The following is a 55,591-nucleotide window of genomic DNA, read 5'->3' as shown; positions in this document are numbered from 1 at the left end:
GGGGGAGGGGGGGGGGGGGATTTTTTGGGGTGGGTTGGGGGGGGGGTTCCGTGGGGGAGGGGGGGGGGGGAGCCCCGGGGGGGGGGGGGACTCCGACACCTGGAGGCCGTTGCAACCCCCACGAAGTGTCGGACTCCCCCACCAACAGGGCGGTTATGTCACGCGCCGCCACCACGCGCCCGCTCCCGGCCCCCCGGCCCCGCGCCCGGCCCCGCGCCCGGCGCGTACGACGCCGCAGCGTACGCCGCCCGGGCTCAGGCCTCGCGGCCGCTGATCGCCGAGGCGACGCGCTTGGTGACGTCGGGGTGGAAGACGCTCGGGATGATGAACGCCGCGTGCAGCTCCTCGGCGCTGACGGTGTCGGCGATGGCCTGGGCCGCGCGGAGCAGCATGTCGGTGGTGACCTCGTCGGCGCCGGCGTCGAGGAGGCCGCGGAAGACGCCGGGGAAGGCCAGCACGTTGTTGATCTGGTTGGGGTAGTCGGAGCGGCCGGACGCCACGACGGCGGCGTAGCGGTCGGCCTCGGCCGGGTCGACCTCCGGGTCGGGGTTGGCCAGCGCGAAGACCACCGGCTTGGGCGCCATCGTCGGGATCCACTCCGGGTCGAGGATGCCCGGGGCGGAGACGCCGATGAAGACGTCGGCGTCGACGAGGACCTCGCGCAGCGACCCGCGGGCGCGACGGGGGTTGGTCGCCGCGGCCAGCTCGGCGTGGGACGCGGACAGCGACTCGTCGCCGGCGGCGAGCGCACCCGCGCGGTCGACCACGACCACGTCGCGCGCGCCGGCGGCGAGCAGCAGGGTCACGATGGCGGTGCCCGCGGCCCCGCCGCCGGACACCACGATCCGCACGTCGGCGAGCTCCTTGTCCACGCAGCGCAGCGCGTTGGTCAGCGCGGCGAGGACGACGATCGCGGTGCCGTGCTGGTCGTCGTGGAACACCGGGATGTCGAGCGACTCCCGCAGCCGGGCCTCGATCTCGAAGCAGCGCGGCGCCGCGATGTCCTCGAGGTTGATGCCGCCGAAGCCGGGGGCGATCATCTCGACGGCCCGCACGATCTCGTCGGTGTCCTGGCTGGCCAGGCAGATCGGCCAGGCGTCGATGTCGGCGAAGCGCTTGAACAGCGCGGCCTTGCCCTCCATCACCGGCATCGCCGCACCGGGGCCGATGTTGCCGAGGCCGAGGACGGCGGAGCCGTCGGTGACCACCGCGACCGAGTTGCCCTTGATGGTCAGCTTGCGGACGTCCTCGGGGTTGTCGTGGATCGCCATCGACACCCGCCCCACTCCGGGCGTGTAGGCCATCGAGAGGTCGTCGCGGGTGCGCAGCGGCACCTTGGACTCGACGGAGATCTTGCCGCCGAGGTGCAGCAGGAAGGTGCGGTCGCTGACCTTGTGGACCCGCACGCCCTCCACCTCGGCCACCGCGGCGACGACCTCCTGGGAGTGCGTCGCGTCGGAGGCCGAGCAGGTCACGTCGACGGTGAGGCGGTCGTGGCGCGACTCCGCGACGTCGATCGCGGTGACCACCCCGCCGTTGCGGGCGATCGTGGTGGCGACGGAGCCGACGACACTGTGGTCGGCTGCGGTGTACAACCGCATGGTGATCGAGTACGACGACGCGGTTGCTGCCATGCCCAGACCCTCCCGCCCCGGCGGGGTTACCGGCAAGTCGGCGGCGTCCTGGGCTCGCCACGTGGACACCCGCGCGGTCCCGGGGGGTTTGGCCGCTCCGGCGCCGGGGAGGCCCTATAGTCGCCGCGACGGCGCGGGAGACCGGGGGGTGCGCATGGCCGAGGGGGCCACGGGTGTCGATGGTGCCGACCGGGCCATCGCGAGCCGGCTCGGGTTCGTGTCGCGACCCGTCCGCGGGCTGGTCAACGCGCCGCACCTGCTGGTCCTGGTCGTCCTCGGGATCTGGGTGGCCTGCTCGCTGGTCTACGCCCTGCTCGAGGGCAAGGGGCCGATCGAGGGTCTCTGGTGGGGCATCGTGACCGGCTCGACCGTCGGCTACGGCGACTTCTATCCCGCGTCCACCGCCGGGCGTGCCGTCGGGGCGGTCCTCATCGTCTCGATGCTCGTCCTGGTGCCCATCGCCATCGGCCACGTGATCGCCAACCTCGTCTTCGACAAGGAGTCGCTCGCCGTGGCGACGGTGCTCGAGGACGTCCACGAGCGGATCGACCGGCTCGAGCACCTCACCCTCGCCTCGCTCGAGGCGCAGCACGGCCGCGAGTGGCTCGAGCAGCGGCTCGCCGAGCACGAGGCCGCCGACGCGGCCACCACCGACGTCGCCGAGCAGATGCTTGCGATGTTCACCGACAAGAACGACGTCCAGGACCCGCCCGGAGGCCTCCGATGACCACGCCCGCGCGCCGCATGCGCTCGACCAGCATCTCGCTCGGCATCACCGCGCTGATGGCGAGCACGCTGACCGGGTGCTCCTCGAGCGCCGACTACGCCGCGGTGTGCGTCGACCCCGACACCAAGGAGCGCGTCGCCGACGACCAGTGCGACGACGACTCCGACTACAACGGCGGCGGCTCCGGCTTCTTCTGGTACTACCTCGGCGCCAGCTCGCGGATCCCGGCGGTCGGCCAGACGACGACGGGCGGCACCTTCAGCGGCAGCTCGCTCAACGGCACGGTGCAGCGCGGCGGCCTGCCGACCACCGGCGGCTCCAGCGTCAAGTCCGCCACCACCAAGGGCGGCTTCGGCGGCAGCTCCCGCGGCTTCGGCTGAGCCGTGCCCCCACCACCCACCCACCATCCACCGCCCCGACAGCCCGACAGCCCCGCTCCCAGGAGACACCCGTGACCGACCTGATCGACGCCCTGCTCCACGCCGTCGCGTACGCCCTCGTGGGCGGCGCGATGCTCGTCGCGGCCTACTACGTCCTCGACCTGGCGACCCCGGGCCACCTCGGGACCCACCTGCGCGGGGTCGACGAGAACGGCAACGAGTCGGTGCACGCCCACTCCAAGGGCGCCGGCCTGGTCACCTCCGCGTGGCTGGTGTCCAACGCGGCGGTGCTGTTCACCGCGATCTGGACCAACGGGGAGACCTCGCTCGGTTGGGCGCTGGCCTGGACCGTGTGCTTCGGGGTGGTCGGCATCGCCCTCAACACGCTGATGTTCTTCGCCGTCGAGGCGATCACGCCGGGCGACCTGCGCTCCATCGTCACCGCCCCGGGGCCGGTCCGCCCGCTGGCCCACGTCGCCGCCGCCGTCGCCCTCTCCGTCGGCGCCATCGTGTGCGCCAGCATCGCCTGAGCGGCGGGGCACGCACCGATGTGGCGACACCGGTCGCGGGCGCGTGAGGGCTGGCGCGACACCGTCGTGGAGCAGGGCCTGGTCTTCCCGACCACGAAGATGCCCGACGGCTCCGAGCTGCCCTACTGGAACGAGGACGCCTGGTACGAGGTGACGATGGAGGAGGTGGAGGCCCTCGAGGCGGCCACCGAGGAGCTGTGGGCGATGTGCCTGCAGGCCGTCACCCACATGGCCACGACGATGACCGACGAGCGGCTCGGCCTGCCGCCCGGCTCGCTGGGCGTCGTACGCCGCTCGATCGAGGCCGGCGACCCCGCCCTCTACGCCCGCTTCGACCTGGCCTACGGCGCGGACGGCTCGATCAAGATGCTCGAGATCAACGGCGACACCCCGACCGGCCTCGTCGAGACCGGGATCATCCAGTGGAACTGGATGGAGGACGTGATGCCGGAGATGGACCAGTGGAACTCCGTCCACGACCGCCTCGTCGCCGGCTGGCGCACCCTGCGGCGCTCGGGACACTTCGACGGCGACCGGATGCACTTCCTCTACGACCTCGGCGAGGAGGACTCCTACGACGGCGGCGAGATGGAGATGACGGTCCACTACCTGATGGACACCGCCGTCCAGGCCGGCTGGATGACGATGGCGCACCCGATGGCCGAGGTCGGCTGGAACCCCGAGACCCGCGACTACCGCGACGTGCACGACGAGCCGCTGCGCAACGCCTTCAAGCTCTACGCCTGGGAGGAGATGCTGGCCGAGCCGTTCGGCCGCCACGTCGTCGAGCAGGCCGAGGCGCGGCCCACGCGATGGATCGAGCCGGCCTGGAAGGTGCTGCTCAGCACCAAGGCGCTGCTGCCGGTGCTCTGGGAGCTGTTCCCCCGCCACCGGCTGCTGCTGCCGGCCTACTTCGACGAGCCGCGCGACCTCCAGCGTTGGGTCGCCAAGCCGCTGCACGGGCGCGAGGGCGACAACATCCGCGTCCACCTCGACGACATGCTGGAGGACGTCGTGATGCCCGGCGGCTACGGCGCCGAGGGCTGGGTCTACCAGGCCTACACCGAGCTGCCGAGCTTCGAGGGCAACCGCGTGGTGCTCGGGTCGTGGATCGTCGACGGCGAGGCCGCGGGGATGCTCGTGCGGGAGTCGGACGACCTGGTCACCGACTACTACTCCCGCGTGGCGCCCCACGTGATCAGCGACGGCCTCGCGCCGTCGGAGGAGCAGGTGGCGCAGTGGCTGGCCGAGCGCGTCGGGCCGGACGCGCCGACGCCGGCCTGAGCCGCCGGGTCAGCGCACGACCGAGTCGGTGATCGTGCGGCTCGCGCCGAGGAAGAAGATGCCCGGCAGGGTCTCGAAGCCGTCGCTGGGGTTGTCGGTGAGCCGCGAGCCGCGAACGGTCAACGTGCCGGTGCGGTCGTTGGAGACGAAGAAGATCGCCCCGCCTCCCTCGCGGGCCCGGTTGCCGCTGATCGTCGAGTCGTCCACCGTGAGGTGGATGTCGTTGCCGTCGAGGTAGACCGCCCCGCCCGACCCGCCGCCGGGCGTGCCCGGCCGCGCCGGGTTGGCGCCCCGGCCGACCGCCCGGTTGCCGGTGAACGTCGAGCCGCTGATCCGCCACGAGACGCCGATGCTGCTCAGCGCCGAGCCGTTGCTGCAGCGTCCGCCGGTGAAGGTGGAGCGGCGTACGACGACCGGGCGGTCGCGGTGCTGGTCGAGCACGCGCACCGCGGCGCCGCCGACGTCGGGACCGGTGCGGTCGCAGCGGTTGTCGGCGAAGGTCGAGTCGACGATCCGCAGCCGGCCGCCGCGCACGAAGATCGCGCCGCCGCCCCCGCCGTCGGTCGACTCCCCGACGCTGCTGCCGCGGACCAGGCTCATTCGCTTCACCACCAGCCGAGGCTCGGCCTGGTCGTTGCAGTGCGAGGTCGTCCAGACCTGCGCCCGGTCGCAGGTGTTCATATAGAGGATCCGCCGCTGGCCCGCACCGCTCAGGGTGACCAGGCCGCCGCCGTCGAGGACGACGCGGGCCGAGGTGTTGACCACCTTGGCCGTGCGAGTCATCTCGATCGTCACCGGCGCCGGACCGCAGTCGAACGTGATCACGCCGCCCTTCGCGACCGCGCGGACCACGGCGCGCGAGGTGCACGACGCCGGCGTGCCCGTGCCGACGACCACGTCGGCGCGCGCCGCGGCCCGCGTCGTGGGGGCGTCCGCCGTGGCCGGGGGTGCCGGCACCACCACTGCGGCGAGCACCGCCGCGGCGACGCCGGCGCGCCTCACGACGCCTGCCCGGGCGCGTCCTGCAGGGCCTTCTCGATGTCGCCGGCGAGCTTCTCGGGCTCGGTCTGCGGGGCGAAGCGGTCGATCACGTGGCCGTCGCGGCCGACGAGGAACTTGGTGAAGTTCCACTTGATCTTGCTGCCGAGCAGGCCGCCCTTGGAGGCCTTGAGCCAGTCGAAGAGCGGGTGCGCGTCGTCGCCGTTGACGTCGACCTTGGCGAACATGGGGAACGTGACGCCGTAGTTGCGCTCGCAGAAGTCGGAGATCTCCGCCTCGTCGCCGGGCTCCTGGTGGCCGAACTGGTCGCAGGGGAAGCCCAGCACGACCAGGCCCTGGTCGGCGTAGGTGCCCTGCAGCTCCTGCAGGCCCTGGTACTGCCCGGTCAGCCCGCACTGGGAGGCGGTGTTGACGACCAGCACCACCTTGCCGTCGTACTGGCCGAGATCGGTGTCGGTGCCGTCGATGGCGGTGGCCGAGAAGTCGGAGAGAGTGGTCATGGCCCGAGTGTGCCAGCGGTGCCGGCACGACCGCTCCCCTCAGGTGTCGAGGGCGTCGAGCTCCACCAGCGCCGACTCCCACCGCTCACGGCGCTCGGCGTCGGTCTGCTCCCACCACGGGGTGCCGCGCTCGCCGAGGCCGACCTTGGCCAGCCGGGTACGCCGTCGCGTCGCCGCGAGCTCGTCGTCCCCGCGGGCCGAGCGGACGCCCGCGCGTCCCCTGCCGAGGTGGGAGGTCAGGCGTTCGCGCTCGGCCGCCGGGATCGCGGGATCCGTGCGCCGCCACCGCCGGCCGTCGACGACCAGCCACTTCTCCGCATCGGTCGGGGAGTCGGTCGGCTCGGCCACGTGGCCAGTCTGCCCCGGTCGACCAGCAGCGGCTGGTGGTGCGCCGCTACCTGCGCTGACCCGACGCCGCCCCCGCCATCCGGTCCGCCGGTGCGTCCTCGACCGCGGGCGACGAGGCGGACCGTGCCCGGATGATCGCCTTGCGGACCTCGTCGTACCAGAGCACCACCGACGCCAGGGCCACGCACGCGCCCCAGTGGGCGAGGTCGAGGGAGTGGGTGCCGAAGGCGACCTGGAGGAAGGGCACCTCCACCACGGCGAGCTGGAGGACCGCGCCCAGCGCGATCGACGCCCACAGCCACGGGTTGGCGAACAGGCCGTGGAACGCGCTGGTGGTCTCCGAGCGGGCGTTGAGCGCGTTGAAGAGCTGGGCCAGCACCAGGGTGGTGAAGCCGGCCGTCCGGGCGACCTCGAACGTGTCGCTGCCCTCGACCAGGCCGCCGGGCAGGAACAGGTCGATCGCGAAGAGGGCCACCAGCGCCATCACCAGGCCGACCGTCACGATGCCCCCCCACATGCGCCCGTCGATCGCCCGCTCGGTCAGCCGGCGCGGCCGGCGGGCCATCACGTCGTCGATCTCGGGGTCGACGCCCATGGCGAGCGCCGGCGTGGAGTCGGTGACCAGGTTGATCCAGAGGATCTGCGTGGCGAGCAGCGGCAGCACGATCGCCTCGTCGCTCGCCGCGCTGAGGCCGAGCATCCCGGCGAAGACCACACCGAGGAACACGGTGAGCACCTCGCCCATGTTGGACGACAGCAGGTAGCGCAGGAACTTCTTGATGTTGTCGAAGATGACGCGGCCCTGCCGCACGGCCGCGACGATCGTGGCGAAGTTGTCGTCGGCCAGGATCATCCGCGACGCCTCCTTGGTCACCTCGGTGCCGGTGATGCCCATCGCGATCCCGATGTCGGCCGACTTCAGCGCCGGGGCGTCGTTGACGCCGTCGCCGGTCATCGCCACGATCTCCCCGTCGTCCTGCAGCGCGTCGACGAGCATGAGCTTGTGCTGCGGCGCCACCCGGGCGTAGACCGACACCTCCCGGATGACCTCGCGCAGCGCGTCGCCCTCGAGGCCGTCGAGCTCGGCCCCGGTCACCGCCCGCGCGCCCGGTCCGACGATGCCGAGGTCGGTGGCGATGCGCCGAGCCGTGGTCGGGTGGTCGCCGGTGATCATGATGACCCTGATCCCGGCGCGGTGCGCCTCGGCGATCGCCGCGGCCACCTCGACCCGCGGCGGGTCGATGATGCCGACCACCCCGACGTAGACGAGGTCGTGCTCCAGCCTCGTGTCGAGGTCGTCCGCGCCTGCCGATCCGTCGGGCGGCGCCTCGTCCGGGTCGTCGACGACGCGGTAGGCGACGCCGAGGGTGCGGAACGCCTCGCCCGAGAGGGCCTCGACCTCGGCGAGGCGCTCGGCCCTGGCCGCGTCGGTGAGGGGGACCGTCGTCGCACCCACCTGCTGGCGGGTGCAGTTGGCGAGCAGGACGTCAGGCGCCCCCTTGCTGAACAGCAGGCGGGTGCCGTCGGGGCGCTCCTCGTGCAGCGTCGACATCATCTTGCGCTCGGAGGTGAACGGGATCTCGGTGCGGCGCTCGAAGCGTTCCAACCGCTCGGTGACGCCCTCGAGCTTGCGCGCGGCCACCAGGAACGCCGCCTCGGTGGGGTCGCCCTGGATGGTCCACTCGCCGTCGCGCTCGCTCAGCTGGGCGTTGTTGGCGAGCGAGCCGGCGCCCAGCAGCAGCCGCGCCTCGGCCAGCTGTTGCTCGCTCAGGTCGCCACCGCCGGCCGTCACCGCCCCGTCGGGGCGATAGCCGACGCCGCTGACGTCCGCGCGGCCCGACGCCGTGACCAGGCGCTCGATCGTCATCTCGTTGCGGGTCAGGGTGCCGGTCTTGTCGGTGCAGATCACCGACGCTGAGCCGAGGGCCTCGACCGAGTCGAGCCGCTTCACCACGGCGTTGCGCCGCGCCATCCGCTGGACGCCGATCGCCAGGACGACCGACAGGATCGCGGGCAGGCCCTCGGGCACCGCGGCGACCGCGAGCGACACGCCGAGGAGCAGGACGACGACGAAGTCGCTCGCCGTGCTGACGCCCTGCACCACCACGATCACGGCCATCACGACGACGGCGATGACGACCACGATGATGCCGAGCATCCGGCCGATCCGGCCGACCTCGGTCTGCAGCGGGGTGGGCTCCTCCACGGTCGCGTCGAGCATCTCGGCGATCGCGCCGACCTCGGTCGACATGCCCACCCCGGTGACCACGGCGCGACCGACGCCCTGCGCCACCGCCGTGCCCTTGTAGACCATGTCCACCCGGTCACCGAGGGGGACGAGCCGCTCCAGCGTGGCCGGGGACTTCGTGACGGCCTCGCTCTCGCCGGTCAGCGACGCCTCCTGGACGCGCAACGCGGTCGCGCTCAGCAGTCGCCCGTCGGCGCCGACCGCGTCGCCCTCGTTGAGGACGAGCACGTCGCCGCGCACCAGCTCGGCCGACGGCACCACCTGGAGCCGCCCGTCGCGCAGCACCGTCGAGGAGGCCGCGGTCATGGTGCTCAACGCCGCGACGGCGTCCTCGGCCCTGGCCTCCTGGGTGTAGCCGAGCACCGCGTTCATCACCACGATCGCGGCGATCACGATGGCGTCGACCGGCACCCCCTCGCCGCCCTCGACGAACCACGAGATCGTCGAGATCGCGATGGCGGCCAGCAGCAGGTAGACCAGCGGGTCCTCGAACTGCGCCAGGATCTTGCGCCAGGTCGGCACCGGCTTCTTGGCCCGCAGCTCGTTGGGCCCGTCGCGGCGCAGGCGGCGCTGTGCCTCCTCGGTCGAGAGCCCGGTCGCCGGATCCACCTCGAGCCGGCCGAGCAGCACCTCGGCGTCGACCTGGGACGGATCGACCGGCTCCGGCATCACGACACCACTCGGCTCATCCGTCCATCATGCGCCTCCGGCGGCCGTCCCGGACGTGCCGGACGCCTCGGGGCGCACCCCGGACGGACGCGGATCGTCTGTCGAGTCGTCGCGTCCTGACACGGCTGACGCCAAGATGAGCCGACTCGACGGGTTCGGGCGGTCAGGATGCGCCGACTCGACCTCGCTGCCGCCGGCTACGGGCGGTGCGGCTCCGGAGCCAGGCCGAGGTAGCCGCCGAACAGCCGCCGGAGCACGGCCAGCGCCTCGTCGGGGGTGAGCGGCGCCTCGGCCGGCGTGCCCAGGCCGCGCGCCAGGGTGTCAGGTGGGGTGGTTGTAGGTGCCGCTGAAGGGCGGGGCGCCCCACGGGTAGGTCGTGAAGGTGATGACGGGCGCCGACCAGGTGACGTCCTGGCCGCTGTCCATCTGCGCGAATCCTCGGGTGAAGTCCCAGTCGGAGCTGTGCTTCGACAGGTCGACGCTGACCCGGGCCACCCTGTCGCTGCTCGGCTGGAAGCCACCGACGGTCACGTAGAACCTGGTGCCGTTCTCCCACCCGGCGTCGAACCTCACCTGGGCGACGGTGCAGGTCCCGACGACCTCGCCGGTGGAGTTGTCCAGCACCTCGCACGAGTCGCCGCCGGCGGTGGCCCAGGTGCCGGACGTGGCCCGGGTGGCGAACACCGCTCCGTCACTCCACGCCGCGACCGTCCGGTCCGCGGTCGTGGCGACGATCAGGGCGACCGCCACGAGGGTGCCCATCGCGGCGAGCAGACGCCGTCGCGTGGCGGGCCAGGTCATGCTGTGGCTCCTTCTCTTTCATCAGGTTGGCAGGGGTCTCGGCAGGGTCTCGGCAGGGTCTCGGCAGGGTCTCGGCAGGGTCTCGGCAGGGCAAGGGGTGGGACTGGGCGCGGTCGGGCCTGCGCCGGCCGCGCCCAGCAGGGCCCTAGCGGGCCTGGTGCGACGAGGCGGCGACCAGGTCGCGTGTCGCCTCGTCGTCGTGCGGGTCGCGTGCCGCGTCCTGCCGCCTCCCCGCCGGGGCGGGGCCGGGGCGGGGCATCAGGCTGAGCGCGAGGATCGCCGCGACCGCGATCACGAGCGGCACGGCGACGCTCGGCTGCGTCAGCCGCAGCCAGGCATCACCCACGCCAGCGAACTGCCAGCGCGGGGACAGCACCGTGTCGTCGGTGACGACGTACTCCCCGGCGTCCGGGCTGTCGTTGGCGTCGCCCTGCATGCGGACGTGCCATGACCCGTCGTCGTGCTGCGCCACGTCGATGACGCGGTGCGTGACGAGCCGGTCCGAGACGTCGTTGTGCAGGGACAGCACGTCCCCGACCTCGACGTCCTCGATCGGCACCGGGGTGGCGACCACCAGGTCGCCGGTCATGATCTCCGGCTCCATGGACCCGGAGACGACGATGAGCGGCTTGATCACACCCAGCGTGGTCGCGCACCACAGCCCCAGGCTGAGGACCCCGATGACGGCGAGGCCCCAGACGAGGACGTCAGCGGCCGTGCGCAGGACGCGCACGGCCACCGCGCGGCCCGCCATCTCGTCAGGACTCTCCGGTGAACTGCAGGGTCATCGTCCCCTCGGTGCCCTGGTAGTCCTCGGGCCAGTCGTCAGGGGTGGTGACCTGCAGGATCACCGTGTCCGTGGCACCGGCGTCGAGCTGGGACGACGACGGGTCGTGGATGGTGGCCGTCGCCGGCGCGGTCCCCTCGAACAGGGCACCCTCCGTGGTCAGGACGCCCTTGCCGAGGGTCAGCGGAACGCTGCCGGCGTTCTTCAGCTGCAGGCTGACGGTCTTGTCGGCGCCCTGGTTGAGGTCCTTGAACGCGTCGGCAGGGATCGACACGGCCTGGTTCTCCGTGTCTGCGTCGTACCAGGTGGTGCCACCGTCGACGCTGGCCTGCAGCTCGACGCTCTCGACGGCGCTCGCGCCGCCGTCGAACCATGCGTCGTCGGTCCACGTGGCACTGGTCAGGGCCGCTCCGACGCCCAGCACGGCGACGCTGGCCAGCGCGAAGCGGACGATCGCTCCGCGGCGGCGGCGCTTGTCGCGGTCCTGGTCAACGGCTACGACGTCGGTCGTAGTCATGTCTGCTCCTTTCTTCGGTTCGGCGTTCGCCGGATGACGGTCGGCGCGCGCCCGGACGTCCGGGCATGACCCGTCGACCGCCCGCTCGGGTTCGCAGGCGGTCCTCCCGCCGGGCATGACCGGGGGCGGGCACTGCACGACCGGGGCGGCGGAGCCGCGACCCGACGGCCGTCGTGGACGCTCGCGCGACGAGAAAATTCTGACGGCCCCCGAACGAGCGCCCAATATCGGCGGGCGTGACGTTGGTCATCCCCGCAGCTCCTGCTCCACGCCCGGGGCCCCATCGGCTCGTCCCTAGTCCAGCCGCAGGTCAGGTGCGACGACCTTGGCCGTCGGCTGAAGGCGGGCGCACGAGATTCCGCTGCGGCGACGTCCATGAGGGACCGTGGACCATCGCAGTGGCCGTTCATCGGCCAATCGCTTGTGGCAGTCGTCACACGGCGATATCTTGCGACAGTCGCATGATCGTTTCATGTACCCGTGACCGAGTGGCCCCACCTTGCGACGCACCGCGCCAGCCCCAGTCGTACGCCCCTGCTCCCCACCGAGCGGGGGCGCTGCTCCTGCTGATCGGACTGCTGGCCAGTGGCCTCGCCGCCGTCGGCCTGTCGGCGCCGGCCGTCGCCGCGCCGCCGCGCGAGTGCACCCCCGTGCTCGACACCGGCACCGACCGGGCGGTCCTGCTGCGCCTGCCTGCCTCAGGCGGGACCGGCGCCGACTCCTACGACGGTGGCTACCTCGCCCCGGCCCAGGCCTCGGCCGGTCAGCGCCGATCCGAGACGGGAACGGGCGGGCTGACGGTCGTCGTTCGAGGGCACGGCGTCTCCAGGTCCAGAGCAAAGGCACGACCGGAACGCCGTTGAAAGGTTCCAGAACGGTCATGCTAGGTGCCCGTGACGGCCGTCACAACGGGTCGGCGAGCAGTTGGCCGGATCCGGTCGACCGCGCTCGCGCCGCCCGTCGCCGGGAGAGCCGTCAGCCCACCAGCAGCACGTGCAGCGTGCGCGGACCGTGGACGCCCTCGACCCGGTCGAGCTCGATGTCGCTGGTCGCCGACGGACCGCTGATCCAGGTCTGCGGTCGGGCCGGGTCGAGCAGGGCGATCGCGTCGGGCACGTCGGCCACGACCTGGGTCGCGTCGACGATGCACACGTGGAGGTCGGGCACGAGGCTGATCGCCCGACGTCCCTGGTCGGGGCGGTGGTCGAGCACGATCGTGCCGGTCTCCGCGATGCCGACCGCGGCACGGGTGACCACGGCGTCGGTGGCGTCGAGCTCCGCGGCGGTCAGGCCGTCGTCGGCGAGGGAGCCGGCGACCTCGAGGCCGAGCGAAGGAGGGACGACGGCGCGTGCGCCGCCGAGCACGCCGGCGACCGTCGCCGCGAGGTCGTCGGCGGTGCATCGAGTGACCACCGCGCGGTAGTCGGCGACCCGCTCCTCGAAGAGCGCGACGAGGTCGCCGCGGTCGCCGGCACGCGGAGCCGGGGGGACCGACACGGCCGGTGAGACGTCGACGAGGGCGGCGCGCACGCGCCCGAGGATGTCGTCGCGGGCGCTCACGGGCGGCCCCCTTCGCGTCCACCGTCGGTGCGGTCCCACCAGTCGCGGAAGGACTCCTGCGGCGGTGCGGGGAGGTCTCGGGCGCCGGTCCACCCCGCGGCGGGTCCGGGCAGGCGGCCCGCGGCGGCACGGCCGCCCGGCAGCGTCGTACGGGAGAACCGCGCGAGCACCCGGCCGGCGAGGCCGGACGCGCGCTCCCCCCACGCCAGGCGACGGGAGTCGGAGAAGGCCCAGGCGGCGGCGCGCATCGCGAGGGCCTCGGCCTTGGGGAACCGGTCGCCGCGGTGGGAGTCGACCACCGCGGCGCGCTGGTCGACGAGCACCGACGGGATGTCGATGCGCACCGGGCACACCTCGAAGCACGCGCCGCACAACGACGAGGCGTAGGGCAAGGACGCGGTCTGCTCGTCGGAGACGCCGTTGAGCAGCGGGTTGAGGATCGCCCCGATCGGGCCGGGGTAGACCGAGCCGTAGGCGTGGCCACCGACGCGCTCGTAGACCGGGCACACGTTGAGGCAGGCCGAGCAGCGGATGCAGCGCAGGGCCTGGCGCCCCACGTCGTCGGCGAGCGCGCGGGTGCGGCCGTTGTCGAGGAGCACGACGTGCACCTCCTGCGGGCCGTCGCCGGGGGTGACCCCGGACCAGGTGGAGGTGTAGGGGTTCATCCGCTCGCCGGTCGACGAGCGCGGCAGCAGCCGCAGCATCGGGTCGAGGTCGGCCCACGAGGCGACGACCTTCTCGATGCCCACGACGCTGACCAGCACCTCGGGCAGCGTGAGGCACATCCGGCCGTTGCCCTCGGACTCCACCACGACGAGGGTGCCGGTCTCGGCGACGGCGAAGTTGGCCCCGCTGACCGCGACCTTCGCGCGCAGGAACTTCTCGCGCAGGTGCTCGCGCGCGGCCGCGGCCAGCACGGCCGGCTCGTCGGTGAGGCCCGCAGGTGCCGGGCGCCCGACGTCGCCCATCCGGCGCAGGAAGATCTCGCGGATCTCGGCGCGGTTGCGGTGGATCGCCGGCACCAGGATGTGGGAGGGCAGGTCGTCGCCGAGCTGGACGATGAGCTCGGCCAGGTCGGTCTCCCAGGCCGCGATGCCCTCGGCCTCCAGCGCCTCGTTGAGGCCGATCTCCGCCGTGGCCATCGACTTGACCTTCACGACCTCGTCGACCTCGTGGGCGCGGGCGATCGAGGCGACGATCGCGCACGCCTCCTCCGCGTCGTTGGCCCAGTGGACGGTCGCGCCGGCACGGACGAGGGAGGCCTCGAGCGTCTCGAGGTGGGTCGCGAGGTCGCGCAGGGCGGCCTCCTTGACCCCGGCGCCGGCGAGCCGGAGGTCCTCCCACTCCTCCACCTCCGCGACGACGCGGGCGCGCTTGTCGCGGATGGTGTGGGTGGCGTGGGCGAGGTTGCGGCGCAGCTGGGTGTCGCCCAGCGCCTCGCGCGCCGCGGCCGGGAAGGCCGGCATGCCGACGAAGGTCCCGCTCATGTCGTGGGCCCTCCTGCGCGGTGGCCGACGGCAGGACCGCTCGAGGGCGCCTCGGTCTCCTCGGTGGCGGCGAGGATCTCGGCCAGGTGCACGACGCGGACGCCCGCACGCTGGCGCGACAGGACGCCGCCGATGTGCATCAGGCAGGAGTTGTCGCCGGCGACGAGCACCTCGGCGCCGGTGTCGCGCACGTGTCGGGCCTTGTCGGCGCCCATCGCCACCGAGGTGTCGGCGTTCTTGAGCGCGAAGGTGCCCCCGAAGCCGCAGCACTCGGTGGCGTTGGGCAGGTCGACCAGGTCGATCCCGCGCACCGCCTCCAGCAGCTGCCGCGGGCGGTCGCCCAAGCCGAGCATGCGCAGGCTGTGGCAGGTGGGGTGGTAGGTCACCCGGTGCGGGAAGTAGGCGCCGACGTCGGTCACGCCGAGCACGTCGACGAGGAACTCGCTGAGCTCGAAGGTGCGCGGGCCGGTCTGCGCCACGGCGGCGGCGAGGGCCGGGTCGCCCGACCGGTCGGCCACGACGGAGTGCTGGTGGCGGGCCGACCCGGCGCACGAGCCCGACGGCGTCACGATCGCGTCGTAGCCGGCGAAGGCATCGACGAAGGTGCGCACCACCGGCACGGCCTCGTCGAGGTAGCCGGTGTTGACCATGGGCTGGCCGCAGCACGTCTGCGCCTGCGGGAACTCCACGTCGACGCCGAGCCGGCGCAGCAGGCGCACCACGGCCTTCCCGGTGTCGGGGAACATCGCGTCGTTGACACAGGTGACCATCAGCGCGACGCGCACGCGATCCCCTTCCTTCGGTCGGCCGGCGGAGCATCGGCTCCGCGGCGAAACGTTTCACATACTAACGGCCGGGAGCCGTCCCCGGCCCCTGGCAGATCTGCTCAGATCAGGCCGGCGCGCACGACGTGGACGACGAGCTGCATGGTCGTGTCGACACCCAGCTCGTCGGCGAGCGCACGCAGCCGACGGCGCGCGGTGCGCTCCGACAGGCCGGTCCGACGGGCCGCGACCTCGAGCGTCGACCCCTCCGAGAGCAATCGGAGGAGCTGCTCGTCGATCGGGTCGAGGTCGGGCGTCGAGGGGGCCACGTCGTCACCGTCCCGTCGCGAGGGGCGGGTCGCCGGTGAGCACGCGCGCCGCCGCGGCGTCCCAGTCGAGACTCGTACGCGGCTCGTGGCGGCGGATGTCGTGGGTGCGCCGGATCAACGACCGCATCGCGGCCAGGTCGGGCAGGTCGGCGCCCAGCGCGCGGGCCTGGACCAGGGCGTTGCCGAGTGCTGCCGCCTCCGCGGGTCCCGCGAGCACCGGGACGCCCAGCGCATCGGCCGTGAGCTGGCACAGCAGCTCGTTGTGCGAGCCGCCGCCGACCACGTGGACGACACCGACGTCGCGTCCGGCGAGCGACGCGGCGAGCCGCACGTTGCGGCGGTAGGCGAGCGCCAGGCTGTCGAGGATCGTGCGCGTGACGTCGACCGGGGTGCGCGGCACGGGCTCGCCCGCCTCGGCGGCGAGCTGCTGGATCCGCGCGGGCATGTCGCCGGGCGGCAGCAGGCGCGGGTCGTTGATGTCGACGACGGTCCGCAGGGCGGGCGCGTCGGCGGCACCGGCGAGCAGCGACGGCAGCGTGACGTCAGGCAGTCCGCGGTCCGCCCAGGTGCGCAGCGACTCCGAGAGCACCCACAGGCCGGTGACGTTCTTGAGGAAGCGGATCGTCTGGTCGACCCCGGTCTCGTTGGTGAAGTCGGCGGCGCGGGCCTGCTCGGTCAGGACGGGGCTGTCCAGCTCGAGGCCGACCAGAGACCACGTGCCCGAGGAGATGTAGGCGACGTCGTCCCCCTCCGCCGGGACGCCGACGACCGCCGAGGCGGTGTCGTGCGACCCGACCGAGATGACCGGCACCCCGGCCGCGCCGACGTACGCCGCCACCTCGTCCACCAAGGGGCCGACCACGGTGCCGGGGTCGTGCAGCGGGGGCAGGATCGACCACGGGATGCCGACCCTCGCGGCGAGGTCGCGCGACCAGGTCTGGGACCGCACGTCGTAGAGGCCGGTCGTCGAGGCGTTGGTGCGCTCGGCGCCGACCCTGCCGGTCAGCCAGTAGCCCAGCAGGTCGGGGAGCAGCAGCAGCCGCCACGCCGCCTCCAGCGCTGGTGTGCCGAGCTCGGAGGCCAGCTGGTAGATGGTGTTGAACGGCAGCTGCTGCAGGCCCGTGACGTCATAGAGCTCCGCGTCGTCGACCAGCTCGCGCACCCGTGCCGCCACACCGTCGGTGCGCGGGTCGCGGTGGGTGCGCGGGTTGGCGAGCAGCTCCCCACGCCCGTCGAGCAGGCCGTAGTCCACGGCCCAGGAGTCGATCCCGATCCCGTGCAGGGGCCCGGTCCGGGCGACCTCGCGGATCCCCGTCAGCACCTCCCGATGGATGCCCAGCACGTCCCAGTGGAGTGCACCGCGCACCGGCACCGCGCCGTTGGGGAAGCGGTGCACCTCCTCGAGGTCCAGCGTGCCCGCCCCGACCCGGCAGGCCATGACCCGACCGCTGGTCGCCCCGAGGTCGACCGCGGCGATGCGGATGGGCTCGGTCATGGGCGTGAGGGCTCGATCCGCTCGGTCGTCGGCCACCGTCAGCGGAGGAACGCCGCTGCGACGCCGGCGTCGACGGGGACGTGCAGGCCGGTGGTGTGGCTGAGCTGGTCGGAGCAGAGGACGAAGACCGCGTTGGCGATGTTGTCCGGCAGCACCTCGCGCTTGAGCAGGGTGCGCTGGGCGTAGAACTTGCCGAGGTCCTTCTCCTCCACGCCGTAGACCGCGGCGCGCGAGGCGCCCCAGCCGCCGGCGAAGATGCCGGAGCCCTGGACGACGCCGTCGGGGTTGACCCCGTTGACCTTGATGCCGTGCTCGCCGAGCTCGGCGGCCAGCAGCCGCACCTGGTGGGCCTGGTCGGCCTTCGCGGCGCCGTAGGCGACGTTGTTGGGTCCGGCGAAGATCGAGTTCTTCGAGGAGATGTAGACGATGTCGCCGCCCATCGCCTGCTCGATCATGGCCTTCGCGGTCGCCTTGGCCACCAGGAAGGAGCCCTTGGCCATCACGTCGTGCTGGAGGTCCCAGTCCCGCTCGGTGGTCTCCAGCAGGGAGCGCGACAGCGAGAGCCCGGCGTTGTTGACGACCAGGTCGACGCCACCGAACGCCAGGACGGTCGCCTCCACGGCGGCCTGGACGGCGGCCTCGTCGGAGACGTCCACCTCGACGCCGACGGCGACGTCGGTGGAGCCGATCTCGGCGGCCGCGGCCTGCGCCTTCTCCAGCGACAGGTCGGCGATCACCACGCACGCACCCTCGGCGGCGAGCTTCTTCGCCGTCGCGAGGCCGATGCCGGACGCCGCGCCCGTGACGAGCGCGACACGGGTGGCGAGCGGCTTGGGCTTCGGCATCCGCTGGAGCTTGGCCTCCTCGAGCGCCCAGTACTCGATGCGGAACTTCTCCGACTCGTCGATGGGGGCGTACGACGACAGGCCCTCGGCGCCGCGCATCACGTTGATCGCGTTGACGTAGAACTCACCGGCAACGCGAGCGGTCTGCTTGTCCTTGCCGAAGCTGAACATGCCGACGCCCGGCACGAGCACGATCAGCGGGTCCTTGCCGCGGATCGCGGGCCAGTCCCCACCGAGCGCCTCGGCGTTGCGGTCGTAGTAGGCCTGGTAGTCCTCGCGGTAGGCGACGGCCAGCTCCTGCAGGCGGTCGATGCTCTCCTCAACCGACGCGGAGGCCGGCAGGTCGAGGACCAGCGGCTTGACCTTGGTGCGGAGGAAGTGGTCGGGGCACGACGTGCCGAGCTCGCCGAGGCGGGGGTGCTCGGCGTGCGCGAGGAAGTCCAGCACGACGTCGGCGTCGGTGAAGTGGCCGACCAGCGGGCGGTCCGCCGACGCGATGCCGCGGATGGTCGGCGCGAGGGCGGCGGCCTTGGCGCGGCGCTCAGCCTCCGGCAGGGCGCCGTACCCCTCGAGCGCGGGACCGAACGGCTCGGCCTTGGAGTGCTCGGCGATGTAGGCGGCGGCGGTGTCGATGATCCACAGCGAGTTGGCCTCCGCCTCCTCGGTGGTGTCGCCCCAGGCGGTGATGCCGTGGCCGCCGAGGATGCAGCCGCGGGCCTGCGGGTTCCTCTCCTTGATCTCGGCGATGTCGAGGCCGAGCTGGAAGCCGGGTCGGCGCCACGGCACCCAGACGACCTGGTCGCCGAAGATCGTGGCGGTCAGCTGCTCGCCGTCGGCGGCGGTCGCGATCGCGATGCCGGAGTCGGGGTGCAGGTGGTCGACGTGTGCGGCGTCGACGAGGCCGTGCATCGCGGTGTCGATCGAGGGAGCCGCGCCGCCCTTGCCGTGCAGGCAGTAGTCGAAGGCCGCCACCATCTCGTCCTCGCGCTCGACGCCGGGGTAGACGTCGACGAGCGCGCGCATCCGGTCCAGTCGCAGCACGGCGAGGCCGGCGGGGGTCAGCGTGCCGAGGTCGCCACCCGAGCCCTTCACCCACAGCAGCTCGACGTCCTCGCCGGTGACGGGGTCGGTCTCGGTGCCCTTGGCGGAGGTGTTGCCGCCGGCGTAGTTGGTGTTCTTGGGGTCGGCGCCCAGCCGGTTCGAGCGCTCGACGAGCGCGGCGACGGTGGGGTTGAGGTCACTCACGGTGCGGTTCCTTCGTTGTGGTCGTTGGTCGAGGGGGTCGCTGGGGACCCTCACCTGACCGGGATCAGTTCCAGCCGAGCTGCGAGCCGCCGGCGCGGTCGGCCTCGATCTGCTGCTGGTAGCCGGACGCGAGGTAGGCGCGCATCGGGTCGGCGGGCAGGTCGTGCTCCTCGCGCCAGGTCGCGAGGTCCGCGCGGACGTCGGTGTAGAAGGCGTCCATGAAGACCTCGTTGGCCCGCAGCACGTCGCCGGCCGACCTCGCCTCGTCGAGCGCCTCGGTGTCGAGGAGCAGCGCACGCGCGGTCATCTCCTGGACGTTGAGCACCGAGCGGATCTGCCCGGGGATCTTGTCCTCGATGTTGTGGCACTGGTCGAGCATCAGCGCGACGTCGCTGCCAGGTCCGAAGCCGCCACCACGGATGACCTCGACCATGATCCGGAACAGCTGGAACGGGTCGGCCGCTCCGACGATCAGGTCGTCGTCGGCGTAGAAGCGGCTGTTGAAGTCGAAGGACCCGAGCTTCCCCAGGCGCAGGAGCTGGGCGACGATGAACTCGATGTTGGTGCCCGGTGCGTGGTGGCCGGTGTCGAGGCACACCTTGGCGCGGTCACCGAGCGCGGCCACGTGGACGTACGACGTGCCCCAGTCGGGGACGTCGGTGTGGTAGAACGCCGGCTCGAAGAACTTGTACTCCAGCACCAGCCGCTGGTCGTCGGAGAGCTGGTCGTAGATCGTGCGCAGCCCCTCGGCCAGCCGGTCCTGCCGGGCGCGCATGTCACCCTGGCCGGGGTAGTTGGTGCCCTCGGCGAGCCAGATCTTCAGGTCGCGCGACCCGGTCTGGTTCATGATCTCGATGCACTCGAGGTGGTGGTCGACCGCCTTCTGGCGGACCCGCGGGTCGGTGTGCGTGAGCGCGCCGAGCTTGTAGTCGTCGTCCTGGAACGTGTTGGAGTTGATCGTGCCCACGGTGACGCCGTGCTCCTTGGCGTACGTCGCGAGCGCGGCGTAGTCGTCGACCTCGTCCCACGGGATGTGCAGCGCGACCGTCGGCGCCAGGCCGGTGAAGCGGTGCACGGTGGCGGCGTCGGCGATCTTCTCCTCGACGGTGCGCGGGGTGCCCGCCGAGCCGAACACCTTGAAGCGCGTGCCGGAGTTGCCGTAGGCCCAGGACGGGACCTCGATGGCGAGGTCGCCGAGCCGGTCGCTGATCTGGGGGAAGGAAGTCATCACTGGTCCTGGCTGGAGGTGGAGCTCGTGGTCGAGCTCGTTCGGGTGGAGTCCTCGGAGGTGTCGTCCGAGTCGTGCTCGGGGTCGTGCTTGGGGTCGTGCTCGGCGAGCTGGTCCTCGAGGTGGAAGACCTCGGCGAGCTGCCAGAAGCCCTGGTCGGGCGGGAGGTCGAGGTCCTCGAAGAGCTCGGCCATCTCCGCCTGCCACCGCGCGTTGACCTCGGTGCGGGCCATGCCCTCCTGGGCGGCGGCGAGGTCCGGTGTCTCGAGGTAGCCGACGAGCAGGCCGTCCTCGCGCAGGAAGAGGGAGTAGTTGTGCCAGCCGGTGTCGCGGAGGGCGCGGAGCATGTCCGGCCACACGGCCGCGTGGCGCTCGGCGTACTCCTCCATGCGGTCCTTGCGGACCTGCAGGGTGAAGCAGACGCGCTGCATCACGATCTCCTCTCGGCTGGGGAAGGGGTGTCCCCGGGGCCGGCGGCGGCGCTCGGCCGTCGGCCCCGGGACGTGGTGGTGATCCGACTCAGAAGTCGAAGTCGGCGATGTTGTCGGCGTTGAAGGTGAACGGTTCGCCGAGCAGGACGACGCCGTCGGCCTCGACCTCGAACTCGCCCAGGTCGCCGGCCTCGAAGGTGTCGCCCTCCTCGCCGGAGATGTCGCCGTTGGCCAGGGCGGCCGCGGCGTAGGTCGCGAGGGCACCGAGGTCACCCGGGTTCCACAGGGCGAACGCCTCGACGGTGCCGTTGTCGACGTACTCGCGCATCTGGTTGGGGGTGCCGAGACCGGTCAGCGCGACCTTGCCCTTGTACTCGCTGTCGGAGAGGTAGCGCGCAGCCGCGGCGATGCCGACCGTGGTGGGCGAGACGATGCCCTTGAGGTCGGGGTGGTTCTGCAGCAGGGCCTCGGTCTGGTCGAAGGACTTCTGGTCCTCGTCGTCGCCGTAGACGGTGTCGACGAGCTCGATGTCGGCGTAGTCGGGGTTGTCCGCGAGCTCGGTCTCCATCATCCCGATCCACGCGTTCTGGTTGGTCGCGTTGGCCGCGGCCGACAGGATCGCGATCTCGCCCTTGCCGCCGATCTGGTCGGAGATCAGCTCGAGCTGCTTGGCAGCGATGCCCTCGGCGGTGGCCTGGTTGATGAACAGGTCGCGGCACTCGGGGTTGGTGTCGGCGTCGAAGGTGACGATCTTGACGTCCGCGCTGCGGGCCTCCTCGATCGCGTCGCACAGGGCGTCGGGGTCGTTGGCCGAGAGGATCAGCGCGTCCTGGCCCTGCTGGGCGACGGTGTTGATGTAGGACACCTGCGCGTCCGGGCTGGCGGTCTCGGGACCGACCTCCTCGAGGTCGGCGCCGATCTCCTCAGCGGCCGCCTCGGCGCCGTCGGTGCTGGTGTCGAAGTAGGGGTTGCCGAGGTTCTTCGGGAGCATGGTGATGCTGATGTCGCCGCCGCCGCTGTCGCCGGAGCCGCTGTCGGCCGAGCCGTCGTCGTCGCTGCCGCAGCCGGCGAACGCGAAGGTCGCGGTCAGGGCGAGCGCGGCGAGGGCAGTGGGCCGCCTCTTCTGGAACTTCATGTGTCTCTACCTTTCGATTCTCAGACGCCGGCGGTCGCCGTGTCCTTGTCGGGGCGCGGTCCCGATGGGTCCGCTGACGCCTTGCGGGGCAGCCGCGAGCCGGCCCACCCAAGGACGCTGGGGAGGATCACCGAGGCCACGAGGAGCAGCCCGACGATGACGTTGGTGACGTTGACCGTCACGCTCTCCAGGCGCAGCGCGCTGGAGATGACGCCGATCAGCACGACGCCGGCGAGGACGCCGTGCAGCCGGCCGCGGCCGCCGAAGATCGACACGCCGCCGAGCAGCACGGCGGCGATGACCTGCAGCTCGTAGCCGGTGGCGTTGTCGCCACGGGCGGAGCCGTAGCGGAGGGTGAAGTAGATGCCGGCGAGCGCGGACACCACGCCGGAGAGGACGAAGACGATCAGCTTGGTGCGCCGGACGTCGACGCCGGTGAAGTGGGCGGCCTCGTCGTTGAGCCCGATCTCGTAGACGCCGCGGCCGAACGTCGAGAAGTGGAGCAGGACCACGAACCCCACGGCCAGCACCGCGAAGGGGATCATCACCAGCGGGATGCGGGTCTCACCGATCGTGCCCGTGGCGAGGTCGGCCCACTTCTCGGTGAAGTCGGTGATGGCCGTGGTGCCGAGCAGGCCGACCGCGATGCCGCGGAAGAGGGCCAGGGTGCCGATGGTGACGGCCAGCGACGGCAGCCCGACATAGGCGATGAGGAAGCCGTTGAGGGCGCCGCACGCCAGACCGGCGAGCAGGGCCAGGACGGCGGCGGCGGGCACGGACATCCCGCCGTCGTGGAGCACCCCCAGCAGCACGCTGCTCAGGCCCATGATGCTGGCCACCGACAGGTCGATCTCGCCGGTGATGATCACCAGCGTCATCGGCAGCGCGATCAGCAGGATCGGCGCGATGTCCTGGAGGAGGAACTTCAGCGTCAGCGGACCGTCGAAGTTGGGCACGTTGACGATCGAGTAGAGGACCACTGCGGCGGCCAGCACGATGACGGCCATCTCACGGGTCAGCAGCCAGCGCTGCCACAGGGGCGCCGAGTGCGCCGCGTAGGTGCGGGTGGCGGGCGGGGCCTGCGTGCTCATGTGTGGTCCCTCGATTCGGCGAGCTTGCGTGCTTGTCGGCGGGCGAGGACGCGGTCGAGGACGATCGCGCCGAGGATCAGGACGCCGACGACGGCGCGCTGCCAGAAGTCCTCGATGCCGAGGCTGGGCAGGGCGCGGTTGATGGTGATCAGGAGGAACGCGCCGATGGCCGCTCCCCACACGGTGCCGCTGCCGCCGAAGATCGCGATGCCGCCGATGACGGCCGCGGCGACGGCCTGCAGCTCGATGCCGTTGCCGACGCTCGAGCTCACCGTGCCGTAGCGGGCGGTGTAGAGGGCGCCCGCGAGGCCGGCCAGGGCTCCGCTCAGGACGAACGCGGCCAGCAGGCGGCGGCGTACGGGCAGGCCGTAGAGGACGGCGGCGTCGGGGTCGGAGCCGATCGCGTAGAGCTCGCGACCGCCGCGTGAGGTGTGGAGGTAGTAGCCCACCGCGGCCAGCACGACCACCGCGACGATGGTGAGCAGCGGGATCCCGAGCACCGACTGCGTGCCGAGGCTCAGGAACTCGCGGGGCAGATCGCCGGCGTTGATCCGGTCGCTGCCGGCCCAGGTGAGCATGATGCCGCGGTAGATGTAGAGGGTGCCCAACGTGATCACGAGGGCGGGCACGTTGCCGTAGGCCACCAGCACGCCGTTGACCAGGCCGAGGAGCGCCCCGAGCAGGAGGCAGGCCGCGACGACCGCGACGATCGGGATGGTGGGCTGCTCGATGAATAGCCGGCCGGTGAGGTAGGCGGTGAGGGCCATCACCGAGCCGACCGACAGGTCGACGTTGCGGGTGATGATGACGACGGCCTGACCCACCGCGAGCAGCAGCAGGATCGAGGGGTTGAGCAGGAAGTTGCGCCAGCCGTCGGCGCTGAAGAGGAAGCCGTTGTTCTTGCTCGTCGCGAGCACGACGACGGCGACCAGGACCAGGAAGATGGAGAGCTCGCGCGATCGGAGCACCGTGGTGATCGCCCGGCGCGTCGGCGAGAGCCGGCTCGGCTCCACCAGCAGCGCCTCGCCGGCGGACACCCCGGCGGCCCCGGGACCCGGGTCAGGGCGCTCGACGTCGGTGTGGCTCATCGGGCGTCCTCCAGGTGGTGGGTGGCGGCGTGCATGACGGCCTCCGGCGTGGCCTCGGCGCGGTCGAGCTCGGCGGTGATCCGGCCCTCGCAGAGGACCAGGACGCGGTCGGCCATCCCGAGGACCTCGGGCAGCTCGGAGGAGATCATCAAGATCGCGAGGCCCTGCCCGGCCAGCTCGGACAGCAGGCGGTGCACCTCGGCCTTGGTGCCGACGTCGATGCCCCGGGTGGGCTCGTCGATGATGAGCAGCCTGGGGTCGGTCGCGAGCCACTTCGCGATGACGACCTTCTGCTGGTTGCCGCCGCTCATGGTGGCGGCGTTCATGTCGAGGGCACTGGTCTTGACCTCGAGCCGGCCGGCCCACGGCGCGGCGGCCCGGGTCTCCATCGCGCCCGTCAGCAGCCCGGCGCGCGCGATGCTGCGGCGGATGACGCCGGCGACGTTGCGGGTGACCGAGGCGTCGATGACCAGCCCCTGCTTGCGCCGGTCCTCGGGGATGAACGCCATCCTGGCGCGGATCGAGGACCGCGGGTCGCGAGGCTTCACGGTCCTGCCGGACAGCGTCACCGAGCCGGAGTCGTAGGCGTCGACGCCGAACACGGCACGCGCCACCTCGCTGCGACCGGCACCGACCAGACCGGCCAGGGCGACGATCTCGCCGGCGCGGACGTCGAAGTCGATGTCGTGGAAGACGCCGGTGCGGTTGAGCCCACGGACCTCCAGGACGGGTTCACCGACCTCCGCGGCGACCTTGGGGAAGAGCTCGTCGACGTCGCGGCCGACCATCAGCGAGACGAGCTCGGACGGCGTCGTCTCGTCGATGCGGCGAGTGTCCACGTAGGAGCCGTCGCGCATCACCGTGACGGTGTCGCAGAGCGCGAACACCTCGTCGAAGCGGTGGGAGATGAAGACCAGCGCCCGGCCCTCGGCGCGCAGGCTGCGGGCGACGGCGAACAGGCGCTCGACCTCGACGCCGCTGAGCGCGGCGGTCGGCTCGTCCATCACGAGCAGGCGGGCGTCGAGGGAGATCGCCTTGGCGATCTCGATGATCTGCTGGTCCGCGATCGACAGGCCCTCGGCAGGACGGCGGGGGTCGATCCGCACGCCGAGGCGCGCGAACAGCCGCTCGGCCTCGGCGTACATCGCGGGGCGGTCGATGCGGCGGCCCCGGGCCCGCGGCTGGCGGCCCATGAAGATGTTCTCGGTGACCGACAGGTCGGGGAAGAGCGTCGGCTCCTGGTAGATCACGGCGACGCCCGCCTGCTTGGACTCCGCGGTCGACCCGAAGTCGACGGCGCCACCGTCGAGCTCGAAGGTGCCGGAGTCACGGCGGTGCACGCCGGCGACGACCTTGACGAGGGTCGACTTGCCCGCGCCGTTCTCGCCGATGAGAGCGTGGATGCTGCCCGCCTCGACGACGATGCTTCCCGACCGCAGGGCGACCACGGGCCCGAACGACTTGGAGACGTCGTGCAGCGCGAGCACCGGTGCGACGGTGTTGCTGGCGGACATGGCCCTCTTCCCGGGGGTGTTGAAAGGTTTCAGGTGGGAAGCAACGTAAGTGGCGGTCATCACAGGCGTCAAGCACATCCGCAGACTTTCTTGTGACGTTTCATTCACACCGGCCTTGGTCTACGCTCCTGTGGACCGCACACCCGAGGGAGACCGATGGCGAAGAGCAACCACGTGTTGCGCAACGGGCGTCGGCCTTCGGTCAAGGACGTCGCCGAGCTCGCCCAGGTCTCCCTCGGCACCGTGAGCAACGTCCTCAACCGTCCCGACCGGGTCAGCGTCGGCACGCGTGAGCGCGTCGAGCGGGCGATGAGCGAGCTCGGCTTCGTGCTCAACGAGTCGGCCCGCCAGCTGCGGATGGGCCGGAGCGACACCCTGGCCTACGTCATGCTCGACGCGACCAACCCGTTCTTCACCGACGTCGCCCGCGGCATCGAGCTGGCGGCCGAGAAGGCCGACCTCTCGCTGTTCCTGTGCAACAGCGACGCCCGCGACGCCCGCGAGGGCGCCCACCTGGCACACCTGCAGCAGCAGCGGGTCGACGGCATCCTGATCACACCGGTCGACCCCGAGTCCGCCACGCTCGCGCGGATCACCGCCCACGGCACGCCGGTGGTGATCGTCGACCGCTCCAACACCACCGGCGCGTTCTGCTCGGTCACGGTCGACGACCGGCTCGGCGGACGGGTGGCGATCGAGCACCTCGTCGACCGCGGGCACACCCGCGTCGCCTTCGTCGGCGGCCCCTCCTCGCTCGGCCAGGTGCGCGACCGCTACGACGGCGCCCGGGCCGCGTGGGACGAGGCCGGCCTCGCCGAGTCCGACCTCCTCCACGTCGAGACCGACGGCCTGTACTTCGAGGAGGGACGCCTCGCCGGCGAGCGCCTCGCCGGCCTCCCCCGGCGCAGCCGTCCGAGCGCGGTCTTCTGCGCCAACGACCTCATCGCCCTGGGCCTGCTGCAGCAGGTGGTCTCGACCGGCCAGCGGGTGCCCGAGGACCTCGCCATCGTCGGCTACGACGACATCGCCTTCGCGGCGGGCGCCGCCGTGCCCCTCACCTCGGTGCGCCAGCCGCGCCAGGCCCTCGGCGCGGCCGCGGCCGAGCTCCTCATCGAGGAGATCAACGATCCCGGCCACCGGCACCAGCAGATCGAGTTCACCCCCGAGCTGATCGCCCGCACCTCGACGCTGGGCTAGGCCCCTCGACGCGCTCCTCGACCGGCTCCGCGCGATTGAATCGAACCAATCACGCAGGTCGGCGCGGCGCGGCGAGGCCACAAACGACTCAGGGCCCTGAGGCGGCGAGGCGGACCCGGTCGGCCCCCGGCGAGGTAGGATCGGGATCGTTGTGTGCGGGAGCTCGGACTGACCGGGCTGAGAGTGTGGCTGAACGTGCCGCTGACCGCTTGAACCTGACCGGGTAATGCCGGCGTAGGGAGCGCGCATGGATATGTTTGGTGAGCATGTATCGAGCCGGGTGCCTGGGGCTCCGTCGAGCCACCCGATCGGTCGCCTGCACGTGCTCACCGATGCACGCGGAGGCAGGGACGCGCTCGGTGTGGTCGCCGCAGCGGTCGGCGCCGGGGCCCCGGTGGTCCAGGTGCGCGCCAAGGACTGCACCGACCGGGTGCTCCACGACTTCGCGCATCGGGTGGTGGAGCTCTGCGCACCGGCCGGGGTGACCTGCATCGTCAACGACCGCGTCGATGTGGCGCTCGCCGTGGGCGCGGCGGGAACCCATCTGGGCGCAGACGACCTGCCCATCGCAGCCGTACGCCGGGTCGCGGGTCCCGGGCACCTGATCGGAGGCACCGCCCGGGATCCCGAGCGGGCGGCTGTCCTGGTCGCGGCGGGCGCCGACTACCTCGGCGTCGGGCCCGCCCATCCCACGGTGACCAAGGCGGGGTTGCCGGACCCATTGGGTCCGCGGGCCGTCGGCGCGGTGGCCCGTGCGGTGGACGTCCCGGTGATCGCGATCGGCGGAGTCACCGCCCGGCACGTTGCGGAGCTGCTGGCGGCCGGTGCCCATGGGGTCGCCGTGGTGAGCGCGATCTCGGACGCAGCTGATCCCGCCGGGGCCACCCGCACGCTCCTGCAGGCCCTGGACGCGGCGCGATGAGTGGCGCTGGCGTCGACGTCGTCGATGTCGCGATCGCCGGTGGTGGACTGGTCGGGCTGGGAGTCGCCTGGCGGTGCGCCCAACAGGGGTTGTCGGTGGCGGTGGTGGACGACGCCCCGGGGACCGGCGCGTCCTATGCCGCGGCCGGGATGCTGGCGCCGGCTGCCGAGGCGGGCTACGGGGAGGAACGGCTGCTCGAGCTGTGCCGGGCGTCGTTGGCCCGCTATCCGGCCTTCGTGGCTGAGCTGGAGCGGGCAAGCGGCATCGCGGTCGGGCTGCGCACGGTCGGCACGTGCGTGGTCGGGTTCGATGCCGACGACATAGCCGCCCTCGACGTGCTGCATTCATTCCAGCGCGAGCTCGGGCTCCGGGCTGAGCGGATCACCGCACGCGAGGCACGGCGCCAGGAGCCGGCGCTGACGCCACGGCTCCGCGGTGCGCTGCGCATGGCCGATGACCACTCCGTCGACGCTCGTGCGTTGCATGCCGCACTGCGCGCGGCCGCGGAGGCGGCAGGCGTCCGCATGGTGGCCTCCAGGGTGGCCTCGGTGTGGGTGCGCCACGGCCGTGCGGTCGGCCTGCAGCTGGCTCGGGGCACCGCGGTGGCGGCCGATCAGGTGGTCCTGGCGCTCGGCGCGCACAGCGCGTCACTGCCGGGTGTGCCACCGCTGCCGGTGCGCCCGGTCAAGGGGCAGATCCTGCGGTTGCGCGGCGCCTCGGGGCTCCTCGCCGGGTCGGTGCGCGCCCTGGTCCGTGGCCGGCACGTCTACCTCGTGCCCTACGCGGACGACCACCTGGTCGTCGGTGCCACGGTCGAGGAGAGAGGGTTCGACGCCACGGTCACCGCCGGCGCGGTGCACGAGCTGTTGCGCGACGCGATCGAGGTCGTGCCGGGCGTCACCGAGCTGGAGCTGGTCGAGACGCTCGCGCGCCCGCGACCCGGCACACCCGACAACGCTCCGATCCTCGGAGCGTCGACGATGCCCGGCCTCGTGCTGGCGTGCGGCCACCATCGCAACGGTGTCCTGCTGACTCCGGTGACTGCTGACGCGCTCGCCGAGCTGCTGGTCACCGGAACCACCCCCGAGCTCGCGGCGCCGTTCGCGCTCGACCGATTCGGAAGGTGAGAGAAGTGCAGATCACCGTCAACGGAGTCCCCGCCGACGTCGTCGACCACGTCACGGTCGCAGCACTGGTCCGCGACCGCGTGGACGAGCGGAACCGGATCGCGGTCGCGGTCAATGCCGAGGTGGTGCCACGCAGCCGGTGGGACGCGACACCGCTCAGTCCGGGCGACAGCATCGAGCTGCTCGCCGCCACAGCAGGAGGGTGAAGACGATGACCGTGGATCAGGTGGCGCCAGCACTGGAGGCGGAGGAGCAGCGCGACGCCTTCGTGCTGGCCGGGAAGACGTTCGCCTCCCGGCTGCTGCTCGGCACCGGCGGGGTGCCCAGCCTGGAGGCGCTCGAACGCGCCGTCGCGGCCTCAGGGACGCAGCTGGTCACGATCGCCCTGCGTCGGGTCGAGACTGCGACCAGCACGGGCCTGCTCGAGGTCCTCGATCGCTGCGGGGTCCAGCTGCTGCCCAACACCGCAGGGTGCATGACCGCCCGCGAGGCGGTCCGGACCGCCCACCTCGCCCGCGAGGCGTTCGACACCGGGTGGGTCAAGCTCGAGGTCGTCTCCGACGAGCAGACGCTGCTGCCCGACCCGATCGAGCTGCTCGATGCCGCCGAGCAGCTGGTCGCCGACGGATTCACCGTGCTGCCCTACACCAGCGACGACCCCATCCTCGCCCGCAGGCTCGCCGACGCCGGATGTGCGGCGGTGATGCCGCTGGGGTCCCCGATCGGCAGTGGCCTCGGCATCACCAACCGTCACAACATCGCGCTGATCCGCGAGCTCGTCTCGGTGCCGGTGATCCTCGACGCAGGCATCGGCACCGCCTCGGATGCCGCGCTGGCGATGGAGCTCGGGTGCGACGCGGTGCTGCTCGCCTCGGCGGTGACCCGTGCCCGCGATCCCGAGCGGATGGCCCTGGCCATGCGACACGGCGTCGAGGCCGGGCGCCTGGCGTCCCGGGCCGGGCGGATCCCGCGCCGGTGGCACGCCCAGGCGTCCACCTCGATGCAAGGACGCGCCGACCTGTGAACCTGCCGCCGTTGCTCGTCCTCACCGACCGTTCCCAGTGCTCCGGCCCTCTGGTCGAGGTCGTCGTGGCGGCGGTCGGGGCCGGCGCGCGCGCCGTCGTACTGCGCGAGAAGGACCTGCCCGAGGCCCAACGGGCGGAGCTGGCCGAGCAGCTGCGCGCCGTCCTCTCCCCCGTCGGAGGGATGCTGATCACCGCCGGCGCTCGCGGTGACGCGGTGCACCTGGCCGCGGGCGATGGCTTCCCGACGCCTCGTCCTTCGTTGGTCGGCCGTTCCTGCCACGACGCACCCGAGCTGGGATCCGCCGGCGAGGAGGGCTGCGACTACGTCACGGTCTCGCCGGTGTTCGCCACCATGTCCAAGCCCGGCTACGGGCCGGCACTTGGCGTCCACGGGCTGGCCCGGCTCACCGACGTCGCAGCGTCGCCGGTCTATGCGCTCGGTGGGGTGTTCCCGACCGATGTCGCGGAGTGCCTCGCGGCCGGTGCGTCCGGGATCGCGGTGATGGGGCCGGTCATGCGGACCCCGCAGCTCGTGGCCGCCTATCAGGTGGCGCTGTCGCAGGCGGCCTCGTGACCCCCGCGATCGCCCTCAGCATCGCCGGCTCCGACTCCAGCGGTGGCGCGGGCGTCCAGGCCGACCTCAAGACGTTCGCTGCACTCGGCGTGTACGGCACCTGCGCCGTCACCGCGCTGACCGCCCAGAACACCTGCGGCGTCACCGGTATCCACGTCGTGCCCGCGGAGTTCGTCGTCGACCAGGTGGAAGCGGTGCTCGACGACCTCGCCGTCGCCGCGGTGAAGACAGGCATGCTCGCGACCCCCGCCATCGTCTCCGCGGTCGCGGAGCTCGCTGCGGCGGGTCGACTGCCCAACCTCGTCGTCGACCCGGTGATGGTCGCCTCCAGCGGCGACCGCCTGCTCGACCCCGAGGCCGAGTCCCTCTACGTCGAGGCGTTGCTGCCACATGCCAGCATGCTGACCCCCAACCTGCGCGAGGCCGAGGTGCTGCTCGGCGCCCCCATCCGTTGCATGGCGGAGCAGCGGGAGGCGGCTCGTGCCCTGGGAGCGCTCGGTCCGGCCGTCATCGTGATCACGGGCGGCCACCCGGTCTCCGACAGCTCCGACCAGGCCGTCGACGTCGTCTGGGACGGCAGCTCGACCTACGACCTGTCGGCTCCGCGCGTCGACACGGTCAACAACCACGGCACCGGCTGCACCTTCGCAGCGGCAGCGGCCGCGGCGATGGCCGGAGGAGCGCCGCCCGCCCAGGCGCTCCTCACGGCGAAGGACTTCGTCTCCCGCGCGCTCGGCAGGGGGGCGTCCCTGCGGCTCGGCCGCGGCCACGGACCGCTCGGCCACTTCGCCGCAGAGCACCCGTGAATCTGGCCTCGGTCGCCGGGTCGGCGTGGGAGGGATGCCTGCCGGGTCGTGGCTCAGCCGACGGCGCCAGCACCGAAATGGACGAAGCCCCGGATCCGAGGATCCGGGGCCTGTCACACGTGCGCGAGGGGGGAGTTGAACCCCCACGTCCTTTCGGACACACGGACCTGAACCGTGCGCGTCTGCCTATTCCGCCACTCGCGCCAGAAGCGGGCTCAGGCTACCCCACGGCCGAGGCTGGCTCCCAATCGGCCGGGAGGTCGTGCCGGACGGGCGCGGCGATCCCGGGCCGACCGGGGCGGCACCGTGGCGAGGGGGCGGGCGGCCGGTACGCTCGGCCGCACCGGCCGGGCGGTGGGTCATGCCTGCCCGCCCACGACGATCCGACCGAGCGCGACGAGAGGAGGCCCGATGCCGAACCCGCTGCAGCGCTTCGAGCAGCGGCTCGAGACCGTGATCTCCGGTGTCTTCGCCCGGGCCTTCCGCAGCGCCGTCCAGCCCGTCGAGATCGCCGCGGCCCTCCAGCGCGAGTGCGACAACAACGCCCAGGTGCTCAGCCGCCAGCGCCGGCTCGTCCCCAACGACTTCCACGTCGAGCTGTCGGCCACCGACCTCGAGCGCATCGTCGGCCTGGGCCGCGCGCTCGAGCAGGACCTCGTCGACCAGCTCCAGGACCACGCGGACGCCCAGGGCTACGTGTTCACCGGTCCCATCGGCATCGCCTTCGAGACCGCCGACGACCTGACGACCGGCCGCTTCCGCATCCGCTCCAAGGCGCAGGCGAGCGTGACCGACAACGACCAGCGCACCCGTACGCGCTCCTCGCACGCCACCCTCGAGGTCAACGGCACCCGGCACCCGCTGCGGCCCCCAGGCCTGGTGATCGGCCGCGGCACCGAGGCCGACCTGCGCATCAACGATCCCGGCGTGAGCCGGCGCCACCTCGAGCTCGTGGTGAGCATCGACGGCGTCGAGGCCGTCGACCTCGGCTCGACCAACGGCATCCTCGTCGACGGGTCGAAGGTGACGCGGGCCCGGCTGCGCGACGGCTCCACGCTCCGCATCGGCCACACCGACATGACGGTCCGCATCGACGGCGGTCGCGACGAGGCCGGGGGCTGGAATGTCTGAGCTGACCCTGTTCCTGATCCGGATGGCGTTCCTCGCGATCCTCTGGATCTTCGTGCTGTCGGCGATCTCGGTCATCCGCTCCGACATGTTCGGCGCGCGCGTGCCCGAGACCGCGCGCAACGGCGCGCCGGCGTCGAGCCGCAAGGCCAAGGCCACCAAGACCAAGGCGCCCCGCAAGCCGCGCCGCGGAGCGCCCACCCATCTCATCGTGGTCGAGGGGGAGAACGCCGGCGTGCGCGCCGAGCTCGCCGACGCCCCGCTCCTCATCGGCCGCGGCAGCGACGCCGCGATCAAGCTCGACGACGACTACGTCTCCACCCGCCACGCCCGCGTCGCCGCGAGCGGCGACGAGTGGTTCGTGGAGGACCTCGGCTCCACCAACGGCACCTATGTCGGCCCCGTCCGCATCACCCAGCCCACCACCATCGGCCCCGGCGTCCAGGTCCGCGTCGGCAAGACGATCCTGGAGCTGAGGAAGTGATGTACCTCCACTACTCCGCGATCTCCGACGTGGGCCGGGTCCGCCGGGAGAACCAGGACAGCGGCTACGCCGGGCCCTGGCTGCTCACGGTGTGCGACGGCGTCGGCGGCGCGGTGCGCGGCGACCTCGCCTCCAGCACCGCCGTGCAGGCGCTGCGCAAGCTCGACCAGGAGCCCGACGACGACATCCTCGGCCAGGTGGCGGGAGCGGTGCACCGCGCCGACGACCGCATCGCCGAGCTCGTCGAGGAGGATCCCGGCCTCAACGGCACCTCGACCACCGCCACCGTCGCGCTCTTCGACGGCCACCGCTTCGGCATCGGCCACATCGGCGACAGCCGCGCCTACCTGCTGCGCGACGGCGAGCTGCGCCGGCTGACCCACGACCACACCTTCGTCCAGTCGCTCATCGACGAGGGGCGGATCACCGAGGAGCAGTCGCGCACCCACCCGCACCGCAACCTCATCCTCAAGGCGCTCGACGGCGTGCGCCACGAGGAGCCCGACCTCTTCGAGGTGCCCGCCGAGGCCGGTGACCGCATCTTCGTCTGCAGCGACGGCGCGTGCGGCACGCTCACCGACGAGCGGATGGCCGACATCCTCTCCACCGGCACGCCCGACTTCGCCGCCGTCGAGCTCGTCCGGGCGAGCCTCGAGGCCGGCAGCACCGACAACGTCACCTGCATCGTCGCCGACGTCCTCGACGAGGCGCCGCCCGAGGACCTCGCCCCGCTGCTCGTCGGCGCGGCCGCCGACCTGCCGCGACGGCTCCCGCTCAGCGGCGCGGTCGGCGGGCTGTTCCGCGGCCACCGCTCCGGCGACACCGGCGAGATCCCGCCCGTGCCCGACGACGTGCCCGAGGGCGCCTACGTCGCCGACCCCATCGACCCCGAGGCCGCGCGCTACGCGCCCCGCGACCCCGGCCGCTACGCCTTGCTGCGGCGGCTGCTGGTCGCGGCCGTGCTGCTCGGCCTGGGCTGGGTGGTGCTCGCCGCCGCCTGGTCGTGGAGCCAGCAGCAGTTCTACGTCGCCGAGGACGACGGCAGGGTGACGATCTTCCGCGGCATCGACGCCGACCTCCCGGGCATCTCGCTGTCCCACCCCTACGAGGTCACCGACGTCGAGCTCACCCGCCTCAGCGACATCGACGCCGAGACGGTGCGCGAGGGCATCGAGGCCGACGACCTCGAGGACGCCCACCTGACCGTGGACAACTACGCCGCACGCCAGGACGTCGACCCAGGGTGACGGGACGAGTGCGATGAGTCAGACCGGGACCCTGATGGGCTTCGTGCACCGGCGACGCCGGGGTGCGGAGCTGTTCCTGCTCGTGCTGGCGCTGGTGGTGGGCATCGGCGCCTACGCGGCCGTGGGCCTCGGTGTCGAGGGCGTCGTGCCCGCCGACCTCGTCGGCTACGGTGGCTGGCTGACCGCGCTGATCGTCGGGGCCCACATCACCGTGCGCCTGGTCGCGCCCTACGCCGACCCGGTGCTGCTGCCGCTCGTCGCTGCCCTCAACGGGCTCGGGCTCGCGGTGATCCACCGCCTCGACCTCACCTACGAGGCGCTGGGGCGCCCCAACTTCACCTTCGCGCGCCAGCAGCTGATCTGGATGACGCTGGGCGTCGCGCTCTTCGTCGCCACGCTCGTGCTCCTGCGCGACCACCGGGTGCTGCAGCGCTTCACCTACACCGCCGGCCTGCTCGGCATCGTGCTGCTGATCCTGCCCTTCCTGCCCGTCATCGGCAGTGGCAAGAACGGCGCCAACATCTGGATCAACGTGGCCGGCTTCAGCTTCCAGCCCGGCGAGGTCGCCAAGGTGCTGCTGGTGATCACCTTCGCCGGCTACCTCGTGCTGCACCGCGACGCCCTCGCGCTCGCGGGGCGGCGGGTGGTGTTCATCGACCTGCCGCGCGGGCGCGACCTGGGCCCGGTCCTGGCGATGTTCGGCGTCTCGATGATGATCCTGGTGCTGCAGAACGACCTCGGCTCCTCGCTCCTCTTCTTCGGCCTGTTCCTGGTGATGCTCTACGTCGCCACCGAGCGGCCCGGGTGGCTCGTGGTGGGCGGGCTGATGTTCGCCGTCGGCGCGCTCGCGGCCTACACGTTCGTCGGCAACGTGCAGAACCGCTTCAACTTCTGGCTGCACCCGATGGACTACTACGAGTCCTCGCCGGGCAGCTACCAGCCGGTCGAGGCGATGTTCGGCATGGGCTGGGGCGGCCTCATCGGCCGCGGCCTGGGCAACGGCTTCCCCGAGCGGATCACCTACGCCGAGTCCGACTACATCGTCGCCGCGATCGGTGAGGAGCTCGGCCTGACCGCCGTCATGGCGGTCATCCTCTGCTACGGCCTCATCGTGGAGCGCGCGCTGCGCACCGCGCTGATCTCGCGCGACGGCTTCGGCAAGCTGCTGGCCGTCGGCCTCGGTGCGATCGTCGCGCTCCAGGTCTTCGTCGTCGTCGGCGGCGTCACCGGCCTGATCCCGCTGACCGGCCTCACCACCCCGTTCCTGTCCTACGGAGGCTCCTCGCTGGTGGCCAACTGGGTCCTGATCGCGCTGCTGCTGCGCATCTCCGACCAGGCCCGCCGTCCCGCCCCGCGCCTCGACCCGGCGGACGACGCCGGCGCCGACAGCGAGAGCACGCAGGTGGTGAGGCTGCGGTGAACAAGCCCATCCGGGTCTTCTCGGTCTTCTGCCTGGTCCTGTTCCTCGCGCTGCTCGTCAACGCGACCTACCTGATGTACGTCCGCGCCGACAGCCTGTCCGACGACCCGCGCAACCGCCGGATCATCACCGCGGCGTTCTCCCGCGAGCGGGGCGCGATCCTCGTCGGCAAGGACGCGATCGCGCGCAGCGTGCCCTCCGACGACAAGTACAAGTTCCAGCGCACCTACTCCCAGCCGTTCAAGTACGCCCCCATCACCGGCTACTTCTCGTGGTACGGCCAGACCGGGGTCGAGCGCTCCCAGAACGCCGTGCTCGCCGGCGACGACTCGCGCCTGTTCGTCACCCGCCTCGTCGACATGCTGAGCAACACCGACCCCAAGGGCGGCAACGTCCAGCTCACCGTCAACCCGGCGGCCCAGGACGCCGCCTGGACCGGCCTGGAGAACCTCCCCGGCGACGCGCAGGGCGCCGTGGTGGCGCTCGAGCCCACGACGGGCCGGGTCCTGGCGATGGCGTCCACCCCGACCTTCGACCCCAACAACTTCGCCTCCCACGACTTCGGCGCGGTCGCCGAGCTCAGCGAGGAGCTCAACGCCGACCCGCGCGAGCCGCTGGTCAACCGCGCGATCGGCACGACGCTGCCGCCGGGGTCGACGTTCAAGCTCGTCACCGCCGCCGCTGCGATCGAGTCGGGCAACTACGACGCCGACTCGCAGGTGCCGGGCGGCTTCCGGTTCAAGCTGCCGCAGTCCACCACGACCGTCGGCAACTACGACGGCGGCAACTGCGGCGGGCGCCGGATCACCCTGACGCAGGCGCTGCAGGTCTCCTGCAACGTCACCTTCCTCAGCCTCGCCAACGAGCTCGGGGTCGAGGCGATGGCCGACCAGGCCGAGGCGTTCGGCTTCAACTCCACGTCGCTGGAGGACCTCGGCGGGCAGGCCGAGTCGCTCTACCCGCGCGACATGGACCCGCCGCAGACCGCCCTGTCCGGCATCGGCCAGTCCAACGTCACCGCGACGCCGCTGCAGATGGCGATGGTCGCCGCGGCGATCGCCAACGACGGCGACGTGATGCGCCCCTACGTCGTCGACGAGGTGCGCGCGCCCAACCTGTCGGTCCTCGACCGCACCGACCCGCAGAGCATCAGCAAGGCCGTCTCCAGCACCACCGCCGACGAGCTGACCAAGATGCTCGTCGCCACCGTCGAGTCGGGCACCGCGACCCCCGCGCAGATCCCGGGCGTGGAGGTGGCCGGCAAGACCGGCACCGCCCAGTCCACGGCGGACCGCCCGCCCTACGCGTGGTTCGTCTCCTTCGCCCCCGCCAACGACCCCAAGGTCGCCGTCGCGGTGCTCGTGCAGTCGAGCGACACCTCCCGCTCCGAGATCGGAGGCGGCCGCCTCGGCGGCCCGATCGCCAAGTCGATCATGGAGGCGGTGATCACCCGATGACCGTGCTCGCCCCGGGTGGCCACGTCGACGACGCCCACCGCTACGTCCTCGAGTCGCGCATCGCCACCGGCGGCATGGGCGAGGTGTGGTCGGCGCGCGACACCGTGCTCGACCGCGCCGTCGCGGTCAAGGTGCTCAAGGCCGAGTACGCCGACGACCCGCTGTTCCGCAGCCGCTTCGAGACCGAGGCCCGCAACGCAGCCGCGCTGCACCACCCCGGCATCGCGTCGGTCTTCGACTACGGCCAGGGCGCGCCCGGCGACGGCTCCGGCACCCCGCGCCCCTACCTGGTGATGGAGCTCGTCGACGGCCAGCCGCTGTCGGCGCTGCTGCGCCCGGGCGCGCCGCTCGACCCCGCCGCCACCCAGGACCTGCTGGCCCAGGCGGCCGACGCCCTCGGCGCCGCCCACGCGGCCGGCATCGTGCACCGCGACGTCAAGCCCGCCAACCTCATCGTGACGCCCGACCGGCGGATCAAGGTCACCGACTTCGGCATCGCCCGCGCCGCCGAGGGCATGGCGCTCACCCAGACCGGCGAGGTGATGGGCACGCCCGCCTACATCTCCCCCGAGCAGGCCGAGGGCGAGACCGCCACGGCCGCGTCCGACGTCTACTCCCTCGGCGTCGTCGCCTTCGAGTGCCTCGCCGGCCGCAAGCCGTTCGTCGCCGACACCCCGGTCGCCACCGCGATCGCCCACGTGCGCCGCCCGGTGCCGGACCTGCCCGACACCGTGCCCGCCGACCTCGCCGCGGTCGTACGCCGCTCGCTGGCCAAGTCGCCCGGCGACCGCTTCCCCGACGGCACGGCCTTCGCCCGCGCGCTGCGCTCCCCCGCCTCCTACGCCGGCTCCTCCCCCGCGACCTCCTCCGACGCCTCGACGCCCGACGAGGACGCCACCGTCGTGGCGCCCGTCGCCGCCCCCGACCCTGACCGCGACCCGGCCAGCGACGTCGCGGCCACCCGGGTCGCCCCGGCCGCACCGCCGCCGGCCCCCACGCCCGCCGAGCCCGCGCCCACCCCCGGGAGCCGACGCACGACGCCGTGGCCGACGATCGTCGGGATCGTCGCGGTGGTGCTGGCCCTGCTGGTCGCGTTCTGGCTCGGCACCCGCGACGACGACTCGCCGTCGCCCACCGACGAGCAGACGACCTCGGGCGACCGGTCCCCCTCGCAGCAGCCCAGCGACTCCCCGAGCGAGCAGTCCGAGTCGCCCACCAAGTCGCCCACCCGGACCCCGAGCCCGTCGCCCAGCGAGACGGAGTCGGAGACCCCGACCGAGACGCCCACCGAGACGCCCACCGAGACGCCCACCGAGACCGAGGCCCCCACGGTCGAGGTCGACCCGGGCGCCTACGTCGGCCGCGACCACGGCGACGTCGAGCAGGAGCTGCGCGACCTCGGCCTCGAGCCGGTGCCCGTGGAGCTGGACAACCCCGGGGAGCAGCCGGAGGGCACCGTGGAGTCGGTCGAGCCGAGCGGCACGCTGCAGGAGGGCGACCGGGTCACGGTCAGCTACTGGGGCGCGGCCGCTGCCGGCCAACAGAAGGACGACGAAGGGAACGACGAGGGATGACGCAGCCGGAGCCGACGCTGATCGGCGGCCGCTACGAGCTCGGTGAGCTCCTGGGCCGAGGCGGCATGGCCGAGGTGCGCAAGGGCAAGGACCGCCGCCTGGGCCGCACCGTGGCGATCAAGCGCCTGCGCACCGACCTCGCCAGCGACCCGACGTTCCAGGCACGGTTCCGCCGGGAGGCGCAGTCGTCGGCGTCGCTCAACCACCCCGCGATCGTGGCGACCTACGACACCGGCGAGGAGATGGCCACCGACGGGTCGGGCGTCGCGCAGCCCTACATCGTGATGGAGTGCGTCGAGGGGCGCACGCTGCGCGAGATCCTGCGCGAGGGCCGCAAGATCCTGCCGGAGCGGGCGCTGGAGATCACCGCGGGCGTGCTGTCGGCGCTCGACTACAGCCACCGCGCGGGGATCATCCACCGCGACATCAAGCCGGGCAACGTGATGCTCACGCCGTCCGGCGACGTCAAGGTGATGGACTTCGGCATCGCCCGCGCGATGTCCGACGCGTCGTCGACGATGACCCAGACGGCCGCCGTGGTCGGCACCGCGCAGTACCTCTCCCCCGAGCAGGCCCGCGGCGAGACGGTCGACTCGCGCTCCGACGTCTACTCCACCGGCTGCCTGCTCTACGAGCTCCTCACCGGCAGGCCGCCGTTCGTCGGCGACAGCCCGGTGGCGGTCGCCTACCAGCACGTGCGCGAGCCGGCGGCCCCGCCGTCCGACCTCGACGACCAGCTCGACCCCGAGATCGACGCCATCGTGATGAAGGCGCTCGCCAAGCGCGTCGAGGACCGCTACCAGAGCGCCGCCGCGATGCGCGCCGACATCGAGCGCTATCTCTCCGGCCACCCGATCCAGGCACCGGCCGTCGCGCCGGCCACGGCCGAGACGGCCTACGTCCCGCCGGCCCCGCCGGCCGACGCGACCTCCACGATGGCGGCCTCCCCGCCCCCAGGGCGCGACGAGCGGGGCCGCGGCCGGGCCGCGTGGTGGGTGCTCGGAGGGATCCTCGTCGTCGCGCTGCTCGCCGGTGGCGCCTACCTGGTCAACGGGATGCTCTTCGACGACGCACCGGAGCGGAAGCCCGTGCCCAACATCGTCGGCCTCACCGAGGACGAGGCGCGCATCGCCATCGGCGACGCGGGCTTCAGCGTGGGTCGCATCACCCGCGAGACCTCCGAGACCGTCCCGGCCGACACCGTGATCCAGCAGGACCCCAACCGCGACGTGTTCGCCGACCCCGACACCTCCGTCGACTTCGTGCTGTCGCTGGGCAAGCCCGAGGTGGAGGTGCCGTTCGTGGTGGGCACGCTCCGCAAGGAGGCACGCGCCGCGATGCTGGCGCAGAACCTCAAGGTGCGCTTCCAGGAGGAGGACTCCGACGAGCCGCGCTTCCAGGTGCTGCGCACCGAGCCGCCCGCCGGCACTGCCGTGGCCGAGGGCACCACGGTGACCCTGGTGTTCTCCGACGGGCCCGAGCAGGTGCCCGACGTCCGCGGGCTGCCGCAGCGCCGGGCCGAGCGGCAGATCACCGAGGCCGGCTTCGTGCCGAGCGTGCGCATCGACGCCTCGTCGACCGAGCCCAAGGGGACGGTCGTCGACCAGATCCCCGCCGGCGGCACGGCCGACCAGGGCAGCACCGTGACGCTCTTCGTCTCCGACTACGAGGAGCCGGTCGAGACGCCGACCGAGACCCCCGACACCGAGACGCCGACGCCCACGGAGACCCCGACGACGGAGCCCCCCACCGAGACCCCGGAGCCGCCGACCGAGACGCCCGACGGCCGTCCTGCGGCGCAACGCCCCGAGGCACCGCGGCGCGACTGAGCACCGCGACCCGGAGCGCGGGACGTACGCCGGCTGCCGGGCCGGTCGGCTACTCCTGCATCGGGGTGGCGTAGGTGAGGTCGAGCAGCCCCTCGTAGGCCGGCGCGACGGCCGCGTCGAGGGCAGCCATGTCCCAGGTGACGCCGCCGCCGGGGATCGCGGTGTAGTCGCGGTAGATCCCCAGGATCGGGTCGGTGGTCAGCTGGGCCTGCATCGCAGCCGGGTCGCCGATGCCGACGATGACGTAGGGCGGGGAGTAGGGGATGCCGTGCAGCGTCACCTGGTTGCCCTCGCACTTGATGCCCGTGGTCGAGATCAGGCGCTGGCCCTGGATGGTGACGGCGACGGCCCCGGCGTTCCACATGGCGTTGGCGACCGCCTGGATGTCCTGCTGGTGCACGACGAGGTCGTTGGGGTCGCCCTCGTAGGAGGCGCGCGCCTCCTCGGAGGCGTCGTCGAGGGTGACCCGCACCGCCGGTCCGGCCCTCTCCGTCAGCCCGGCGGGGTCGACCAGCGTGGCGATCTCGTCCTGGACGCGGCCGACCGAGCGGTCGCCGAGCTCGGCGCTGAGCGCCTCGACCTCCGTGTTGAGCGCGGCCGCCCGGGCGGTCAGCTCGGCCGCCTCGTCGCGCTCGGCGCGGACGACGGAGGCCAGGTCGGTGAGGCGCCCGCCGCGCAGGTCGAAGCCGTCGGCCTGCTCGGCGCTCACGGCGAACAGCGCCCCGCTGAGCAGCACGACCACCGGGGTCGCCACGCGCCACGCGCGCCGGCGCCCGGGGGACGACTGGGGCGGGGGCGGCATGCCGACTACGCTAACCCCCCGTCGGGCGCCTGCCGCCCGCGCCCGGCGTTCCCACTCGCCGCGACCCGCACACCAGCCCCAGGAGAAGCAGTGTCGAAGTCCCCCACGATCACCTCTGCGGAGAAGACCTCGCTCTTCACCCCCAGGTTCCTGATCGCCCTGCTCCTCGTCGTCGTCGGCATCGCGTGGCTGGTCTTCTACTACGTCGAGGGTCGCGGCAACCCGACCGCGTTCCCCCCGGTCGAGGGCAGCCCGAAGGCGATCGCCGACCTCGGCAAGTGGAACTACGCGATCGGCTTCGGCCTGCTGATGCTCGGCTTGATGATCTCCGCCCACCCCTCGACCCCGCTCGGCCGCGGCCGGGGCGTCGTGGTCGGCATGCTGGGCTGCTTCCTGGTGGGCCTGCTGTGGATCTGCACGTTCTACGTCTTCTCCGACGACCTCTCCAAGCTGTGGATCCTCAACGACCTCGGCCAGTGGAACCTCGTCGTCGGCATCGCCTTCATGGCGGTCGGGTTCAGCTTCGCGACCAAGTGGGAGTAGGTTCTCCCCTGGCCCGGTGATCCGGGCCCCACGGCATCCGTCGCCTCGAGCGGTGGGTGAGGCGCCTTCCTGGGGAAGGGGAGGCGTCTCTCCCACCGCTCGAGTCGTTGTCGGGTCCGCCCGGTTCTCCACACTGTGGAGAACCTCTGTGGAGAATTACATCGGTGTAGTTATCCACAGGTGTGTGCACACCTGTGCACGACCGACCGTCCCGCGCCCGCACGCAGACGGCCCCCGCCACCGTCGTACGACGAGGTGGCGGGGGCCGGAGGCCGGCGCTCAGGTGAAGGAGGCGGCCCGGGCGAGCGAGACCGCGACGAGGGCGACGGCGAGGATGCCGAGCCCGGTCCACTGCACGAGCGAGCGGTGTGACTTCGGCGCGTAGGCGATGATCGCGGCGGCCGCGATGCCGCCGAGGAGGCCGCCGAGGTGTCCCTGCCAGGAGATCATCCGCCAGCCGACGACCGTGATCACGACGCCGAGCACGAGGTTCTGCACGAGCCACTGGGAGTTGAGCCGCGCCTTGCGGGCCGTGACGAGCAGCGCACCCAGCAGCCCGAAGATCGCGCCCGAGGCACCGACCGTCGAGCCGTACTCGAAGCTCAGCCACATCACCATCGCCGAGGAGGCGAGCCCGCTGACGAGGTAGACCGCGAGGAAGCGGCTGCGCCCGACGATGCCCTCGAGCGTCGGGCCGAGGATGAACACCGCGAACATGTTGAGCGCCACGTGCCAGATCTCGACGTGGGTGAAGACGCTGGTGATCAGCTGCCACCAGGCGCCGTCGGCCACCCCCGGCACCTCCCGCGCGACGGCGCTGGTGCACGCCGGGTGGGTCTGGTCGTAGATGTAGCCGTCGCCGGGCGCGCAGTAGCCGTCGGGCCGCAGCGCCAGCAGGTCGACCAGCCGGGAGCGGCTGCCGCCGGTGACCGCGATCGCGAGCCAGACGAGCGCGTTGATGCCGATGATGACGTACGACGTCAGCCGCGGGTCGGCGCTGCGCTCGCCGCCGTACAGGGCGCGGTTCTGGCGCGAGCCCTGGGCGGCCTGCTTGACGCAGTCGGGGCACTGGAAGCCCACGGCGGCGTCGCGCATGCAGTCGGGACAGATCGGCCGTTCGCACCGCTGGCAGCGGATCCAGGTCTCGCGGTCGGGGTGCCGGTAGCAGGTGGGCACCCCGGCCGCGGACTGGTCCGCAGCCGGCCCCTGGGGCGGCTCCGTCATGGCTGGGTCATGGCTGGGTCGTGTCTCGCGTCGCGGGCGGCGGCGGGCGGGTCAGCGCTCGATGACGACCGACTCGATGACCACCGGCTCCTGCGGGCGGTCCATCGCGCCGGTGGGCGTGGTGGCGATCGCGTCGACCACGTCGCGGCTGGCCTGGTCGGCCACCTCGCCGAAGATCGTGTGCTTGCGATTGAGCCACGGGGTCGCGGCCACGGTGATGAAGAACTGCGAGCCGTTGGTGCCCGGGCCGGCGTTGGCCATGGCGAGCAGGTAGGGCTTGTCGAAGACCAGCTCGGGGTGGATCTCGTCCTTGAACGTGTAGCCCGGGCCGCCGGTGCCCGTGCCGAGCGGGCAACCGCCCTGGATCATGAAGCCGTCGATGACGCGGTGGAAGCCGAGCCCGTCGTAGTACCTCTCACCCGACCGGCCGGCGTCGTCGCGGTAGTCCTTGGTGCCCTCGGCGAGGCCGATGAAGTTCTCGACGGTCTCGGGCGCGTGGTGGGGGAACAGGTTGACGACGATGTCGCCCCGGTTGGTCTTGAAGATCGCCTTGGGGTCGGCCATGGAAGTGCCTCTCAGCTGTGGGTCTGGTCCTTCTGTGGTGGCACGGCAGTCGGCTGCCGCCCGACTCGATCCTGCCACGACGGGCCCATCCGACGACGAGGCGGGCGACCCCTGACAGTGCGCGTTCCCGCCCACCCGGCCGGGGCTGGTCGCCTCAGGGTCCCCGTGGTGAGATGGACCCACACTGACAGAGGAGGTCACGCATGCCTTTCGGCCGCAAGAAGTCCCTGATGGACCGCGCGCACGACTACGTGGAGCAGCTCTCGGAGACCGTCAACGACACCGTCATCCCCCAGCTGGAGTCGACCTGGGAGCAGGCGATGGACAAGGCCGGGCCCGCGCTGGCCGAAGCGCGCGAGAAGGCCCAGCCGCTGGTCGAGGAGGGACGCACCCGCGCGAGCGAGGCGGCCGCCGCCGGCGCCGCGCTGGCCGCCGTGAAGGCCGCCGAGGCGCGGGAGAAGGCCGGCCCGCTGCTCGCCGAGGCCAAGGTGAGCGCTGCCGAGAAGGCGGCCGCCGCCGCGACGCTCGCCGCCGAGCGCGCCGCCGAGGGACGCGACCTGGCGATTGCGAAGGTCAACGAGCTGCGCGGCGTGGAGCCCGAGCCCAAGGGCGGCAAGCTGAAGAAGCTGCTGCTCGTCAGCGGGCTGCTCGCCGTCGGCGGCTTCGTCTTCAGCAAGCTGCGCGCCAAGAAGGACGCCGACGCCAACTGGCAGTCGACCTACGTGCCGCCCGCTCCGCCGAAGCCGGCCTCGACCACGATGGCGTCCCCGCCGCCGACGCCCGCCTCCCCGGCGAGCACGTCGGCCGCCCCCGGTGGCGACCCGCTCACCGACCCGCTGCCCGACGACGTCACGGCTGACGACGTGGTGACCGCCGAGCCCCCCGCGACCGACGACGTCGGCGGCGGCGCCCCGGGCGAGGCGATCAGCGACTCGGTCGAGGAGGCGCACAGCCCCTCCGACCCCGACAGCCCTGCCGAGGTCATCGACATCGACGACGTGCCCAGGAAGGGCTGACACCCAGCCACACCAGCGCCGCACGGGCGGTGCGTGAGCGGAGCCTCCGACCCGGGGGAGCCGCCCCACGCACCGCCCGTACGCGTCTCCGGAGCCGGGAGGCTCGGACCGGCCGGCTCAGACCGGCTCGGGGCGGTTGTCCTCGATCCAGTCGTCGATGCGCTCCCACCAGTGGTAGAGCCACTCGATGCGCGCGTCGCGGTCGGCCGGGATCTCCTCGCGCGCGACCCGCCACCAGCGCATGGTGATCTGCTTGTCCATCGGCAGCTCGCGCCAGACGTCGGCGACGGTGAGCATGTGGTCGAGCCCGGTGTGGGCCACCATCAGCACGTCGGCCTCGGGTGCGGCCTCCAGCGCCGCCAGCACGCCGCCGGGCCGCGGGGCGAGCACGTGGGTCATCTCCTCCGCGCGCACCGCCATCCGCTCCAGCCCGAGCCGGCGCAGCCGGGCGATGGCGCGGTCGCGGCGGGCGGGGGTGAAGTTGCCGCCCTCGGGGAAGATCACGAACGCGTCGTTGACGTCGAGGCCCGGGGCGAGCGAGGAGATCTGCGACTCGAGGTCCTCGCCGGCGACCGGGTCGGGCGAGATGAAGCGCGCCGGGACCCGGTTGAGGATCACGTCGATGGCGGGGTCCCAGGCGAGGGTGTTCTTCAGCACCACCCGCGGCTCGCGGTGGTACCAGTGCAGCAGGGCGTACATGAGGATGAACGAGTCGCCGGGCCCGGCGTGGCGACACATCACCAGCACCGGGGCGTCGGGCCAGCGCGACGGGTGCGGCCCGTCGGTGCGGATGCGCAGCGCCAGCACCCGCCGGGCCTCGCGGAAGAACACGATGAGCGTGCCCTGCACGAGGTCGTAGTGGATCCCCGAGAAGTAGGGCGAGCGGATCCGCCAGCCGAAGCCGCTGGCCAGCCACAGCCCGAGCAGCACGGCGAGCAGCAGCGTCTCGAACGTGAGGTAGAGCAGCGCCAGCCAGAGCACGCGCAGCGCCCGCCACCGTCCCGGCAGCGCGGGCGAGAGCACGGCCGCCACCAGCAGCCACCCCGGCAGCGTCACCCACATGAGGACCGTCAGGCCGATCACGGCCGGGGCCACGACCAGACGGCGCAGCGCCCAGACGAGGGGGCGCCTCACGACGCGCCGAGCTCGGCGTCGAGGTAGGCCCGCGAGGCGGCGTACGTGGCGTCGATGCGCGCCTGGACGCGGGAGAAGTCGCGGTGGGCGAGCAGCGAGTCGTCGCGCGGCGAGGTGCCGCCCGCCGGCAGCACGTGCGCCTCGACGCCCTCGGGGATGGTGGCCATGTCGCGCGTGAAGCGGTGCCGGCGGGCCACCTCGAAGCTCACCCGGGCGACCTCCCACGGCCGGGTCGGCACGCGCAGCGGCCGGTCGATGCGGCCCACCTGGAGCACGAAGACGCGCGTCGCGCCGAGCTCGACGGCCCGGCCGACCGGGATGGAGTTGACCAGCCCGCCGTCGAGGAAGTGCTCGCCGTCGACCTCCGCGGGCGGCAGCAGGCCGGGCACGGCGGCACTGGCGAGGATCGCGGGCACGAGGGGGCCGCTGGTGAACCAGTGCTCGGCGGCCCGCTCGATGCTGGCGGCGCACACCTCGAGGTGGACGGGCAGGTCCTCGAAGCGGAGGTCGCCGAGCTCCTCCTCGAGCCGCGCGCGCAGCGGCTCCGAGGAGTAGATGTGGGTGCCGCTGGAGACGGCCCGCCGCACGGTGCGCAGCGGGCGGTCGCCGTAGACGTCGCGCCCGCGCGCGGTGGCCGCCCACAGCTCGGTCAGCCGGTCGACGACCGCCGGCTCGGGGCGCCTGGCCACCATCGCGCCGTTGAGGGCGCCGACGCTGGTGCCGAGGACCAGGTCGGGGACGATGCCGCGCTCGAGCAGCGCGCGCAGCATGCCGACCTCGACCGCGCCGAGGACGCCGCCGCCGCCGAGCACGAACGCGGTGACCATGGCACGACCCTAGTGAGGATCAGGCGATCTCGGGGTGCTCGGCGCGCACCCGCTGGGTGGCGCGGTGCTCGGCCCAGAACGACAGCACGGGGATCGTGCCGCACACGAGCGTCACCAGGGTGAACGGCAGGTCCCACCCGGCGCGACGCGAGAGCAGGAACGCGCTGAAGAGGAAGATCATGTAGAGCCAGCCGTGGGCCACGCCGAGGTAGGTGGTGATCAGCTCGCCGACGTGCTGGGCGTCGGAGCCGGGGGTGACCCAGGCGGGCGTGCTGTCGAACAGGCCCCACATGGGGGAGCCGTCGAAGTTGGCCAGCGGGACGCCGACCAGGCAGAGCACCACGAGCAGGACCCCCACGATGGAGGCCATGACGCGGTAGACGGTGAGGTTGCGGGACACGGCGGTCAACCTATCCAGCGCTCGGTGAGCGCATCTCGGGAGCGGTGGCGTCGCGGCGCCAGCGCCACCAGATGTAGGCGGCGAAGGCACCGAAGACCCACCACTCGGCGGCGTACAGGAGATTGCGGATGCCGGTCGAGCGGCTCGGCGAGGGCAGCGACTCGAGCTCGGCCTCCTCGAGCCCGGGGCCGGGCTCGTCGCTGATGATGAAGGCGGACCAGAGGTCGACGTCGACGCGCTGGACGGCGTCGGCGACGCGGATCTCGGGGAAGACGTCGTCGTCGGGGTCGTCGTCGGTGACGACCGTCGCCTCGGGCGCCTGCAGCCACCCGGTCACGTCGGCCTCGCCGGACACGGCGAGCAGGTCGGGGTCGGGCTCGGGCGCCCACCCGCGGACGACGAGCACGGCGGCGTCGCCGGTCTGCAGCGGCGCGACGGCCCAGTAGCCGGGCTCGCCGGACCCCTCGCGGTCGGCGACCCAGAAGCCGCCGTCGAGCCACCGGCCCGACACCTCGACCGGGCGGCCGAGGTCGGAGGCGCGGAACGGGTCGTCGTTGCCCATCACGTCGGTCAGCGGCACCGGCGCGACGTCGGTCAGGTCGCGTGCCTCGGCGACGCGGTCTGCCTCGAAGGCGTCGTACTGCCACTTGCCGAGCATCCCGGCGATCCCCACCAGCACCAGCGCCAACGCCGCAGCCGCGACGTCGATCAACAGGCTGGGTCGGCGGGGGGCGGTCACGGCCTCGATTGTCCCAGCCGTCCGGTCACCCTCCCGCGGCGCCTGCCAGCTCGTCCCGCCTGCGAGTGAGGTACGCCATCTCGGCGCGATTGCCGGCCAGCTCGATCGCCCGGTCGTAGGCCTCCCGCGCCTCCGCGCTGCGGCCCATCCGGCGCAGCAGGTCGGCGCGGGCGGCGTGGAGGGCGTGGTAGCCGGCGAGCGCCCCGGCCACGGCCTCGACCTCGGCGAGGGCGACGTGCGGGCCGTCGAGCTCGGCGAGCGCGATCGCCCGGTTGAGCCTGACGATCGGCGAGGGGTCGAGGCGGGCGAGCTGGTCGTAGAGCGCCACGACCTGCGACCAGTCGGTGTCGCGGGCGTCGGCGGCGTCGGTGTGCACGGCGTTGACGGCGGCCAGGAGCTGGTAGCGCCCGGGCGGGCGACCCGACGCGAGCCGCTCCCGCACGAGGGCGTGCCCCTCCTCGACGAGCGCCCGGTCCCACCCGCCGCGGTCCTGGCGGTCGAGGGGGACCAGCTCCCCGCCGGCCGAGACCCGCGCCTCACGGCGAGCCTCGATGAGCAGCATGAGGGCGAGCAGCCCGGCCACCTCGCCGTCGTCGGGCAGCAGCTCGCGCACCAGCCGCGTCAGCCGGATCGCCTCCCCCGTGAGCTCGGCGCGCACCGGCTCGGCGTCGGCGGTGGTGGCGAGGTAGCCCTCGTTGAAGACGAGGTAGAGCACCGCCAGCACCCCGTCGACCCGGGCGGGCAGGTCGGCGGCGTCCGGCACCCGCCACGGGATGCGCGCGGCGCGGACCTTGCCCTTGGCGCGGGTGATCCGCTGGGCCACCGTCGTCTCCTGCACGAGGAAGGCGCGCGCGATCTCCGCGACGGTGAGCCCGCCCACCAGGCGCAGGGTGAGGGCGACGCGCGCCTCCGGAGCGAGCGCGGGGTGCGCGCAGGTGAACAGGAGCCGGAGTCGCTCGTCCGCGACGGCGCCCGTGGGCTCCGGGGGATCGGAGAGCTGGTCGGACAACATGTGGGCCTGCCTCTGCTTGGCCTCGCGCCTGCCCTCGCGGCGCAGGCGGTCGAGCGCCTTGTTGCCGGCCGTCGTGGTCAGCCACGCGCCCGGGCTGGGTGGTACGCCGTCGGCGCGCCACCGCTCGACGGCGGTCGCGAACGCCTCGGCGGCGGCCTCCTCCGCGACGTCGAGGTCGCCGAAGCGCCGCGCGAGGGCGGCCACCACCCGGGCCCACTCGTCCTGGTGGACCCGGGCGAGGACGCCGTCGGGGTCGTCGCCGCGGCCGGAGTCAGGGTCGACGTCGGGCGGCGTCACGGATCAGGCGACGCCGCCGAAGGGGCGGACCTCGACCTTGCGGTGGCAGGCGCGCGAGGCGTCGGCCGACAGCGCGAGGGCCACGTCGAGGTCGTCGGCGGTGAGCACCCAGAAGCCGGCGAGGAACTCCTTGGACTCCACGAACGGTCCGTCGCTGAACACCGGCTCGCCGTCGCGGCTGTCCGTCACGGTGGCGTCGTCGGGACCGGTCAGGCCGCCGGCGAAGACCCAGCGGCCCTCGGCCCGCAACCGGTCGTTGAACGCGTCGATCGCGCCGGGCGCGGAGTCGTCGGCGGGGTTGTCGGTGTCGCCGATGACGCTGAGGAGGTAGTGCATGTCGTTCTCCTGTGCTCGGTGGCCGCCCCTGTCGGGCGGCCTCTCACCCCTACCACGAACGACGTGGCCGGGATACGACAGCGGGCGCCGACGAGTTCTCTGGTCGGGTGCGCGGCGGCGTCAGGCGGAGGCGAGGGCGAGCTTGACGGCGAACCCGACGAACACCGCGCCGACGGCCGACGTGGCGCCCGCCGACAGCGCCCGGCGACGGCGGAACGCGGCAGCGAGGTGGTTGCCGGCGAAGATCAGCACGCTGAGGTAGGTCGCGCTGGCGAGCGTCGCCAGCGAGCCGAGCACGAAGAACGACACCACCGGGTGGGGGTAGGCGGGGTCGACGAACTGCACGAAGAACGCGACGAAGAACAAGATGGCCTTGGGGTTGAGCAGGCTGATCACCAGCGCGCGGCGGTAGGGCCGCTCGCCCCGGCCCTGCGGCTCGACGCCGGCCTCCTGCGCCGCGTCGGCGATCTGCTCGGCGACGGGCACGCGCGAGCGCCACGTCGTCCACCCGGTGCGGAGCATCCCGATCGCCAGCCACAGCAGGTAGGACGCACCGGCCCACTTCACCACCGCGAACGCCGCCGGGTTGGCCTGGAGCACCGAGGCGACCCCCGCGGCCGACAGCGTCATCAGCACCGCGTCCCCGGTCCACACGCCCGCCGCGCCGGCGTACCCGCTCCGCACCCCGCGACGCGCGGCGACGGAGAGGATGTAGATCGAGTTCGGCCCCGGCAGCAGGATGATGAGGATGAGCCCGACGAGGTAGGTCGGGAGGTCGGTGACGCCCAGCACGGCACCAGTGTGCGACCTGGCCGGCGGTCGCGCCCAGCGGATTCCGCGCGGTGGAAGCGACGTCACACCGGGCTGCGCGCAGTCCCGGCTGGAGGGTCTGGTCTGGTGGAGCCTAGGGGACTCGAACCCCTAACCCCCTGCTTGCAAATTACGCTAAAGCAGGGGGTTGACTTCGCTGACCTGCGAAAATGCGAGACCGTGGGGGACAAATAGGCCCTTTAGAGGACCTGCTTTCCCCCACCAGTCCCCCACTGAAAGGTCCCGCACCAGCGCGTTATGGGGTTAGGGTATCAAGATGGCACGGCGACGAGGGTTCGGCGAGGTGGAGCGGCGGCGCAGCGCCGCCGGCGTCGTCACCTACCGCGCGCGTTACGCGATGCCCGACGGATCGCGCCACTCCCGCACCCTCACGACCAAGATGGACGCCGAGGCGTGGCTCGCCGCCGAGCGAACGCTGGTCGATCGTGACGAGTGGATTCCCCCGAAGGCGAGGCAGGTCGCCCAGGAGCAACGCCGTCGCGAGGCCGCCCACAACACCGTCGCCGGGTTCGCCGAGCGGTACTTGGCCGATCGGGGGCTGAGGCCCAACACGATCAGGACCTACCGGCAGCTCCTCAACACGCGGATCCTCCCGTACTTCGAGGAGATGCCGCTTATCGACGTCAGCCTAACGGAGATCAAGCAGTGGAGAGCCTCGCTCAACCCGGACGCCGAGGCCGCCAACGCCGCGGCGTACCGCCTGCTGAGGGCGTTGCTTCAGGCCGCTGAGGAGGAGGAGTTGATCGAGCGGGCGCCACCGAGGATCCGTGGCGCGGGGTCTGCTCCGGTGAGGCGGGTCGCCGTACCGGCGACCTTGGACGAGATCGCGACGATCATCGAGGAGATGCCCGATCGGTTGAAGCTCCTGATCGTCCTGGCTGCGTTCGTCGGCCTACGTCAGGGCGAGCTGCTGGAACTGCGGCGCTCCGATGTGGACCACAGGTCTGGGTGGATCCATGTCGCCCGCAAGATCGACAAGGACGTCATTGCGGGAGCGAGAGGCGCCTGCCCGAGCTGTGGTCGGGCGATCAGCGCGCCCAAGACGACCAGCAGTGTCCGCACGGTGCACGTTCCGCCGCCGTTCCTCCCGATGCTTCAGGAGCACCTGATTGAGTATGCTGAGCGTGGCCCGACCGGCCTGCTGTTCCCGGGCGACCGCACCGACCACATGAGCGTGCGCTATCTGATGGACCGCTATCGCCCGGCCCGGGAGGCGGCGGGGCGTCCCGACCTCACGATCCACCACCTGCGACATACCGCGCTGACGTTGGCGGGTCAGCACGGCGCCACTGCGGCCGAGCTCCAGGCGCGTGCCGGCCACGCCTCGCAAGCCGCGATGGCGATCTACCAACACGCCACCCTCGACCGCGACCGGTCTCTCGCCGAGAAGATCGGCGCGACGTACGACGCGTGGCGAGAGAGCCGACCGAAGTCGTAGGGACGTCCATCTGGCGGCTGACCCTTGGTGGGTCCATTCGCCCACTAAGACGCGCCTTGGTTGGCACTTGACGACGCGATCAGGCGCCGCGTCCGGGATGTTGATCACCGTCCGGGCCACCCCCACCGTGGTAGACAAGTTCGAGAGGCGCACACTTTTATGCGACTGCAGTACGGGACAACCTGGCGTCGCGGAGTGACACCGTTACGGCGATAGGACGCTGGCTATGGGCGCGGATACTGACATTGCACTCACCTGACCGCACCGACGCTGGTGACGGGTGGGCCTAGGGCGTCGGTGGCGAGCTGCCACGCGACCAACGAGGCCCAGATGGTGCCGCGCCGCGGTCGGGACAGGGCGCGCTTGACCTCCTGTACAGACAGGGCTGGGGTCCTCCGGCTGGCCCGACGTCTAGGTAGTTGCGTGGGTGCAGTCGAATATGCCGGTCAGTTCTACGGGGCTGGGCGTCCCGGGGGCTCAAGAGTTCGCACCGACTACGCACCCGGCGTCATGCTGCCGACTTGGCCGGCGGTATTCGCACCCGTGTTAAACGGTGGCGGAGCGAGGGCGAACGTATAAGACGACGCAGTTGAAGAGTTCCCAAGTGAGGGCGGCGTTGTCTGGGTCGACGAGCCAGCTGGTTGGGCTTGGTAACGACGAACGCGGGTCGGGATCCTTGGCTCCAGATGACGGGACGGCTTGAACCATCACGTCAAGGACGATGGGAGCGCCGGGCATGCTGAACGTAAAGGTGTGCGCGTGTGCGTCGGCAAGGTCTGCGACCGCGATCCTGGGGTTGCTTTGCGCAGCCGAAACTGGTTGCCCACGAATGAAGTTGAGGACGTGAGTGCTCAGAGCCGGACTGTTTACGTTGACGATGCGCAGGTGCCACTCGTCGACGGGGTTCCCGCCATTGTTTGCGACGATACCGTTGCCCACCGGTGGACCTCAGGCGACGACGGTGTCGGTGGGCGCGTCGATAGCGACGGTTTCGTCGGCTTCGGTGGAGGCCCAACCCCCAAGCGTTTCGACCACTTGCGACGTCCAGGTGAGGGCGTCACGCGGACGGTCATTGACGGTGTGTAGGCGCGCTAATTCGACCTTCGACCGGGCGACCCTAGTCAAGACATAGTTGTCTTGTTCTCTGGCGAACCGTGTGACCAGTAGTTGGAACATTTCGGCCGCTGCGGGTAGGTCGTCTGTCTGTTCAAGAGCGAGGCCGTGGATGAGCATGGCGTCGCTGAGGATGCGTCTATCTAGGTCAGCGGTCGTGGCTACCACTTCGTCTAGGAGTTCGCTACTCGCCGGTGAGTTGACCTTCAACTGCGCGAAAGCATAGGACGGCTGACGTTCCAAAGTTGCTGAGTCCGCCGCATCAGCTAGGCGGGCGGCTTCGGCTGCGAGTGCTTCGGGAGTGGCGTCTGGGTTCGCTTGTTCGAAATGTGCGAGTTGGCGGTCCTGCTCGATGGCTTGTTCGACGGTGAGTGACGGTTCGTAGGACCGCAGCAGTCCAGCAACGTGCCCGTTGCGTGTCAGAAGTGAGAACCGGCCTTCTTCAGCGTCGCGGATCGCTTGGGATGGTGACCCCTGATTGAGGTCGGTTGCGCTGACTTCGGGCAGCGCGTCCGGTGCTTGGATGGCGAACGCGGCTAGTTGGGGTGCGTGCTGGTGCAGTGATGGGGGCTCGATGGCGGCGACGACGCGGCCGTGCCGGGAGATCAGGACACGACGCTTCTTAGTGAGCGCATCGAAGACGTTGGTGGCTTCGTCCTTGAGGCGTGAGATTGAGATTGGTCCGTAGTCGTTCATCGCTTGCCCTATCCCTAACATCGTAGGTACTTGTACAGGGTAACGCACTTGCCTCAACGGCGGTAACCCTAGAGGATGAGGGTATGTCAGTCTACGATGGCGGAACCGCGGCGTACCGTGACACCACGAAGTGGTTGGTGGCGTTCGTGCCCATCGGCACCCTTATCGCTGCAAGCGCGCTTGTGGGCCCCGAGCTCAGGACAGGACTGGCGACGGCTCCAACGCTGTGTGCGTGGGTGTCCGACAACGGCGACCTAGCGTTGGCATGGCTGTTCGTCGTGTTGGGCATCGGCTCGACGTTGTTTTTTGGGGCCAAGGTACTCAGTGTTGCGCCGAAGGACTTGGGCGCCATCCAGGACCCGAAGTTCGCAGGTCAGCTCGCGAAGGCCATTGGCGCCGGCGTGACGGCACCGGAGTTCCTGGACAAGAACTCGTTCGATCACGCGATGGGCGAGCTCAACGTCGCGATGACCGGGGACGCGGTGCTAGCACCCGACGACCCCCGATTGACGCGTTTGCGGGCACCCATCGAGTCGCTGCGACAGTGGTCGATGTTCCACGACGTACAGACCAAGTTCCGAAATTTCTGCATCTGTTTCGTGCTCAGCGTTGCTGTCATCAGCGGTGCTGTCATCTACTCGGCCGCGCAGCTGCAGACGAGTCCGCCCATCGAAGCCCCGGTTCCAGTGACGGTCAGCCTCAGTGATGCCGGCGCGCGTGACTTGCAGGCCGAGACGGGATGCGACAGCGCTGACCAAACCAGCTACACGGCCGTAGCGGGAAGTTGGCAGTATCCGCTGTTGGCAGTCGACGGGCCCGGTTGTTCGTTCGCCGCGACATGGACGCCACGCGCGGGTCAAGCGGAGGTCGTCCCCGTCCCTGCCCCATGACCCGCCGAGACTTCGCCACCGAAAGTCGTCACCACCACAACAACTGGGCGGCGACCCTCTCGCCCGGCGTTCGCTGCGCCTCGCGAGCATCACTCTGCATGCTGAACTTTGAAACTAGGACACGACCAATGGTTGACCAGCAGCAAATTCTTGACGCGTTCCGAGTGCTCCTGCACAGAGACGGTGAGTGGCCCACCTGGGACACCGCAGATCGTTATCTCGACCGCGAGTTGGGAGTCGACGATCCGTGGGCGGTTGTGTCGTCAATCGACCGGACGCTGCTGTGGGGCGTCCGTGGGGTCGAACCAAGCGACGACCAGCGCGTCGGCCTGAGTATTAGCGGACTGTCACAGTGTCCCGCTGCTCGTGAGGATGTGGGCCTGTTCGTTCAGAGCGTCCGCATGGCTGCCGACCTGGAACGGGAGAGCGAGACCCCTGTAGTTCTCACGCCACAGTTGTTCGTGGACGGCCTCCGAATCCCGGCTGCAGGAAGAGATGAGCTCCTCGCCAGGCAGCCGGCGATCTGGTACACCACACCCTTGTGGTCGAGCATGGGATCAGGGAACGGTCCTGTCGGATGGAAGATCACCGTCGCTCGCAAACAGATTCGCCGGATGCGTGACGTGGTTGATGTCGACGACTACTTGCATTTGCTTCTTCCGCCTGCACCTACAGTCCCGGGCCAGCGCAGGTGAGCCTGGCCTGGACGCAGCTCAGGTGATGGCGTTGAGGGGCGATTCGGGTGGAACGTATGAAGTTCGACTTGATGAGCCGTTAGGTGCTGGTAGTCAGGGCGCTGTCTTCGCGGCGAGTGGTGAGGCGGGCGGCGCGGCTTTGGCCGTGAAGCGCATGACTTTGCGCGGCTTTGATGAGAGCAAGTGGGTCCGCGATAGCCGCTACGCCGAACGCGAGGAACAAGTCGGTCGGCACCTTACTGAGCGCCGCGCAGGGCATGTGCTCCCGTTGCTGGACACCGCGTTGGAGAACGACGCTTACTACCTTGTGTACCCGCGCGCGGAGCACAGCCTCGCTGACTACATCCACCGGGCGTCCGCTGAAACAGGTGGCCTCGCCTCGATTGATGCACGTGACATCGCACTCCAGCTCGCGAAGGGTGTCGCCGAACTGGACCACCACCAGGTGGTGCATCGAGACCTCAAGCCGAGCAACGCCCTGTTGTACGACGGACGTTGGGTCTGGGGCGACCTTGCCGCAGCTCGCCTGCTCGCGGAGGCGACGAGTACGTACACGCTGAACCAGATGGGGACACCGGCTTACCAGGCGCCAGAAGTTACCTCCGGGA

Annotated in this window: 56 protein-coding genes, 1 tRNA gene and 1 riboswitch (1 of these 58 cut by a window edge); of the genes, 25 read left to right on the top strand and 32 right to left on the bottom strand. The window is 71.8% G+C overall.

The window, feature by feature from the left end; genetic code table 11:
- Window positions 1-254: 254 nt before the first annotated feature.
- Window positions 255-1,634, bottom strand: a complete 1,380-nt coding sequence (locus AC3X7Z_RS15365) for an NAD-dependent malic enzyme (protein WP_186339729.1) — start codon at window positions 1,632-1,634, stop codon at window positions 255-257.
- A 154-nt stretch (window positions 1,635-1,788) separates the two neighbouring features.
- Between AC3X7Z_RS15365 and AC3X7Z_RS15360 the strand changes: the two genes are divergently transcribed.
- The 4 genes from AC3X7Z_RS15360 to AC3X7Z_RS15345 all read left to right on the top strand — a co-directional run bounded on the left by AC3X7Z_RS15360 (window position 1,789) and on the right by AC3X7Z_RS15345 (window position 4,555).
- Entirely contained in the window at window positions 1,789-2,361 is a 573-nt protein-coding gene (locus AC3X7Z_RS15360) for a potassium channel family protein (RefSeq protein ID WP_206054464.1), read from the top strand.
- Window positions 2,358-2,741 carry a hypothetical protein gene (locus AC3X7Z_RS15355; protein ID WP_186339728.1) on the top strand — a complete coding sequence of 128 codons (384 nt, stop codon included), beginning with the start codon at window positions 2,358-2,360 and terminating at the stop codon, window positions 2,739-2,741. The genes AC3X7Z_RS15360 and AC3X7Z_RS15355 overlap by 4 nt, the downstream gene beginning before the upstream one ends.
- Window positions 2,742-2,812: 71 nt before the next feature.
- Entirely contained in the window at window positions 2,813-3,271 is a 459-nt protein-coding gene (locus AC3X7Z_RS15350) for a DUF350 domain-containing protein (protein WP_186339727.1), read from the top strand.
- An 18-nt stretch (window positions 3,272-3,289) separates the two neighbouring features.
- The gene (locus tag AC3X7Z_RS15345) at window positions 3,290-4,555 is read left to right on the top strand and encodes a glutathionylspermidine synthase family protein (protein WP_186339726.1); all 1,266 of its coding nucleotides are present in this window, start codon (window positions 3,290-3,292) and stop codon (window positions 4,553-4,555) included.
- Window positions 4,556-4,564: 9 nt separating this feature from the next.
- Here AC3X7Z_RS15345 and AC3X7Z_RS15340 read toward each other — a convergent pair whose 3' ends face one another.
- From AC3X7Z_RS15340 to AC3X7Z_RS15310, 7 genes are all read right to left on the bottom strand, one after another.
- Window positions 4,565-5,557, bottom strand: coding sequence for a right-handed parallel beta-helix repeat-containing protein (locus tag AC3X7Z_RS15340; RefSeq protein ID WP_489976473.1), 993 nt, complete (start codon window positions 5,555-5,557; stop codon window positions 4,565-4,567).
- A complete protein-coding gene (locus AC3X7Z_RS15335; RefSeq protein WP_489976472.1) occupies window positions 5,554-6,054 on the bottom strand; it encodes a glutathione peroxidase in 501 nt (166 codons plus the stop codon). The genes AC3X7Z_RS15340 and AC3X7Z_RS15335 overlap by 4 nt, the downstream gene beginning before the upstream one ends.
- Window positions 6,055-6,093: 39 nt before the next feature.
- On the bottom strand, window positions 6,094-6,402 hold the full coding sequence (locus AC3X7Z_RS15330) for a biopolymer transporter Tol (protein ID WP_186339723.1): 309 nt from the start codon (window positions 6,400-6,402) through the stop codon (window positions 6,094-6,096).
- A 46-nt stretch (window positions 6,403-6,448) separates the two neighbouring features.
- Window positions 6,449-9,319 carry a cation-translocating P-type ATPase gene (locus tag AC3X7Z_RS15325; RefSeq protein WP_489976471.1) on the bottom strand — a complete coding sequence of 957 codons (2,871 nt, stop codon included), beginning with the start codon at window positions 9,317-9,319 and terminating at the stop codon, window positions 6,449-6,451.
- Window positions 9,320-9,640: 321 nt separating this feature from the next.
- The gene (locus tag AC3X7Z_RS15320; protein ID WP_489976470.1) at window positions 9,641-10,120 is read right to left on the bottom strand and encodes a hypothetical protein; all 480 of its coding nucleotides are present in this window, start codon (window positions 10,118-10,120) and stop codon (window positions 9,641-9,643) included.
- 145 nt (window positions 10,121-10,265) lie between these two features.
- Window positions 10,266-10,874 carry a signal peptidase I gene (locus AC3X7Z_RS15315; RefSeq protein ID WP_489976469.1) on the bottom strand — a complete coding sequence of 203 codons (609 nt, stop codon included), beginning with the start codon at window positions 10,872-10,874 and terminating at the stop codon, window positions 10,266-10,268.
- A 4-nt stretch (window positions 10,875-10,878) separates the two neighbouring features.
- Complete coding sequence (locus tag AC3X7Z_RS15310) at window positions 10,879-11,424, bottom strand: hypothetical protein (RefSeq protein ID WP_489976468.1); 546 nt, start codon at window positions 11,422-11,424, stop codon at window positions 10,879-10,881.
- A gap of 488 nt (window positions 11,425-11,912) precedes the next feature.
- Here AC3X7Z_RS15310 and AC3X7Z_RS15305 point away from each other — a divergent pair, with 488 nt between their 5' ends.
- On the top strand, window positions 11,913-12,287 hold the full coding sequence (locus tag AC3X7Z_RS15305; protein WP_489976467.1) for a hypothetical protein: 375 nt from the start codon (window positions 11,913-11,915) through the stop codon (window positions 12,285-12,287).
- Window positions 12,288-12,399: 112 nt separating this feature from the next.
- On the opposite strand, the gene AC3X7Z_RS15300 is transcribed toward AC3X7Z_RS15305, so the two are convergent.
- From AC3X7Z_RS15300 to AC3X7Z_RS15245, 12 genes are all read right to left on the bottom strand, one after another.
- A complete protein-coding gene (locus AC3X7Z_RS15300) occupies window positions 12,400-12,984 on the bottom strand; it encodes a LutC/YkgG family protein (protein WP_489976466.1) in 585 nt (194 codons plus the stop codon).
- Window positions 12,981-14,471 carry a lactate utilization protein B gene (locus tag AC3X7Z_RS15295; RefSeq protein WP_489976465.1) on the bottom strand — a complete coding sequence of 497 codons (1,491 nt, stop codon included), beginning with the start codon at window positions 14,469-14,471 and terminating at the stop codon, window positions 12,981-12,983. The genes AC3X7Z_RS15300 and AC3X7Z_RS15295 overlap by 4 nt, the downstream gene beginning before the upstream one ends.
- A complete protein-coding gene (locus tag AC3X7Z_RS15290; RefSeq protein ID WP_489976464.1) occupies window positions 14,468-15,256 on the bottom strand; it encodes a (Fe-S)-binding protein in 789 nt (262 codons plus the stop codon). The genes AC3X7Z_RS15295 and AC3X7Z_RS15290 overlap by 4 nt, the downstream gene beginning before the upstream one ends.
- Before the next feature lie 101 nt (window positions 15,257-15,357).
- On the bottom strand, window positions 15,358-15,564 hold the full coding sequence (locus AC3X7Z_RS15285) for a hypothetical protein (protein ID WP_489976463.1): 207 nt from the start codon (window positions 15,562-15,564) through the stop codon (window positions 15,358-15,360).
- A gap of 4 nt (window positions 15,565-15,568) precedes the next feature.
- Entirely contained in the window at window positions 15,569-17,059 is a 1,491-nt protein-coding gene (locus AC3X7Z_RS15280) for a rhamnulokinase (protein WP_489976462.1), read from the bottom strand.
- Between the two features lie 38 nt (window positions 17,060-17,097).
- On the bottom strand, window positions 17,098-19,149 hold the full coding sequence (locus AC3X7Z_RS15275) for a bifunctional aldolase/short-chain dehydrogenase (protein WP_489976461.1): 2,052 nt from the start codon (window positions 19,147-19,149) through the stop codon (window positions 17,098-17,100).
- Between the two features lie 64 nt (window positions 19,150-19,213).
- Complete coding sequence (gene rhaI, locus AC3X7Z_RS15270; RefSeq protein ID WP_489976460.1) at window positions 19,214-20,377, bottom strand: L-rhamnose isomerase; 1,164 nt, start codon at window positions 20,375-20,377, stop codon at window positions 19,214-19,216.
- Complete coding sequence (locus AC3X7Z_RS15265) at window positions 20,377-20,808, bottom strand: L-rhamnose mutarotase (RefSeq protein ID WP_489976459.1); 432 nt, start codon at window positions 20,806-20,808, stop codon at window positions 20,377-20,379. Before AC3X7Z_RS15265 ends, rhaI begins: the two co-directional genes overlap by 1 nt.
- Window positions 20,809-20,896: 88 nt before the next feature.
- The gene (rhaS, locus tag AC3X7Z_RS15260; protein WP_489976458.1) at window positions 20,897-21,943 is read right to left on the bottom strand and encodes a rhamnose ABC transporter substrate-binding protein; all 1,047 of its coding nucleotides are present in this window, start codon (window positions 21,941-21,943) and stop codon (window positions 20,897-20,899) included.
- Between the two features lie 20 nt (window positions 21,944-21,963).
- Window positions 21,964-23,034: an ABC transporter permease gene (locus AC3X7Z_RS15255; RefSeq protein ID WP_489976457.1), complete on the bottom strand. Its 1,071-nt coding sequence runs from the start codon at window positions 23,032-23,034 to the stop codon at window positions 21,964-21,966.
- Complete coding sequence (locus tag AC3X7Z_RS15250) at window positions 23,031-24,122, bottom strand: ABC transporter permease (RefSeq protein WP_489976456.1); 1,092 nt, start codon at window positions 24,120-24,122, stop codon at window positions 23,031-23,033. Before AC3X7Z_RS15250 ends, AC3X7Z_RS15255 begins: the two co-directional genes overlap by 4 nt.
- Window positions 24,119-25,636: a sugar ABC transporter ATP-binding protein gene (locus tag AC3X7Z_RS15245; protein ID WP_489976455.1), complete on the bottom strand. Its 1,518-nt coding sequence runs from the start codon at window positions 25,634-25,636 to the stop codon at window positions 24,119-24,121. Before AC3X7Z_RS15245 ends, AC3X7Z_RS15250 begins: the two co-directional genes overlap by 4 nt.
- A 156-nt stretch (window positions 25,637-25,792) precedes the next feature.
- Here AC3X7Z_RS15245 and AC3X7Z_RS15240 point away from each other — a divergent pair, with 156 nt between their 5' ends.
- The 7 genes from AC3X7Z_RS15240 (at window position 25,793) to thiD (ending at window position 31,287) form a co-directional block, all read left to right on the top strand.
- Window positions 25,793-26,833 carry a LacI family DNA-binding transcriptional regulator gene (locus AC3X7Z_RS15240; RefSeq protein ID WP_489976454.1) on the top strand — a complete coding sequence of 347 codons (1,041 nt, stop codon included), beginning with the start codon at window positions 25,793-25,795 and terminating at the stop codon, window positions 26,831-26,833.
- Window positions 26,834-26,978: 145 nt separating this feature from the next.
- A riboswitch (TPP riboswitch) is annotated at window positions 26,979-27,091 on the top strand.
- A gap of 64 nt (window positions 27,092-27,155) precedes the next feature.
- A complete protein-coding gene (thiE, locus tag AC3X7Z_RS15235) occupies window positions 27,156-27,755 on the top strand; it encodes a thiamine phosphate synthase (protein WP_489976453.1) in 600 nt (199 codons plus the stop codon).
- Entirely contained in the window at window positions 27,752-28,882 is a 1,131-nt protein-coding gene (thiO, locus tag AC3X7Z_RS15230) for a glycine oxidase ThiO (RefSeq protein WP_489976452.1), read from the top strand. The genes thiE and thiO overlap by 4 nt, the downstream gene beginning before the upstream one ends.
- 5 nt (window positions 28,883-28,887) lie before the next feature.
- Entirely contained in the window at window positions 28,888-29,088 is a 201-nt protein-coding gene (gene thiS, locus AC3X7Z_RS15225) for a sulfur carrier protein ThiS (RefSeq protein ID WP_489976451.1), read from the top strand.
- Between the two features lie 5 nt (window positions 29,089-29,093).
- On the top strand, window positions 29,094-29,906 hold the full coding sequence (locus AC3X7Z_RS15220) for a thiazole synthase (protein WP_489976450.1): 813 nt from the start codon (window positions 29,094-29,096) through the stop codon (window positions 29,904-29,906).
- Window positions 29,903-30,481, top strand: a complete 579-nt coding sequence (locus tag AC3X7Z_RS15215) for a thiamine phosphate synthase (RefSeq protein ID WP_489976449.1) — start codon at window positions 29,903-29,905, stop codon at window positions 30,479-30,481. The genes AC3X7Z_RS15220 and AC3X7Z_RS15215 overlap by 4 nt, the downstream gene beginning before the upstream one ends.
- On the top strand, window positions 30,478-31,287 hold the full coding sequence (thiD, locus tag AC3X7Z_RS15210) for a bifunctional hydroxymethylpyrimidine kinase/phosphomethylpyrimidine kinase (protein ID WP_489976448.1): 810 nt from the start codon (window positions 30,478-30,480) through the stop codon (window positions 31,285-31,287). The genes AC3X7Z_RS15215 and thiD overlap by 4 nt, the downstream gene beginning before the upstream one ends.
- 120 nt (window positions 31,288-31,407) lie before the next feature.
- Here the strand turns inward: thiD and AC3X7Z_RS15205 are convergent.
- A tRNA-Leu gene (locus AC3X7Z_RS15205) sits at window positions 31,408-31,491 on the bottom strand.
- A gap of 207 nt (window positions 31,492-31,698) precedes the next feature.
- Between AC3X7Z_RS15205 and AC3X7Z_RS15200 the strand changes: the two genes are divergently transcribed.
- The 7 genes from AC3X7Z_RS15200 to pknB are packed head-to-tail and all read left to right on the top strand — an operon-like array spanning window position 31,699 to window position 40,426.
- On the top strand, window positions 31,699-32,418 hold the full coding sequence (locus AC3X7Z_RS15200; RefSeq protein ID WP_186339716.1) for an FHA domain-containing protein: 720 nt from the start codon (window positions 31,699-31,701) through the stop codon (window positions 32,416-32,418).
- Window positions 32,411-32,899: an FHA domain-containing protein FhaB/FipA gene (locus AC3X7Z_RS15195; protein WP_489976447.1), complete on the top strand. Its 489-nt coding sequence runs from the start codon at window positions 32,411-32,413 to the stop codon at window positions 32,897-32,899. Before AC3X7Z_RS15200 ends, AC3X7Z_RS15195 begins: the two co-directional genes overlap by 8 nt.
- Window positions 32,899-34,146, top strand: coding sequence for a PP2C family protein-serine/threonine phosphatase (locus tag AC3X7Z_RS15190; RefSeq protein WP_186339714.1), 1,248 nt, complete (start codon window positions 32,899-32,901; stop codon window positions 34,144-34,146). The genes AC3X7Z_RS15195 and AC3X7Z_RS15190 overlap by 1 nt, the downstream gene beginning before the upstream one ends.
- 13 nt (window positions 34,147-34,159) lie before the next feature.
- The gene (locus tag AC3X7Z_RS15185) at window positions 34,160-35,566 is read left to right on the top strand and encodes an FtsW/RodA/SpoVE family cell cycle protein (RefSeq protein ID WP_489976446.1); all 1,407 of its coding nucleotides are present in this window, start codon (window positions 34,160-34,162) and stop codon (window positions 35,564-35,566) included.
- On the top strand, window positions 35,563-37,023 hold the full coding sequence (locus AC3X7Z_RS15180) for a peptidoglycan D,D-transpeptidase FtsI family protein (protein WP_186339712.1): 1,461 nt from the start codon (window positions 35,563-35,565) through the stop codon (window positions 37,021-37,023). The genes AC3X7Z_RS15185 and AC3X7Z_RS15180 overlap by 4 nt, the downstream gene beginning before the upstream one ends.
- Window positions 37,020-38,597 (top strand): serine/threonine protein kinase, encoded by a 1,578-nt coding sequence (locus AC3X7Z_RS15175; protein ID WP_489976445.1) that lies wholly within the window; start codon window positions 37,020-37,022, stop codon window positions 38,595-38,597. The genes AC3X7Z_RS15180 and AC3X7Z_RS15175 overlap by 4 nt, the downstream gene beginning before the upstream one ends.
- Window positions 38,594-40,426: a Stk1 family PASTA domain-containing Ser/Thr kinase gene (pknB, locus tag AC3X7Z_RS15170; protein WP_186339710.1), complete on the top strand. Its 1,833-nt coding sequence runs from the start codon at window positions 38,594-38,596 to the stop codon at window positions 40,424-40,426. The genes AC3X7Z_RS15175 and pknB overlap by 4 nt, the downstream gene beginning before the upstream one ends.
- Window positions 40,427-40,475: 49 nt before the next feature.
- On the opposite strand, the gene AC3X7Z_RS15165 is transcribed toward pknB, so the two are convergent.
- On the bottom strand, window positions 40,476-41,228 hold the full coding sequence (locus tag AC3X7Z_RS15165) for a DUF881 domain-containing protein (RefSeq protein WP_186339709.1): 753 nt from the start codon (window positions 41,226-41,228) through the stop codon (window positions 40,476-40,478).
- 90 nt (window positions 41,229-41,318) lie between these two features.
- On the opposite strand from AC3X7Z_RS15165, the gene AC3X7Z_RS15160 reads away from it, so the two are divergent.
- Window positions 41,319-41,771, top strand: a complete 453-nt coding sequence (locus tag AC3X7Z_RS15160) for a cell division protein CrgA (protein ID WP_186339708.1) — start codon at window positions 41,319-41,321, stop codon at window positions 41,769-41,771.
- Between the two features lie 279 nt (window positions 41,772-42,050).
- Here AC3X7Z_RS15160 and AC3X7Z_RS15155 read toward each other — a convergent pair whose 3' ends face one another.
- Together AC3X7Z_RS15155 and AC3X7Z_RS15150 are read right to left on the bottom strand one after the other, a co-directional pair.
- Window positions 42,051-42,995: a rhomboid family intramembrane serine protease gene (locus AC3X7Z_RS15155; protein WP_186339707.1), complete on the bottom strand. Its 945-nt coding sequence runs from the start codon at window positions 42,993-42,995 to the stop codon at window positions 42,051-42,053.
- Between the two features lie 51 nt (window positions 42,996-43,046).
- On the bottom strand, window positions 43,047-43,559 hold the full coding sequence (locus tag AC3X7Z_RS15150; protein ID WP_186339706.1) for a peptidylprolyl isomerase: 513 nt from the start codon (window positions 43,557-43,559) through the stop codon (window positions 43,047-43,049).
- Between the two features lie 203 nt (window positions 43,560-43,762).
- On the opposite strand from AC3X7Z_RS15150, the gene AC3X7Z_RS15145 reads away from it, so the two are divergent.
- A complete protein-coding gene (locus AC3X7Z_RS15145; RefSeq protein ID WP_489976444.1) occupies window positions 43,763-44,575 on the top strand; it encodes a hypothetical protein in 813 nt (270 codons plus the stop codon).
- A 117-nt stretch (window positions 44,576-44,692) separates the two neighbouring features.
- Here AC3X7Z_RS15145 and AC3X7Z_RS15140 read toward each other — a convergent pair whose 3' ends face one another.
- The 7 genes from AC3X7Z_RS15140 to leuE all read right to left on the bottom strand — a co-directional run bounded on the left by AC3X7Z_RS15140 (window position 44,693) and on the right by leuE (window position 50,112).
- Entirely contained in the window at window positions 44,693-45,709 is a 1,017-nt protein-coding gene (locus AC3X7Z_RS15140) for a 1-acyl-sn-glycerol-3-phosphate acyltransferase (protein ID WP_489976443.1), read from the bottom strand.
- Window positions 45,706-46,536, bottom strand: coding sequence for a patatin-like phospholipase family protein (locus AC3X7Z_RS15135; protein WP_489976442.1), 831 nt, complete (start codon window positions 46,534-46,536; stop codon window positions 45,706-45,708). Before AC3X7Z_RS15135 ends, AC3X7Z_RS15140 begins: the two co-directional genes overlap by 4 nt.
- A gap of 19 nt (window positions 46,537-46,555) precedes the next feature.
- Complete coding sequence (locus tag AC3X7Z_RS15130; RefSeq protein ID WP_206054463.1) at window positions 46,556-46,936, bottom strand: DUF3817 domain-containing protein; 381 nt, start codon at window positions 46,934-46,936, stop codon at window positions 46,556-46,558.
- Between the two features lie 10 nt (window positions 46,937-46,946).
- The gene (locus AC3X7Z_RS15125) at window positions 46,947-47,675 is read right to left on the bottom strand and encodes an SURF1 family protein (protein WP_489976441.1); all 729 of its coding nucleotides are present in this window, start codon (window positions 47,673-47,675) and stop codon (window positions 46,947-46,949) included.
- Between the two features lie 25 nt (window positions 47,676-47,700).
- Window positions 47,701-48,894 (bottom strand): RNA polymerase sigma factor, encoded by a 1,194-nt coding sequence (locus tag AC3X7Z_RS15120; protein ID WP_489976480.1) that lies wholly within the window; start codon window positions 48,892-48,894, stop codon window positions 47,701-47,703.
- Between the two features lie 93 nt (window positions 48,895-48,987).
- The gene (locus AC3X7Z_RS15115) at window positions 48,988-49,320 is read right to left on the bottom strand and encodes a YciI family protein (protein ID WP_186339701.1); all 333 of its coding nucleotides are present in this window, start codon (window positions 49,318-49,320) and stop codon (window positions 48,988-48,990) included.
- 120 nt (window positions 49,321-49,440) lie between these two features.
- Entirely contained in the window at window positions 49,441-50,112 is a 672-nt protein-coding gene (leuE, locus tag AC3X7Z_RS15110; RefSeq protein WP_489976440.1) for a leucine efflux protein LeuE, read from the bottom strand.
- Between the two features lie 295 nt (window positions 50,113-50,407).
- Between leuE and AC3X7Z_RS15105 the strand changes: the two genes are divergently transcribed.
- On the top strand, window positions 50,408-51,589 hold the full coding sequence (locus tag AC3X7Z_RS15105; protein WP_489976439.1) for a tyrosine-type recombinase/integrase: 1,182 nt from the start codon (window positions 50,408-50,410) through the stop codon (window positions 51,587-51,589).
- A gap of 948 nt (window positions 51,590-52,537) precedes the next feature.
- On the opposite strand, the gene AC3X7Z_RS15100 is transcribed toward AC3X7Z_RS15105, so the two are convergent.
- Window positions 52,538-53,398: a hypothetical protein gene (locus AC3X7Z_RS15100; RefSeq protein ID WP_489976438.1), complete on the bottom strand. Its 861-nt coding sequence runs from the start codon at window positions 53,396-53,398 to the stop codon at window positions 52,538-52,540.
- An 83-nt stretch (window positions 53,399-53,481) separates the two neighbouring features.
- Between AC3X7Z_RS15100 and AC3X7Z_RS15095 the strand changes: the two genes are divergently transcribed.
- From AC3X7Z_RS15095 to AC3X7Z_RS15085, 3 genes are all read left to right on the top strand, one after another.
- Window positions 53,482-54,288: a hypothetical protein gene (locus AC3X7Z_RS15095; RefSeq protein WP_489976437.1), complete on the top strand. Its 807-nt coding sequence runs from the start codon at window positions 53,482-53,484 to the stop codon at window positions 54,286-54,288.
- 128 nt (window positions 54,289-54,416) lie between these two features.
- The gene (locus AC3X7Z_RS15090) at window positions 54,417-54,983 is read left to right on the top strand and encodes a hypothetical protein (RefSeq protein ID WP_489976436.1); all 567 of its coding nucleotides are present in this window, start codon (window positions 54,417-54,419) and stop codon (window positions 54,981-54,983) included.
- On the top strand, window positions 54,919-55,591 hold the beginning of the coding sequence (locus AC3X7Z_RS15085; RefSeq protein ID WP_489976479.1) for a protein kinase domain-containing protein. The gene runs 869 nt beyond the window's last position; 673 of the gene's 1,542 nt are visible here — the first part of the coding sequence; it begins with the start codon at window positions 54,919-54,921; its stop codon lies off the right edge, out of view. The genes AC3X7Z_RS15090 and AC3X7Z_RS15085 overlap by 65 nt, the downstream gene beginning before the upstream one ends.

Source organism: Nocardioides sp. Z24_21 (assembly GCF_058134345.1).
The sequence above is the reverse complement of the archived record's forward strand: the minus strand, read 5'-3'. Positions and strand labels throughout refer to the sequence as shown.

Coding starts and splice junctions, on each gene's coding strand:
- AC3X7Z_RS15365 (WP_186339729.1), bottom strand. CDS start 1,634: ATGGCAGCAACCGCGTCGTCGTACTCGATCACCATGCGGTTGTACACC.
- AC3X7Z_RS15360 (WP_206054464.1), top strand. CDS start 1,789: ATGGCCGAGGGGGCCACGGGTGTCGATGGTGCCGACCGGGCCATCGCG.
- AC3X7Z_RS15355 (WP_186339728.1), top strand. CDS start 2,358: ATGACCACGCCCGCGCGCCGCATGCGCTCGACCAGCATCTCGCTCGGC.
- AC3X7Z_RS15345 (WP_186339726.1), top strand. CDS start 3,290: ATGTGGCGACACCGGTCGCGGGCGCGTGAGGGCTGGCGCGACACCGTC.
- AC3X7Z_RS15335 (WP_489976472.1), bottom strand. CDS start 6,054: ATGACCACTCTCTCCGACTTCTCGGCCACCGCCATCGACGGCACCGAC.
- AC3X7Z_RS15325 (WP_489976471.1), bottom strand. CDS start 9,319: ATGCCGGAGCCGGTCGATCCGTCCCAGGTCGACGCCGAGGTGCTGCTC.
- AC3X7Z_RS15320 (WP_489976470.1), bottom strand. CDS start 10,120: ATGACCTGGCCCGCCACGCGACGGCGTCTGCTCGCCGCGATGGGCACC.
- AC3X7Z_RS15315 (WP_489976469.1), bottom strand. CDS start 10,874: ATGGCGGGCCGCGCGGTGGCCGTGCGCGTCCTGCGCACGGCCGCTGAC.
- AC3X7Z_RS15310 (WP_489976468.1), bottom strand. CDS start 11,424: ATGACTACGACCGACGTCGTAGCCGTTGACCAGGACCGCGACAAGCGC.
- AC3X7Z_RS15295 (WP_489976465.1), bottom strand. CDS start 14,471: ATGAGCGGGACCTTCGTCGGCATGCCGGCCTTCCCGGCCGCGGCGCGC.
- AC3X7Z_RS15280 (WP_489976462.1), bottom strand. CDS start 17,059: ATGACCGAGCCCATCCGCATCGCCGCGGTCGACCTCGGGGCGACCAGC.
- rhaI (WP_489976460.1), bottom strand. CDS start 20,377: ATGACTTCCTTCCCCCAGATCAGCGACCGGCTCGGCGACCTCGCCATC.
- AC3X7Z_RS15265 (WP_489976459.1), bottom strand. CDS start 20,808: ATGCAGCGCGTCTGCTTCACCCTGCAGGTCCGCAAGGACCGCATGGAG.
- rhaS (WP_489976458.1), bottom strand. CDS start 21,943: ATGAAGTTCCAGAAGAGGCGGCCCACTGCCCTCGCCGCGCTCGCCCTG.
- AC3X7Z_RS15255 (WP_489976457.1), bottom strand. CDS start 23,034: ATGAGCACGCAGGCCCCGCCCGCCACCCGCACCTACGCGGCGCACTCG.
- AC3X7Z_RS15250 (WP_489976456.1), bottom strand. CDS start 24,122: ATGAGCCACACCGACGTCGAGCGCCCTGACCCGGGTCCCGGGGCCGCC.
- AC3X7Z_RS15245 (WP_489976455.1), bottom strand. CDS start 25,636: ATGTCCGCCAGCAACACCGTCGCACCGGTGCTCGCGCTGCACGACGTC.
- AC3X7Z_RS15240 (WP_489976454.1), top strand. CDS start 25,793: ATGGCGAAGAGCAACCACGTGTTGCGCAACGGGCGTCGGCCTTCGGTC.
- thiO (WP_489976452.1), top strand. CDS start 27,752: ATGAGTGGCGCTGGCGTCGACGTCGTCGATGTCGCGATCGCCGGTGGT.
- AC3X7Z_RS15220 (WP_489976450.1), top strand. CDS start 29,094: ATGACCGTGGATCAGGTGGCGCCAGCACTGGAGGCGGAGGAGCAGCGC.
- AC3X7Z_RS15200 (WP_186339716.1), top strand. CDS start 31,699: ATGCCGAACCCGCTGCAGCGCTTCGAGCAGCGGCTCGAGACCGTGATC.
- AC3X7Z_RS15195 (WP_489976447.1), top strand. CDS start 32,411: ATGTCTGAGCTGACCCTGTTCCTGATCCGGATGGCGTTCCTCGCGATC.
- AC3X7Z_RS15190 (WP_186339714.1), top strand. CDS start 32,899: ATGTACCTCCACTACTCCGCGATCTCCGACGTGGGCCGGGTCCGCCGG.
- AC3X7Z_RS15185 (WP_489976446.1), top strand. CDS start 34,160: ATGAGTCAGACCGGGACCCTGATGGGCTTCGTGCACCGGCGACGCCGG.
- AC3X7Z_RS15175 (WP_489976445.1), top strand. CDS start 37,020: ATGACCGTGCTCGCCCCGGGTGGCCACGTCGACGACGCCCACCGCTAC.
- pknB (WP_186339710.1), top strand. CDS start 38,594: ATGACGCAGCCGGAGCCGACGCTGATCGGCGGCCGCTACGAGCTCGGT.
- AC3X7Z_RS15165 (WP_186339709.1), bottom strand. CDS start 41,228: ATGCCGCCCCCGCCCCAGTCGTCCCCCGGGCGCCGGCGCGCGTGGCGC.
- AC3X7Z_RS15155 (WP_186339707.1), bottom strand. CDS start 42,995: ATGACGGAGCCGCCCCAGGGGCCGGCTGCGGACCAGTCCGCGGCCGGG.
- AC3X7Z_RS15150 (WP_186339706.1), bottom strand. CDS start 43,559: ATGGCCGACCCCAAGGCGATCTTCAAGACCAACCGGGGCGACATCGTC.
- AC3X7Z_RS15145 (WP_489976444.1), top strand. CDS start 43,763: ATGCCTTTCGGCCGCAAGAAGTCCCTGATGGACCGCGCGCACGACTAC.
- AC3X7Z_RS15135 (WP_489976442.1), bottom strand. CDS start 46,536: ATGGTCACCGCGTTCGTGCTCGGCGGCGGCGGCGTCCTCGGCGCGGTC.
- AC3X7Z_RS15115 (WP_186339701.1), bottom strand. CDS start 49,320: ATGCACTACCTCCTCAGCGTCATCGGCGACACCGACAACCCCGCCGAC.
- AC3X7Z_RS15105 (WP_489976439.1), top strand. CDS start 50,408: ATGGCACGGCGACGAGGGTTCGGCGAGGTGGAGCGGCGGCGCAGCGCC.
- AC3X7Z_RS15100 (WP_489976438.1), bottom strand. CDS start 53,398: ATGAACGACTACGGACCAATCTCAATCTCACGCCTCAAGGACGAAGCC.
- AC3X7Z_RS15095 (WP_489976437.1), top strand. CDS start 53,482: ATGTCAGTCTACGATGGCGGAACCGCGGCGTACCGTGACACCACGAAG.
- AC3X7Z_RS15090 (WP_489976436.1), top strand. CDS start 54,417: ATGGTTGACCAGCAGCAAATTCTTGACGCGTTCCGAGTGCTCCTGCAC.